Here is a 55,902-nt window from a genome sequence, read left to right as displayed (position 1 = left end):
GGATATGAGGATATTGTCAACGCATGTAGTCACGCTTGGAATAGCTTTAGAAAAGACACAAAACGTGTCATCAAAATGTGTTCAAGGAAGTGGGCAGTGGTGGGCAATCTTTAATGCGGATTGGTATTACTCCATTTATTGTTCTTAGCGTCCGAGTTTCCTACTTTTCTCGCTCGTATAAAAAACCGCCTTATTTATGCTCAATATTCAAGCATAGATAAGACGGTTTTCGTATGCGTCGTTATTACTTATTATGATACTTTATTGCTGTATCCATAAATAAGAATGTTGATGTTCGGGCTTACTCAACCGTCACCGATTTAGCTAAGTTACGCGGTTGATCAACATCCGTACCTTTGATAATCGCCACATAGTATGAAAGTAGCTGTAACGGTAATGTATAAACAATCGGCGCTATAATGTCATCACAGTGTGGTACGTTGATAACTGTCATTGTTTCATCGCTTTCAAACTTAGCATTATTATCTGCGAATACATACATTAAGCCGCCACGCGCACGTACCTCTTCTACGTTCGATTTTAACTTTTCAATTAAATCATTTTGCGGTGCAACTACGATAACTGGCATTTCCGCATCAATTAGCGCTAACGGACCATGTTTAAGTTCACCGGCAGCGTACGCTTCTGCATGAATATAAGAAATCTCTTTAAGCTTCAATGCACCTTCCATCGCGATAGGGTATTGATCACCGCGACCAAGAAATAAGGCATGATGCTTATCAGCAAAGTCTTCTGCTAAGTCTTCGATTGAATCAGCCAGTGCCAACACTTCATCAAGCTTGTTTGGTAATGTCATCAACGATGTAGCAATCGCTTGTTGCGTCGTTTCGTCCATACCGTGATGTTGACCAATGGCTAGTGTCATCATCAATAAGCCCACTAGCTGTGTCGTAAACGCTTTTGTTGAAGCAACACCGATCTCTGCGCCCGCTTTAGTCATAAAGGCTAAGTCTGATTCACGTACTAACGACGAACCCGGTACGTTACATATTGTCATGCTTGCACGGTAGCCTAGCTCTTTCGCTAATCGCAATGCCGCAAGCGTATCAGCTGTTTCACCTGATTGTGAAATAGTAACCAATAGCGCATTGTTAGGTACGTGAGAGCGACGATATCTGAACTCACTCGCAATTTCTACATTGCACGACACGCCAGCCATGCTCTCCAACCAATAGCGTGCCACCATACCTGAATGATAGCTGGTACCGCACGCGATGATTTGTACGTGCTCGATGTCTCTAAAAATCGCATCAGCACCTTCACCAAAAGCATTGATATCGAGCTTATTGCCAATTAAACGACCTTCTAGTGTGTTACGAATTGCCGTTGGCTGCTCATAAGTTTCTTTGAGCATGTAATGACGATACTCGCCTTTGTCGCCAGCTTCCTGACTAACTTCGTGCTCTTTGACTTCACGTTCTACTGCCTTGCCATCTTTGTCAAATATATTCACTTCGTGGCGTGTAATTTCTGCTACATCGCCTTCTTCCAAGAAAGCGAATTTACGCGTTACAGGAAGTAGCGCTAGCATGTCAGACGCTAAAAAGTTCTCACCTAATCCGTAACCTATAACTAGCGGCGAACCAGAGCGAGCTACAACCACGCGCTCTTTGTCTTGGCTATCCATGAACACTGTGCCGTAAGCTCCTTCGAGCTGTTTAACTGTTTTTTGTACCGCAGCGAGCAAGGAGTCTGCACTTTTCAGTTCATGATGAACAAGATGAGCAATAACTTCAGTATCTGTTTCCGAAACAAATTGGTAGCCGGCTTGGGTTAGCATCTCACGCAGTTCTTGATGGTTTTCAATAATACCATTGTGTACCACGGCAATATTGTCACCTGATACATGAGGGTGAGCATTGATCTCGCTTGGTACGCCATGCGTCGCCCAACGCGTATGCGCGATACCTGTACCACCGAGTAGTGGCGTTGTAGCCAATGCATCAGCAAGTTCTTGTACCTTGCCTAAACGACGTGCGCGATGAAGCTGCTTATCGTTATCAATAATGGCGACACCTGCCGAGTCATAACCGCGATACTCTAGCCGCTTTAGTCCTTCTACTAAAATATCTGCTACGTCACGTTGTGCAACAGCACCTACGATTCCACACATAAATGAATCCTTATACTCTTTATTTGGCACATACCAGATTTATGCCTTGCTCTAATAATTGTTCTTTCACGTCTGATGCGATGTCATCATCTGTGATGAGGGTGTGTATTTTTTCCCAACCTAACTCAAGATTCGGAATTTTTCGATTAATTTTCTCAGACTCAACCATAACAATGACTTCTCTTGCCACGTCAGCCATTACTTGGCTAAGTCCTAGTAGTTCGTTGAATGTTGTGGTACCACGGCTAATATCAATGCCATCAGCACCGATAAATAACTGATCAAAATCGTAAGACCTTAATACGCTTTCTGCTACCTTGCCTTGAAATGATTCTGAATGTGGATCCCAGGTGCCACCAGTCATTAACAAAGTGGGTTCGTTTTCTAACGCCTGCAATTGACTCGCAATAATCAGCGAGTTAGTCATAACAACTAAGCCATTCTTATGGCTTAGTTCATTCACTAAGGCTGATGTTGTGCTACCGCTATCGATAATGATGCGATTATGTTCACGAATTAAGCTTGCGGCTTTTTTAGCAATCCTGATCTTTCGTTTCGAAACTTTTTCATTTCTTGGTTCAATTAATTCGCTAGGTAAGGGGACAGCACCACCATAACGGCGAAGTAATAAGCCACTATTTTCAAGGGCTGCTAAATCTTTTCGAATGGTGACTTCTGAAGTGTCAAACTTTCGGGCTAGCTGGTCAACACTCACTTCACCCATTTGATTGAGTTCAGTGATAATGATGTGTCTACGTTGTTGGGTATTGCGTTTGCTCATAAGTTTCGTTTTGGCCAGCTAAGTTTCGATTTAAAACTTAGCTATTTAACCAAAACGTCAACTAAAACACAATCAAAAATTGCAGAATAATCGATGAGTAACACTAGCGCAGATTGGCTATTAAACGATTACCGCTAGCAGCCTGTTAATGCTGCTAGCTAAGCGGTAGAAAGAAAAGATTACTTTTTCTTTTCAGGACGCTGCCAACCTTGAATATTACGTTGCTTGCCGCGAGCGATGGTTAACTCACCTTTTTCAACATCTTTAGTCACTACAGAGCCAGCGCCTACGGTTGCTTTTTCACCGACAAATACCGGCGCAACAAGTGAACTGTTCGAGCCAATGAATGCGTTGTCATCGATCATAGTTTGTGACTTGTTTACCCCGTCATAGTTACAAGTAATAGTACCCGCGCCGATATTCACGTTTTTCCCAACCGTAGTATCACCTAAATACGTCAAATGACCAGCTTTACTGCCTTCACCTAACGTAGATTTTTTCATTTCGACGAAGTTGCCAATTTGAGAGTGATTATTCATCGTAGTGTCAGGACGAACACGGGCAAAAGGACCAACCGAGCAAAAGTCACCGATCACAGCACCTTCGATGATAGAATTTGGTTTAACCTCAGTAAATTCACCTATTGTGCAGTCTTTCAATATTGAGTTAGCGCCAATTTTTACACCATTAGCCAACACGACTTCCCCTTCGAACACACAGTTAACATCGATTTTAACTTCCTGTCCGATCAATAATTTACCACGAATGTCGATGCGGCTAGGATCACGTAAGCTAGCTCCAGCTAACATGAGGTTTTCAGCTTCTCTTAATTGAAAAGCACGTTCTAACGCAGCTAATTGTACGCGGTTATTGGCCCCCTCAACTTCGATTTCAGTTTCAGGATGCGCCGTAGCAATGGTTTTTCCCTCGCTATGCGCCATCGCAATGATATCCGTCAGATAATATTCGCCTTGTGCGTTATCATTTGAAAGGTTGCTTAACCAACGCTTTAAATCACCACCATTGGCATACAATATGCCAGTATTCGCTTCGTTAATGAGCAACTGTTCTGGCGTGGCATCTTTTTGTTCAATGATACCAACAACGTTACCATTATCACGAATAATGCGCCCATAACCAGTAGGGTTTGCTAAATATACGGTTAATAATGCCATACCATCTTCTGGCTTTGCAGAAACTAACCGATCCAATGTTTCTACCTTTGTTAGTGGTACGTCACCATATAACACAAGCACATTTTCATTGTCTTTGATAAAAGGTGATGCCATATCGACGGCATGACCAGTACCTAATTGCTCTTTCTGCTCAACAAAAGTTAAATCATCTCCAGTCACATTCGCCTTAAGTACATCTCCTCCAAAACCATAAACTACGTAAATATTTTCAGCATTTAGACAACGTGCGGCTTCAATTACATGACTTACCATAGGCTTGTCAGCAATAGGATGCAGTACTTTAGGAAGTGAGGATTTCATGCGAGTACCTTTACCCGCGGCTAAAATGACAACTGATAGAGACATAGATAATCCATTCGTATTATTGTTAAGGATAATTATTCGCCATTGTAACGCTGAACGCATCGAATTGGCTAGTGTAAGTACATTACGAAAAGAATATGTTGAAATTATGAATTTAACGAAGTGCCAAAAAACAAAAAAGCGACCATCAGGTCGCTTTTTTAATCACTAAAACTTAGTGTGCTAATGCAATATTATACTTTCTTCTTCGCCGCTTGAATAACACGTAATTGTGCTACTGCGCGAGCTAATTCAGAAGCAACTTCAGCGTAATCTACATCGTCACTTTGCGCATTCATATGCTCTTCTGCGCGTTGTTTCGCTTCTAGTGCAGCTTGTTCATCTAGATCGTCAACACGGGCAGCAACGTCAGCCAATACTGTTACGTTGTTAGGCTGAACTTCTAACATGCCACCTGATAAGTAGATGATTTCTTCTTCACCACCGTACTTAACAATACGAGCCATACCAGGTTTTAGTGAGGTCAGTAAAGGCGCGTGGCCTGGCATAATACCAAGCTCACCTTCACTACCTGTGATCTGTAATGATTCGATACGGCCAGAAAATAAGCTTTCCTCCGCACTAACTACATTAAGATTAACAGTTGTTAAAGACATATTGACCTCCTAAATAAGGTGACCATTAAACAGGTCACCCGCTTTCATTACATGCTTTTCGCTTTTTCAGCTGCTTCTTCGATAGAACCAACCATGTAGAAAGCTTGCTCTGGTAAATGATCGTACTCACCAGCAAGAATTGCTTTAAAGCCACTAATAGTGTCTTTAAGTGGTACGTACTTACCTGGAGAACCAGTAAATACTTCAGCAACGAAGAACGGCTGAGATAAGAAACGCGTGATCTTACGAGCACGGTCAACTGTTTGCTTATCTTCTTCAGACAATTCATCCATACCTAAGATAGCGATGATGTCTTTAAGTTCTTTATAACGTTGAAGCGTAGACTGAACACCACGTGCAACGTCATAGTGCTCTGCACCAACCACTAATGGGTCAAGCTGACGAGAAGTTGAATCTAGTGGATCGATAGCAGGGTAGATACCTTGTGCAGCGATGTCACGAGAAAGTACAACTGTCGCGTCTAAGTGAGCAAATGTTGTCGCTGGGCTCGGGTCAGTCAAGTCATCCGCAGGTACGTATACCGCTTGGATTGAAGTGATTGAACCAGTCTTAGTTGAAGTAATACGCTCTTGAAGTACACCCATTTCTTCAGCTAGTGTCGGTTGGTAACCTACTGCTGATGGCATACGACCAAGTAGTGCTGATACCTCAGTACCTGCAAGTGTATAACGATAGATGTTATCAACGAAGAAAAGAACGTCACGACCTTCGTCACGGAACTTTTCAGCCATTGTCAAACCAGTCATCGCAACACGTAAACGGTTACCCGGTGGCTCGTTCATCTGACCGTAAACAAGCGCTACTTTATCAAGTACGTTTGAATCGTTCATTTCGTGGTAGAAATCGTTACCTTCACGAGTACGCTCACCAACACCTGCGAATACAGAGTAACCACTGTGCTCGATAGCGATGTTACGGATAAGCTCCATCATGTTAACGGTTTTACCAACACCAGCACCACCGAATAGACCAACTTTACCACCCTTAGCGAATGGACAAACCAAGTCGATTACTTTGATACCAGTTTCTAATAATTCGTTTGAAGCTGCTTGCTCTTCATAAGAAGGCGCTTCACGGTGAATTGACCACTTTTCTTCCTCGCCGATTGGGCCAGCTTCGTCAATGGGTTCACCTAAAACGTTCATGATTCGACCCAAAGTAGCAGTACCTACTGGTACTTGGATGTTATCACCTGTATTTACTACATTCAGACCACGACGCAAACCGTCAGATGAACCCATAGCGATAGTACGAACTACACCACCACCAAGCTGCTGTTGTACTTCTAGTACAAGGCCGCTTAGGTCACCTTCGGTTACATTTAATGCGTCATATACCTGAGGTACAGCATCTTGTGGGAATTCTACATCCACAACTGCGCCAATGATTTGGACGACTTTACCTGCACTCATGTTTATTCCTCTTAAAGTTTAAACTTTGCCTACACCGCTGCCGCACCAGCAACAATTTCACTCAACTCTTGAGTAATGCTTGCTTGACGCGCTTTGTTGTATACTAATTGTAAGCTGTCGATTAGGTCGCCCGCGTTATCTGTAGCGGCTTTCATTGCAACCATACGAGCAGCTTGCTCACATGCGAGGTTTTCAACCACGCCTTGGTATACCTGAGATTCTGTATAACGAACCAATAGCTGATCTAACAACGATTGTGCATCTGGCTCGTATAAGTAATCCCAACGATGTTGAATTGCGTCATCATCTGACTTAGGCAAAGGTAAAAGTTGATCGATTGTCGGCTGCTGCGTCATAGTATTTACAAACTTGTTGTAAACGACGTACAGCTTGTCTATTTCACCACTGTCATAGGCATTCAGCATAACCTTAACACTACCGATAAGGTCAGTTACTGAAGGGCTATCACCCAAACCTGATACTTGTGCAGTTACTTTAGCGCCCATGTTGTTAAAGAATGCTGTTGCTTTAGAACCAACAACAGCAAATTCAACTTCAACGCCTTCATTCTGATGCTTAGCCGCATCAGCAAGAACTTGCTTAAATAAGTTAATATTTAAGCCACCACACAGACCACGGTCTGTTGAGACGACAATATAGCCTACACGCTTAACCTCGCGCTCATCCAAATAAGGATGGCGATATTCAAGGTTACCTAGCGCGATGTGACCGATCACATTTCGCATATTTTCAGCGTATGGACGAGAGGCAGCCATAGCATCTTGCGCTTTACGCATTTTACTGGCTGCAACCATTTCCATCGCGCTGGTGATTTTCTGTGTATTTTGTACACTTCCAATCTTCGATTTTATCTCTTTAGCGCCGGACATGACTATTCTCTCCGAAAAGGTTAACTAATTACCAAGTTTGCGTAGCTTTGAAAGACTCAATTGCTTTCGCTAAACCTGATTCGATATCTTTATCGTAGTTACCGCTTTCGTTGATAGTAGCCATCAATTCAGCGTGCTCATTGTTTACATAGCTATGTAACGCTGCTTCGAAGTCAACAATTTTGTTGATTTCGATGTCAGTTAAATAACCTTTTTCAGCTGCGAACAACGATACCGCTGTTTCAGCAATAGACAATGGGCTGTATTGTTTTTGCTTCATCAATTCAGTAACACGTTGACCATGCTCAAGCTGTGCACGTGTTGCTTCATCTAAGTCAGATGCGAATTGAGCGAAAGCCGCTAGCTCGGCATATTGTGCCAATGCTAAACGAATACCACCACCAAGCTTCTTGATGATCTTAGTTTGAGCTGCACCACCAACACGAGATACCGAGATACCTGCGTTAACCGCTGGACGGATACCTGAGTTAAATAAGTTTGACTCAAGGAAGATCTGACCATCAGTAATTGAAATTACGTTGGTAGGTACGAATGCAGAAACGTCACCCGCTTGTGTTTCAATGATAGGTAGAGCAGTTAAAGAACCTGTTTTGCCTTTAACTTCACCGTTAGTGAAACGTTCAACATACTCTTCGCTTACACGAGCAGCACGCTCTAGTAAACGTGAATGCAAGTAGAAAACGTCACCTGGGTATGCTTCACGTCCTGGTGGACGACGTAATAGCAATGAAATTTGACGGTAAGCAACAGCTTGCTTAGACAAATCATCATATACGATTAGTGCATCTTCACCGCGATCACGGAAGTATTCACCCATAGTACAACCAGAGTAAGCAGATAAGTATTGAAGAGCAGCAGCTTCAGAAGCAGATGCAACAACAACAATTGTGTTAGAAAGAGCGCCGTGCTCTTCTAAGCTACGTACTAGGTTAGCAACAGTTGATGCTTTTTGACCGATAGCTACGTATACACACTTAATGCCTGTGTTTTTCTGGTTGATAATTGCATCTAGTGCAATTGCAGATTTACCGATTTGACGGTCACCGATGATAAGTTCACGTTGACCACGACCGATTGGAATCATAGAGTCAATTGACTTGATACCAGTTTGTACTGGCTGGTCAACTGATTTACGGTCGATTACACCTGGTGCTACCACTTCTACTGGAGCAAAACCGTCATTTTCAATCGGGCCTTTACCATCAATAGGCTCACCTAGTGTATTTACAACACGACCTAAAAGGCCACGTCCTACTGGTACTTCCAAAATACGGCCAGTACCTTTAACTTTTACGCCTTCAGCTAGGTCCGCATATGGACCCATAACTACCGCACCTACCGAATCACGGTCAAGGTTTAACGCGATTGCGTAACGGTTACCAGGAAGTTCAATCATCTCGCCTTGCATTACGTCTGCAAGACCGTGGATGCGAATAATACCATCAGTTACTGATACGATAGTACCTTCGTTACGAGCTTCGCTGACAACGTCGAACTGTTCAATTCGTTTTTTGATCAGTTCGGCGATTTCAGTGGAATTCAGTTGCATGCTCTGTTCCCCAATTAAGATTGTAGTGCGGATGCTAAACGATTCAATTTACCACGAACTGAACCATCAATTACTGTATCGCCTGATTTGATTACAAGGCCTGACACAACATTTTCATCTACATTACAATTGAGCTTTACTTTACGAGCCAGACGCTTTTCAAGCGCGGCGCTTAATGTATTTACTTGATCTGCTGTTAATTCAACAGCAGAGGTTACATCCACAGTAGCTTCTTTTTCATATTCAGCTTTTAATTCACTAAATTGTTCAGCCACTTGTGGTAGCACCAATAAGCGATCGTTTTCTGCCATCACCTTTACAAGGTTCTGAGCATTACCATCTAATTGCTCATCACAAACTTTTAAGAACAAGTCTTGTGCTTGCTCTACCGATGCACCGCCTGAAAGGTAGCCCATCATAGTTTCGTTTTGTGCAACTTCTGCAGCAAAAACCAGCATAGTTAACCAGTTCTCTACAGAATTTGTTTCGACGGCATAATCGAACGCTGCTTTAGCGTAGGGACGAGCGACGGTTGTCAATTCAGACATAGCTCTATTCCCCTCTTAAAGTTCAGCTACAAGTTTATCTAAGATGTCGCTATGAGCAGCGGCATCAATTGAACGCTCGAGAATTTTCTCAGCACCAGTTACAGCAAGAACAGCTACTTGTTTGCGTAGTTCTTCTTTTGCACGGTTACGTTCAGTCTCTATTTCGGCATGACCAGCAGAGATGATTTTCTCTTTCTCCGCTTGTGCTTTATCCGCAGCTTCTTCAATCATTTGAGCTTCACGCTTCTTAGCTGCTTCGATAATTTCTGCAGCCTGCGCTTTAGCTTCTTTCAATTGTGCTGTTGCTTTTTCTTGAGCAAGCTCAAGATCTTTAGCAGCACGATCTGAAGCGGCTAAGCCGTCAGCAATGGTCTTCTGGCGAGTTTCGATAGCACCGATAATTGGTGGCCATACGAACTTCATACAGAAAACTACGAATACGACAAATGCGATCATTTCAGTTATAAAAGTGAAATTTACGTCCATTTGTGTACCTCCTATTAATTAAACGGTTAAAAAAGACTTTTCAGTTAATTAGCCAATTTTAACGAATAGGATATATAGACCCATTGCAACACCGATGATTGCGATCGCATCGATTAGACCAGCAACGATGAACATTTTTACTTGTAACTGTGGTGCTAGTTCTGGCTGACGAGCAGCAGATTCTAAGAACTTACCACCTAATAAACCGAAACCAATCGCTGTACCAAGTGCACCTAAGCCGATTAGTAACGCAGCAGCTACATATAGTAAACCTAAGTTTTCCATTTTTATCTCCGATATTTAAAAGTAAAATTAAAAATTAAAAATTAAATTTTTTGTTGGGGCATCCTGCCCACAGTCTCTTGGCTAGAAATAAAGCCATCTCCATTTAATCACCAAGAGACTAGTGATCTTCGTGCGCTAAGCTCAAGTAAACTATCGTTAGCGTCATAAAAATAAATGCTTGCAATGGGATAACTAGTAAGTGGAATGCTGCCCACATAAAGTGCGGCCCGAATATCTGCCAAACACCCATAGTTGCAATAAGAATAAATATTAATTCACCCGCATATAAGTTACCGAATAGACGAAGTGCTAATGATAACGGACGTGCTAGAAGCGTAACAATTTCAAGCACAAAGTTAAGCGGATAAAGAGTCCAGTGACCAAAAGGTTGCGTGCTAAGCTCTTTAATAAAGCCGCCAATACCTTTAACTTTCACTGAGTAATAAAGAATCAACCAGAAAACACCAAGTGCTAGTGCTAATGTCATATTGATATCTGTTGTTGGAACAGACTTAATGTAATCAATACCCACTAAGCCAGCAACGGTAGGAATTAAATCAACTGGTACCCAGTCCATAGCATTCATCAACAACACCCAAACAAAGATGGTCAATGAAAGCGGAGCTATTACGGGGTTTTTTCCGTGAAATGTACTTTTTACGCTGTCTTCTACGAATTCAACGATCATTTCTACCGCACACTGAAGTTTGCCCGGAACACCGGTATCAGCCTTCTTCGCAACGGAACGGAAGATAAGTAAGAAAACCAAACCTAAGAATACAGACCACCCTAATGTATCAACGTGTAATGTCCAGAAGCCAGCGTCAGCACAACTTTTGTTGAATGCAACGCTACCGTCTACCATACACATTTTAGCATTAGTCAAATGGTGTCCAATATACTCTTGGCTGGTAATTTCAGCACCTGAAGCCATATTTTAGTCCTAATGATTAAAGTTAAAATTTTTAAAAAATATTGGTGTCAGTAGTGGAACTACCACTACTAAACTTAAAGCGCCAAAAAAAGGTAACGGAACAATCACTAAAAATTTCAAGGCTAGTGCAACGAAAAACGCCGTTAATCCTAATTTTAATTTCACGCCACTATAGAAAGACTCTACAACTTTCCTGGACGCTTGTGCTCCCGCATATTTGAACGCTTTATATGCAAAAACACAGTTAGGTATAGTTGCTGCTAATCCACCCCAAAAAGCAGACATTCCAGCTTGGTAACCTAACGTAAAATAAGTAATAAAAGTACAAGCTAATACGATAAAAACCATCAATATGATTTGTAAAAATGCTAGTTTTCGACCAGTTTTCGCTAAATTGTTTCTTTTCACACTTAAATCTACTAACTAAACCACGAAAACCTTCGTAAAATTTGTACATTTTTAAAGCATAAATTGGAACTTTAAAAATCCGACGCAAGTATACTGAATTACGCCATTATTGCAACAAAAGAGGGCATATGATGCCCTCTAAATGTGCGATTATTTTATTAAAACGATGATATTTGAAAAAATGATGACAACGGCGGCTAAAAAGAACCAAATCGTCCGATTATTCCGTCTAATTCTTCTAGATTAGTATAAGAAATGACGAGTTTACCTTTGCCTTTCTTGTTGTGATCAATTGAAACTTGAGACCCTAGCTTTTCGCTAAGGCTTAATTCTAGTGCTTTGGTATCTGGATCTTTCTCTTTAACTTGTTTTGGTTTTTCAGGTGACTGTAGCTTCTTAATTAGCGCTTCGGTTTCACGAACGGTGAGTTCTTTTGCAACAACAGTTCGCGCTGTATTGGTTTGCAGGTCATTCTCAAGCGCGAGTAAAGCACGCGCATGGCCCATTTCTAGGTCACCGTGTTCTAGTAACGTTTTAACTTCATCGTTCAAGTTATTCAAACGTAACAAATTTGTTACAGTCGTACGCGACTTTCCTACCGCATCGGCCACTTCTTGATGCGTAAGTTCGAATTCTGTCAGTAAGCGCTCTAGTGCTATGGCTTCTTCCATTGCATTTAAATCTTCACGCTGAATATTTTCAATAAGCGCCATCGCCACTGCGGCTTCGTCAGGCACTTCTTTGACTAAACAAGGAATAATATCAATATTCGCTAGCTGCGCAGCGCGCCAACGGCGTTCACCAGCAATGATTTCATAGTGATCTTGGGAAATTGTTCTCACCACAATTGGTTGAATTATGCCTTGCGCTCGAATTGAATTAGCAAGCTCTTCCAAGGCGTCAGCTGACATATCTTTTCTCGGCTGATACTTGCCTGGCTGTAATTGCTCAATCGGTAGCTGCTTTAATTCATTGTCAATTGAAACTTCAACGACTCGTTCGCTTGAATCTACTTCGGATTCCTGCGATTTACGTGGGGAATTAGTTAAAAGTGCGTCTAAGCCGCGACCCAGACCTCTACGTTTAGAAGGGCTCATATTTATCCTTGCAACGACGGGGTTGCACCCGACTTGTGTTGTAACTCTTGTTCAGTGCGACGAAGTACTTCCCCAGCAAGTGCAAGGTAAGCCTTAGCGCCTGTCGATGACTTATCGTAATACATTGCTGGAGCTCCAAAACTGGGGGCTTCAGCTAATCTAACGTTTCTAGGAATAACGGTCCGATACACTTTATCACCGAAATGGCGCTTAAGTTGTTCTGAAACATCGTTCGCTAATCTATTACGAGGATCATACATAGTACGGAGTATACCTTCAATATGAAGACTTCCGTTTACTACAGCCGTTAGTTGAGAAATGGTGTCCATTAAGGCTGTTAATCCCTCCAACGCATAATACTCACATTGCATTGGTACCAAGACAGAATCTGCGGCCGTCATAGCATTGACTGTTAGCATGTTAAGCGATGGTGGACAATCAATAATGATAAAATCATAAGAAGACTTAACTGGCGCTAGTGCATTTTTTAAGCGTTGCTCACGAGCAAAAAATTCCATCAACTTGATTTCTGCGGCGGTAACGTCAGTATTGGCAGCGATAAGATCATACACACCGGATGTGTTCTTACAAACCACTTCATCGAAAGGTTTTTCGTCAACTAATAATTCATAACACGTGGCTGCGACTTCATATTTGTCGATACCACTCCCCATGGTTGCATTACCTTGAGGGTCAAGATCGATCAATAAGACTTTTCGCTTGGTAGCAGCTAGTGAGGCAGCCAAGTTGACTGCAGTGGTAGTTTTGCCAACACCACCTTTTTGGTTCGCAACCGCGATGATTTTTCCCACAAAAACCTCTGTCGTCGTATTATTCTTGTTAGACTTTTTTCAATTCAACTAAGTGACGTTCACCAACTAGAGATGGTACATGCACTTCGTGACTTGTAACTAATTCTATACCATCTGGCAACTGCTGTAATTCACTTTCCGGATATTGTCCTTTTAGTGCATAGAATCTGCCTGTTTGTGGCGCGATTAAATGATGACACCAAGAAACCATATCATCAAGTGATGCAAATGCACGACTTAATACTCCATCAAAAGGTTGCTCGGGCTGAAATTCTTCCACACGAGAGAGCATAGGTGTGACATTTGTAAGTTTTAATTGAAATACTACTTGGCGTAAAAACGTAATACGCTTGCCAAGACTATCCAATAATACAAAATTTCGTTCAGGATACAATATGGCTAATGGGATACCTGGTAATCCAGGTCCAGTACCAACGTCAATAAACGAATGACCACTTAGAAATTTACCAACCGATAAACTATCTAAAATATGCTTAACCAGCATTTCCATCGGATCTCTTACCGAGGTTAGGTTATAAGCTTTATTCCATTTGTTGAGTAATTCAACATAGGTTGTGAGTTGTGTTTTTTGAGCATCTGTTAGCACGATATCTGTCTGTGTTAAAAGATGCTCTAGCTCAATGGCTAAGGACATGATGTTGTTCTCTACAGCTATGCAGTTTTGCGTAGTAAACCATGTTTTTTCAAATACACAAGCAATAATGATATTGCAGCAGGTGTTATGCCTGAAATTCTTGACGCTTTTCCTATCGTTTCAGGCTTTGCTTCTGTTAATTTTGCGACCACTTCATTCGATAACCCAGAAATTTGGCTGTAATCGAAGTCGGCTGGAATTAATGTATCTTCATGACGCTTTTTCTTTGCTATATCATCAAGTTGACGATCAATATAACCTGCATACTTGATTTGAATTTCAACTTGCTCAGCTGCTTGCATATCATTCAAATTAGAACCTAAACCTTTGATAGCCACCAGGTCTTTGTAATTAACTTCAGGACGGCGCACTAGATCTTCTAAACTGTTTTCACGACTGATTGGCGTTTTAAGCAATTGATTGACTTGTTCAACTTCTGGGTGATCTTTATGGATCCAAGTTGTTTTCAAGCGTTGTTTCTCTTGCGTTATGTTGTCCATTTTCTCGTTGAAACGACGCCAACGCTTCTCATCAACTAAACCAAGTTTATGACCTAGTTCTGTTAAACGGATATCAGCGTTATCTTCACGCAATAACAAACGATACTCAGCACGAGATGTGAACATGCGATAAGGTTCTTTTGTTCCTAAAGTTGCAAGATCATCGATTAATACGCCCATGTATGCCTGATCACGACCAAGGATCAATTCATCTTTTCCTTGCACACGAGCAGCAGCGTTCGCAGCAGCAATTAGTCCTTGTGCACCAGCTTCTTCATAACCCGTTGTACCATTGATTTGACCAGCAAAGTAAAGATTGTTAATAAACTTGCTTTCTAGCGTCTGCTTAAGATCGCGGGGATCAAAGAAATCATATTCAATAGCATAACCAGGGCGAGTAATATGCGCGTTTTCGAACCCTTTAATTGAACGTACTAAATCCATTTGGACATCAAAAGGTAGGCTGGTCGAGATACCATTAGGGTAGATTTCATGTGTCGTTAAACCTTCAGGTTCAACAAAAATTTGATGTGTTTCTTTGTCAGCAAATCGCGTAATTTTATCTTCAATCGATGGACAATAACGCGGACCTACACCTTCAATCACGCCAGTGTACATAGGCGAACGATCTAGCCCGTTGCGAATAATATCATGCGTTTTACTGTTAGTATGAGTGATATAACAAGAGATCTGCTGAGGATGATCGTTTTCAGATCCCATGAATGAAAATACAGGTCGAGGTGTATCACCTGGTTGTTCTTCCATTACTGAAAAATCAAGGGTTCTAGCGTCTAATCGAGGTGGTGTTCCAGTTTTTAAGCGATCCATTCTAAATGGGAGATCACGTAACCTAGCGGCTAAGTTAACACTGGCAGGATCACCAGCACGACCACCTTGATAGTTGTTTAAGCCAATATGAATCTGTCCCGCAAGGAAGGTTCCTACCGTTAAAACAACTGCTTGCCCTTTGAATTTAAGACCCATCTGGGTAGAAACACCAACCACACGATCATTTTCCAGAATTAGATCATCGCACGGTTGTTGAAAGATCGTTAAATTCGGTTGGTTTTCCAGAGCAGAACGTACGAAAGCCTTGTATAACGCGCGATCTGCTTGAGCTCTTGTAGCCCTTACTGCAGGTCCTTTGCTGGCATTCAACGTGCGAAATTGGATTGCTGCGTGATCAGTTGCCGTAGCCATGATCCCACCTAAAGCATCAATTTCTTTAACTAAATGTCCTTTACCAATACCGCCAATTGCAGGATTACAAGACATTTGTCCTAAAGTATCAATGTTATGAGTCAATAATAATGTTTTGCAACCCATACGTGCAGAGGCTAATGCTGCTTCTGTACCGGCATGACCACCGCCTACGACGATCACTTCAAATGACTCTTGATACCACATGGAATAACGACCTATCTAAATTAAAGATTCTTAAAAAAGGGCACGTATTTTACCTTTTTTTTGACTTGAATGGAAAGATCAATTTGACGAAAAGATCTCAAGAGGATCATTAATAAATAATATAGATCTATTTAAAGATCTTATTATTATTTCTTATTAGATCCGCTCGATCTTGTGTATAACTCTGTTTAGCCTTTATATATCATAGCTTTTCGATTGATCCTTTCCTGTGATCAAACTTTGATCTACTGTGATATATCCTTTGATCAAAACGCTGTTTTATCCACAATCAAAATTAGCTTAGATCTTATTTACGGAATAATAATAGTTAATCCACTAACTTATACCGACTTTATGCACAGAGGGTGAAAAAAATAGTTTGTTTTGTGGATAAACTATTAACTCTTTGGGTGTAATTGATCTTTCTTGGACAGGATCCACTCTTGTGCAACAGCTTCTGGATCTATATCTTGTTGCATATCGATTGTGAATAAGGGAGAGATTTCAGTGCAACCCTTTGAAATTAATGTGTTTCTAATGTTCTTTGCTGCAAGGCAGAACGTATCATAGTTACTATCACCTGTGCCGATCACAAAGAAGTTAAGTGGGGATAGATCACGATCATCTTTTTCTAAGGCGATCAAAAAAGGCTGAATATTGTCAGGGTAATCGCCTGCACCATGTGTTGATGTACAGATGAGCCATATTTGATCTTTTAATGGAATTTCATTAAACGTTGGCGTTAAATGAGTCGTTACTTGATGGCCAAGTTCAGTTAAGGTTTCTTCACATGCTTCTGCAACATATTCTGTGCCGCCTAACATGCTGCCAACAATGATTTGGATATTAGCCATTTGCTTATTTACCTATACAGAAAGATGAAAAAATTTGTCCAAGAAGATCGTCATTGGTAAATTCACCAGTGATCGTATTTAATGCTTCCTGACAAAGCCTCAGTTCTTCAGCAAGTATTTCACCGGCCACGTATGCCTCTAATTGTTCTAAGCCTATTAGTAAGTGATTGTGAGCGGTTTCGAGTGCGCTTAAATGCCTTCTACGGGCCATGAAACTGCCTTCACTGGCTCCTTGGTATCCCATGATGGTTTTTAAATGATCTTTGAGTAGATCAACACCTTCATTGTTTCTCGCTGACAAAGCGACAGTGGTTAATTCATTATCAACTGTTATACCAATCGGGATACCACTGAGATCTGCTTTGTTTTGGATTAAAGTCAGGCCTATATTGTCGGGAAGCTTTGCCATAAAGTCGGGCATTAATGTATTAATATTAACGTTCAGATCTTTTTCTGTATCTATCATTAGTAATACACGATCGGCTTTTGCTATTTCTTGCCACGCGCGTTCAATACCTATTTGCTCGACTTTATCGGCACTTTCTCTGATCCCTGCGGTATCAATAATATGTAACGGCATACCATCAAGGTGAATTTGTTCTGATAATACATCGCGCGTGGTGCCTTCAATATCTGTTACTATTGCAGTTTCTTTGCCGCTAAGCGCATTAAGTAAGCTTGATTTACCCGCATTAGGCTTGCCGGCAATAACTACACGCATGCCTTCACGCATTAAGCTGCCTTGTTGAGCTTGGGCGCGTACACTCGCTATCGCATCTATAAGCGCTTTAAGGTCGGTAACCACTTTTTCATCGGCAAGAAAATCGATTTCTTCTTCAGGGAAGTCAATCGCAGCTTCAACATACATTCGTAAATGAATGGTATCGTCGACAAGTTGATGGACAAGTTTAGAAAAATCGCCTTGTAACGAATGTAGTGCGCATCTTGCAGCCTGCTCGGAGCTTGAGTTAATAAGATCAGCTATCGCTTCGGCTTGGGTTAAATCGAGCTTATCATTTAAGAAGGCTTGTTCACTAAATTCACCGGGATTGGCCATTCGAATACCGTCGAGAGCAATAATCTCTTTTAGCAACATATCGAGAATAACAGGTCCACCATGTCCTTGTAATTCAAGTACATCTTCACCAGTAAATGAGTTTGGGCCTTTAAAATAAAGTGCAATGCCTTGATCGATGGCTTGACCTTGCGCATCCTTAAAAGGCAAGTATTCTGCTTTTCTTAATTCCGGAACTTTACCTAATACCGCTTCGGCGACTTCTGCGACCTTTGGTCCAGAAACTCTGATGATCCCTACACCGCCACGACCGGGTGGGGTTGCTTGTGCCGCGATAGTTTCTTTAGTGGCTATTACTGTAGTGCTGTTGGGCATGGACTATCCATTTTATTTGTTAATAACGCAATGGCGATATTATAAACGGATAGGTTTTGGGATGGTATGAAAAAGGCCAGTTTTAAACTGGCCTTTTGGTTTTTGTATTGCTTATTTAGCTTTTTGTTTTTCTAAATTACTGAAAATTATCTTCATCTGAATGATTGAAATCACGTTACTGATGAACCAGTAAAGTACGAGACCCGCAGGGAACCAGAAAAAGAAGATAGTAAACATAACTGGCATGTACTGCATTATCTTCTGCTGCATTGGATCTTGAATCGTCATTGGCTGCATTTTTTGCATTACGAACATACTAACACCCATCAAAATAGGTAAGATGTAGTATGGATCTTTTGATGATAAATCTTGTAGCCAAAGGCCAAATGACGCATGGCGTAATTCAACACTCTCTAGGAATACCCAATATAATGCTAAGAAAATAGGCATTTGAATCAGTAATGGTAAACAACCGCCAGCAGGATTAACTTTTTCCTTGCGGTATAACTCCATCATGCCTTGTGACATCTTTTGACGATCATCACCGTAACGTTCTTTTAATGCGGTAAGCTTAGGTTGTAACTCACGCATTTTGGCCATAGAGGTATATTGCGCCTTAGTTAACGGGTACATTACGCCTTTCACGATAATAGTAATAATGATAATCGCTAAGCCCCAGTTCACTACAAGTGCTTGAATTTGCAATAACAGCCAATGTAGTGGGGCGCTGATCATAAACAAAAATCCAAAATCAACGGTCAAATCTAAACCATCTGCAATTTCAGCAAGAGAATCTTGAATTTTCGGACCAACATAAAATTGTGCTGATGTTGTACCTTGCGAATTGGCGTCGATAGTTAATGTGGGTGCTTTAAAACCAATAACTGCGTCTTGGCTACCTGTAAAGCTGGTATAAAGGTTGTTTACGTCACTTGCATTAGGGATCCAAGCTGATACAAAGTAATGTTGTAGCATAGCAACCCAACCACCTTGTGTGGTTTTATTCAGGTTTGCGTCAGCAATATCTTCAAAATCGTATTTTTCATAGCGCTCTTCTGTTGTTGAATAAGCTGCACCACGATATGTTGGGATCAAAGCACTTGATTTATCGACTAATGAAGATTGTTTTAGTTGTGCGTATAGTTGAACGCTAATTGGCTCAGCGCTGTTGTTGTTAATGATGTAGTCGACATCTACCTTGTACGATGAACGATAGAAAGTGAATCGCTTAGTAAATTCTAATGAATTATCTGTAGTATAGGCTAAATCAACAACAACTTTATCTGCGTCTTCTAGTGCATAATTAGCACGGGTGGCCTGGTAGTTAGGACGCCCCTTAACAAGGCGATCTATACCATTAGCGCCAGTTAAACCACTTTGTGCGATATACTTAAATTGTCCGTTTTGCATGATAGTGAACGGAATGCCACTGCCTTGTTGTGTTTCGTAATCAAGTAGCGTTACTTCAACGATATCACCACCGCGTGTATTAAGTTTAACGTCTAATACATCAGTTTTTACATTAACTATTCTAGCTGAAGCAGTCGTTGCGGCCGTAGGAACTTTAGCTGTGGTTTGGCTAGGAGCGGGCACAAAGTCGTCACCAGAAGCGCTCGGTACTGAGTCATTGCTCGAGGTGTTTTGTTGAGTTACTTGTGGCGCAGGAGCGTGATCAATTTGCCATTGCTGGTATAACAAAAAAGTTACAACCATAAGCGCAATAAACAGAATACTACGTTGCGATTCCATAAAGTCTATTTCTCTTTTTTTAGTGGTGGCACGGGATCTTCACCTCCCGAATTAAGTGGGTGGCATTTTAGTATACGTTTGCTCGCTAACCAACCACCTTTTACAATTCCAAAGCGATTAATTGCTTCAATTGCGTAATTTGAGCAGGTTGGTGTGAATCGGCAATTGTTCCCAAGCAGAGGACTAATAAAGCATTGGTAACCTTTTATAGGTGAAATTGCTATTATGCGAAGCGTTTGATTATTTTTTGCCATATTTTATCAATCTGTAGGCAAATGTCTTGATTTTCAAGTTGGTCAATACCTGATTTTACCATTACGACCATATCGATATCTGGTAACTGGTGTTGATTAAGTCGAAATCGTTCTCTGACTAAACGTTTTATGCGATTACGTTGTACAGCAAGCTTGACGCGTTTTTTAGCGATTGCCAAACCTAATCGATTATTTTGGTTAGTATTGGGAGTTACTAAAATAGTGAAGTGTTTAGAACCAAAACGGACAGGTTTATTGAAAACGTTTTGGAATTGACTGGGAGTCAGTATACGTGACTCCCTAGTAAATTTGTTTGTAACCATTAAGGCTACCTTCTCTTAACTAAGTAGAATATAGTTGAGAGATTAAGCGCTAAGTCTTGCACGACCTTTAGCACGACGACGTGCGATTACTGCACGACCGTTTTTAGTTGCCATACGTGCACGGAATCCGTGGTTACGTTTACGCTTTAATACACTAGGTTGAAATGTTCTTTTCATTACGCTTATCCGTCGGTTGTTGTTGCCCTGGCAAACCGCCGTTTTTGAGCACACAAGGTCTAAAAATGAGGGCGAATTTTATATGGAGTTAAAGCCAATGTCAACGCCTAAAATTACATCAATTATAGAGGGATCGCGCAAGGATCCTTCTATTGATCGTAATAATGATCTTTGAATATCCACAGTTTGATAACATCTGAGACCATTTGCAGTTAAATATAGCAAGCTTTGTGCTAATGTTTTATATCGTTTTTTGAGTGATATAGTCTTTTAGAAACTTCTAATTATAAGTAAACAGACCTTATTTTTACTGGTCTTGGCGAATTATCTGCTAAAAAATGATGAATAATGAAAAGTCAATATTGAAGTTGTGGATAACTACGTAGATAATAGGGCGCAGTTTATAAGAATAAATAGAACGAGCGTCCTTCACTTCTCAACGTATCTGACCTCGTTTTCGTATTTAGGAGCGCTTGGTTGGATCACGCACTTTGGCAGAAATGCCTGTCAGTTCTACAAGAAGAGTTACCGGCACAACAATTTAGCATGTGGATACGTCCACTACAGTGTGTCGTTGACGATAACATCATGACACTGTACGCCCCCAATCGTTTTGTATTGGATTGGGTACGAGACAAATACGTTAGCCGCATTAACGAATTAGTATCAATGGATGAAAGTGGTAACCCGCCGCTTTTACGTTTTGATGTCGGGAGTATTCCAAATACGCCTTCTATCGCGAGTACTGTAACAAGTATGCCAACAGCCTCAACGATTACCAAAACGTCGGGTTCTTCTGAAGTTGAAGCTAATTTACCTAAGACAACTAACGTAAGAGTAAAGTACACGTTTGATAATTTTGTTGAAGGTAAATCAAATCAACTAGCACGAGCGGCAGCTTCACAAGTAGCTGACAACCCAGGTAGTGCCTATAACCCTTTATTCATATACGGTGGTACAGGTTTAGGTAAAACTCACTTATTGCACGCGGTTGGTAACGGTATTTTGCTTAATAAGCCTGATGCCAAAATAGCTTATATGCATTCGGAGCGCTTTGTACAAGATATGGTAAGAGCGTTGCAAAACAACGCGATTGAAAAGTTTAAGCAATATTACCGCTCTGTTGATGCATTGCTGATAGATGATATTCAGTTTTTCGCCAACAAAGAACGTACACAAGAAGAGTTCTTCCATACCTTTAATGCGTTATTAGAAGGCAACCAACAAATAATCCTTACCAGTGATCGTTATCCAAAAGAGATAGACGGTGTTGAAGATCGTTTAAAATCTCGTTTTGGCTGGGGATTGACCATCGCTATTGAGCCGCCAGAATTAGAAACACGTGTCGCAATATTAAAAACTAAAGCACAAGAAAGCCAAATTAACCTCGCCGATGAAGTTGCGTTCTTCATTGCTAAACGTTTACGTTCAAATGTGAGAGAGCTAGAAGGTGCATTGAATCGTGTTATTGCTAATGCTAACTTTACGGGCCGAGCAATAACAATCGATTTTGTTAAAGAAGCGTTGCGTGATTTGCTCGCGTTACAAGATAAACTCGTGACTATTGATAATATTCAACGTACTGTAGCTGAATATTATAAGATTAAAGTCGCTGACTTATTGTCGAAAAGACGTAATCGCTCCGTTGCTCGTCCTAGACAAATAGCAATGGCGTTATCTAAAGAATTAACTAATCATAGTTTACCTGAAATAGGTGATGCTTTTGGTGGTCGTGATCATACAACGGTTCTGCATGCTTGTCGTAAAGTGAAAGATTTGCGTGAAGAATCACACGATATAAAAGAAGATTATTCAAATTTAACTAGAACGCTTTCTTCCTAATACAATGGATATAACAATAAATAGGGTATCAGATGAAGTTTTCATTAAATAGAGAATTACTATTAAAGCCGTTGCTTTTAGTGTCTGGCGCAGTTGAACGTAAGAGTACATTACCTATTTTGGGTAATATTTTGCTCGATGTAAATGAGCAGTCACTTACTTTAACCGCAACGGATTTAGAGCTCGAAATGGTTGCCTACGCTCAAGTAGAGAATGAAGGCGTTAGTGGTAAATTAACTATTCCTGCTCGTAAGCTACTCGATATATGTAAGAGCTTGCCTGAGAATGCCATGATCACATTCGAGGCTTCAGATAACACTGTCATCGTTCGTTCTGGTAGAAGTCGTTATTCATTGTCAACGTTACCCGCTACAGATTTCCCAAATATTGAAGAATGGAAAGGTGATGTAGAATTCAAACTTAATAAATCTGATTTCCTACGATTAATAGAAAGTACGCATTTTTCTATGGCAAATCAAGATGTTAGGTACTATTTGAACGGTATGTCTATTGAAACAGAAGGGCATGAAATTCGTTCTGTTGCCACCGATGGACATCGCTTGGCAATTTGTAAGATTTCAAATGAAGCTTTGCAATTACCTAATCGTCAGGTCATTGTGCCGAGAAAGGGCATCTTGGAAATTATTCGTTTGTTAGATCCTGTCGAAGAAGAAGTACACATTTATTTAGGGTCAAATCATATTCGTATTATTGACGAAGAGTTTTCATTTACCAGTAAGTTGGTCGATGGCCGTTTCCCAGACTATCGTCGAGTGCTACCGCGTAATGGTGATAAGTTTTTACACACGAATAAAGAAGAATTGCGTACGGTCTTATCCCGAGCTTCAATCTTATCGAATGAAAAGTTCAAAGGCGTCAGGTTAAATTTCGCTGAAACAGAATTAAAGATTACGGCGAATAACCCTGAACAAGAACAAGCTGAAGAAGTGTTAGAAATAAACTTTCCTTATGAAAGTGTTGAGATCGGTTTTAACGTGAACTATGTGCTAGACGTATTAAATGCTATCAAAGAATCTGACGTTAAGTTTACCTTAGCCGATGCCAATAGTAGTGTCATGATAGAAGGTGAAGAGTCTGGCGAAGCTTTATACGTTGTTATGCCTATGCGACTGTAATGAGTATTGCCGAACTTTCATTTCATCAGTTTCGAAATTTACAATCGGATACGATTAAATTTCACCAAGCGTTAAATTTTGTTACTGGATTAAATGGAAGCGGTAAGAGTAGCTTGTTGGAGTCGATGTTTTTCATCGGTCATGGCAAGTCATTCAGAACAAGTTCTCCAGAGCGTGTAATACAAAAAGATTGCGAAAGTTTTGTGGTAAGTGTTCTAACGTTTGAACAAGTTAGGCTTGGTGTAAAAAAGTCTATAGCGGCTCAGCATTCGCAGTTGAAGATTAATGGTCAGAAGTGTCAACGTATGTCTGACTTTGCGCAACATTTAGCGCTTCAGATTATTACGCCAGAAAGTTTTCGTTTATTTTCTGGTGGCGCAAAAGAAAGGAGACGTTTTGTCGATTTAGGAGTGTTTCACGTGAAACATTCGTTTTCACAGACATGGCGTCAATTTTCAAAAGTTTTGAAGCAACGTAATGCTTGCTTGAAAATGAGGGCTGGAAGTAATCAGCTGCACCAGTGGGACGTTCAATTTGTTGAGTTGTCTACGGAGCTAGATCGATTAAGAGAAGACTATATTGCTAAGCTCACTGAGCAACTAGAAAAATGGACCGCGCTTTTATTACCTGAAAAATCTTTGGAATTGGCTGTTAGTTACCAAAGAGGTTGGTCTAGTAAAAAAGCGCTGACAGAGGTTTTGGAGGAGAATCAATTCCGTGAATTTGAGAAAGGATTTTCATTGTACGGAGCACACAAATTTGATATTCGTTTCAAGTTAAACGGATTAGATGTTGAGTCTGCATTGTCACGAGGTCAACAAAAGTTGTTTTTACTGGCTTTAACTTTTTCGCAAACAGCATTAATAGAACAAGTTAAACGAGTAAAGCCAATTTTACTTATAGATGACATTGGCGCAGAACTAGATGACAAATCTAGAGCTGCATTTACAAGTGCTATCAAAGAATTAGATTGTCAGATTATCATTACTGCAATCGAAAAAACGGCGTTACAACCGATTATTCCAGATAACGATAATTACAAAATGTTCCACGTGGAACATGGAAAAATTACAGAAGTGAACTTATAGGCTAAATGCTATGACAGTTGAAAATGAATATGACTCATCCAGTATCAAAGTTCTAAAAGGACTTGATGCGGTACGAAAAAGACCTGGTATGTACATCGGTGATACAGATGATGGTACCGGTTTGCACCATATGGTTTTTGAGGTACTCGATAACTCCATTGACGAAGCCTTAGCAGGCCACTGTAGCGATATTGTCGTTACCATTCACTTAGATGGTTCTGTCTCTGTTAAAGATGACGGGCGTGGTATTCCTACCGAAATTCACCCTGAAGAGGGAGTTTCTGCTGCTGAAGTTATTATGACAGTACTCCATGCTGGTGGTAAATTTGGTGGCGAAGATTCTGGCTACAAAGTCTCTGGTGGTTTACACGGCGTAGGTATTTCAGTAGTAAATGCGCTGAGTGACAAACTTCAGTTAACTATTCGTCGTGCTGGAAAACTCCACGAACAATTTTATCATTTAGGTGTACCGGAAGCTCCTCTAGCAGTAATAGGTGATAGTGATCATAACGGTACTGAAGTACGCTTCTGGCCAAGTCCTGAAATATTCTCTGATGTCGAATTCCACTACGACATCCTCGTAAAGCGTATTCGTGAATTATCATTCTTGAACTCCGGTGTCTCTATTCGTCTTATAGATGAAAGAGAAGAAGGTAGAGACGAGCACTTCTTCTATGAAGGTGGTATTCAAGCATTCGTTAATTATCTAAATACCAACAAGACACCAGTTAACGAAGAAGTTTTCTATTTCGATCTTGAAAGAGAAGATGGCATTGTTGTTGAAGTTGCGATGCAGTGGAACGACGGTTTCCAAGAAAATATTTATTGCTTCACAAATAACATCCCACAACGTGATGGTGGTACTCACTTGAGTGGCTTCCGAACAGCGTTAACGCGTACGTTAAATTCTTATATGGTTAAAGAAGGGTTAAACAAGAAAGCTAAAGGCGGTGGCGAAACAAGTGCCTCAGGAGACGATGCTCGTGAAGGATTAACTGCCGTTATTTCAGTTAAAGTACCTGATCCTAAATTCTCATCTCAAACAAAAGACAAGTTGGTTTCTTCGGAAGTTAAAACTGCTGTAGAACAAGCGATGGGTGAGAAGTTAAGTGATTACTTACTTGAACACCCTTCAACGGCTAAGACCATTATCATGAAGATATTGGATGCTGCAAGAGCACGTGAAGCTGCACGTAAAGCGCGTGAAATGACTCGTCGTAAAGGCGCGTTAGACATCGCTGGCTTACCGGGCAAGCTTGCCGACTGTCAGGAAAAAGACCCTGCATTATCTGAACTATACATAGTGGAGGGTGATTCTGCGGGTGGCTCAGCTAAACAAGGTCGTAATCGTAAGAATCAAGCAATCCTGCCATTGAAAGGTAAAATTCTAAACGTTGAAAAAGCACGTTTTGATAAAATGATTTCTTCTCAAGAAGTAGGAACCCTTATCACCGCCTTAGGTTGTGGTATTGGTAGAGATGAATATGATCCTGAAAAACTTCGCTATCATAGCATCATTATCATGACCGATGCTGACGTCGATGGTTCTCACATTCGTACACTACTTTTGACATTCTTCTATCGTCAAATGCCTGAGATCATGGAACGTGGATACGTATATATTGCACAACCACCGTTATATAAAGTTAAAAAGGGTAAACAAGAACGCTACATTAAGGATGACGAAGCCTTAACGGAATACTTAACAACACTTGCACTTGAAAACGCTGAAATTCATGTAAATGAATCAGCTCCAGCTATTTCTGGTGTTGCACTAGAGCAGTTAGTTAATCAATATCGTTCTACTATGAATACCATTCAACGTGTAACACGCATCATTCCTGCAGACATTTTAGAGAAAATGGTATACGGGAAAGTGATCACTAAAGATGAATTCAAAGATAAAGCGAAGGTAGATGCTTGGTGTGCAGACATTTTAGAGCAACTACAAAACCAAGATGGCAACGGCTCTATTTATTCAGCTGAAGTGAATGAAGATAAAGAACGTCATAACTTCTATGTGACCTTTAACGTTCGTCAACACGGCATTGATAAACAATACGTTTGTGGCTACGATTTCATTAACTCAAAAGAGTTTGAGCGTATCATGGCATTGAACGAAGCGATTAACGGCCTAATGGAAGAAGGGGCTTATGTTAAGCGTGGTGAGAAAACGAAAGCCATTACTTCTTTTGAACAGGCGTTAAATTGGTTAATGGCTGAATCAAAACGAGGTCAATACATACAACGCTATAAGGGTCTAGGAGAGATGAACCCTGACCAACTTTGGGAAACTACCATGGATCCTGAAACCCGTCGTATGCTACAGGTGACGATTGAAGACGCTATTGCTGCAGATCAGTTGTTTAATACCTTAATGGGTGACCATGTTGAACCAAGACGTAACTTTATTGAAACCAACGCATTAAAAGTTGCTAACCTAGACGTGTAGTTCATCCAGTTCACGTCGTAATATTTATTAGAAAGCCGCTCCTAGAGCGGCTTTTTTATTGCTTTAATTTTAGTTAGTTCCTTTGTTGTCTAACTCATTGTTTTAATTGTAATTGTTGTAGTGTTGGGGAGCCGCGCAAAGAGGTCGCTGAATAAAGTGTATTAATGGAGTATGTAGTGTTTACTTTTTGTACTTTTAATACTAGTTTAGATATCGAAAAGGAATCTTAACCACCAAGGAAGTGTCCATAAGAATATTTCACACCTGTGTCTTAATGTAGACATCTAAGCCTCATCTACTTACTACTGCTAGGTGAAAATCTCTTAGTATCGTTACAACTAAGAGAATTGATGAAGCGATTTTTCTTCATCGCATGCCAATGTAAATTTAATGTGCTAATGCACAGATTCACACAATTACTAATTAGGAAGATAAGTATGAAAAAAATTATTTCGTTGTCAGATGCAGTCCCTTCAGAAATCGCACTCTTGAAAGCCATAAATTTGGAGCCTGAGTATCTAGATAAATCAGTTTCAGAATTGCTTGCTATCGTTGACAAGCATTTTGATGTGCACAAGGACAATGTGATAAATAGGGTGCTTGATAAACTAGGCGTCACAGAAGAGGACTTAGCCGATGCTAAAGCATTTTGGTCGTCCTTACATGAGCCGATCTCTGCATATCAAGATAAGACATGGGACATCGATTGGAACACTGCCAAAACTATTGGTGCAGACGATTTGATTAGCTTTAATGTTACAGCGACAGCCGCGACTAGTTTATTTGTTGATAACGCGACAGAGGCGCTAGAGAAACATCATATTTCAATCGACGCGTCAGATATTATTGTCAATCATGAAGTGAAATTAGGCGGAGGTGCTGGTGCCTCTGGCACAACTAATTTTGGTTTTGTAAATGTTAGCGCAGGAGGACAATATTCAGGTGAAATCCAAGTCGATGCTTTTTCTCAGTATCCACAGAACGAAAAGGTTTTAGATGTTTTTGCTGACTACTTCTTTGCTCCGGTAAAGATTTGGGATGTGCAAGATATCGAAGAAAAACTTCAGTCGGGTGACGCAGCCAGCGTTAAAGGCTTGCGTAAACTTACTATTGAAACAGAGGGGACTTTTCAATTAAACGGAGGCCTAAAACTAGGTAAAGCGTGGGCATTAACAGGTGAAGGCAATAATAAAGATTTAAGCGCTGACATTAGTGCTAATCTTGGCATAAGCAAAGCATATCAACACACAGGTAAAGTTTACCTTAGCTTTGAGAAGGTACAATCACAACAAACCGGCCAGCCCGTTATATGTGCAACTGTTGAACTGGGTAAATCAACATTAGATAAAAGTGCAGTTAACTTAGACATTGATGCCGAAATAAAAGGCTTGGATAAAGTGGCTGAGCGCTATGTAAATCAATTATTCAATGAGAGCGATGAATTAGTTGAATTTATGCAAGAATGGAGTAAACCTGCCAGTAAAATCATCGGGACAGGTACTTCTCGATTGAGTGATGACAAATGGTATACACCACTTGCAAAACTAGTATTGGGCACCGAATCTGTTGACGCGGTAACTAAGGAGCTCATAGATGACGAGCTAACAGAAATTTTAGACAAACATGCGTTATCAACTAACATTAATTCTGAAAAGCTTGCGCGCAGTACGGTAGAAAAGCTATTGGATGTTTTCTCGATTGATAGTGATTCAAGTTTAGCGGTCAAAGCAAGAACCGCGTTGACTGAGCGAATCAATGATTGGAAAGCCGAACTCGACACCAAAATCAGAGACAAGCTTGACGGACTTTCTATTGATGCAAGGAGCAATCTCTTAAAGCCATTAGCATTATTAGGCGAAAACGTTACCGATTTAGCAAATCAAGCCGATGATAAAGTATATCAAGCCGTTAAAAATGGGATTGACCAGTATCAGGCGTTCAAAGAAAAGTTGACCAAAGAACTTACGCTATCAGCTAATATTAAGTTAGGACTGGGCGTCGAGGTATCTAAATCTCGACAAACAAGTGAAGCACAGAAGATTACTATTGAGTTTAATCATTCAGATAATCCAACAGTTAGAACTTTATTTAAAAAGCTTGTGATTGGCGACACACGTAATGCGGCTAAGCTTGCTCATACTTTGGCGAAACAGAATTTAATCCATGTAACTAATGACCTCGCAGCATTCGGACAAAAACATAATTCACAGATTTCATTCTCACTTGATTTAGCAGGTATCAATTTAAGCGCTGTTAAGAATGTTAATTCTGAGCTCAACATCAAAGTTACGAATACCGGCGACGTCTATATTGAAAGTGAGGTAAGTGCTGTTCACGTGGTGAAAAGTTTTAATGAATCACGAAAAGCTTCCGTCCAGCTTTGTTATGGATTAGCCCAACAAGCACTTTACAAAGATGAAGTTGGTAGCTTACGGGTTAGTTATATAAATTCCGACAAGAAAGCTTTTAGACAAAGTGAAATGACAGATATGCTCAATAGCCTAAAGCTATCGGATAATCCATATTTTCGTGAACAGGGCATTACCGTTCCAAATCTGATCAATTCAAGTGACATTCAATCGCACATAGCTTGGTACAATCAAGAAATTTCAGATACACGTGTAACATCGAGTAGTTTTGAAATTACTGTGCCAACAGACAAAGAACTCTATGATACTTTACTCACAGTTAATGAAGACTATGCATACCGGGTAACTGCCCAATTCTGGTTCGGCTTAATGGTAAGAAGAAATGATAAAGAAACTGTTAACGTTATTATGGAAGCTTATGCAGACCAAGTGGATGTACAACCGTATCTAGCCGATGTATTGCGGGCGATGGATGGTAATCATCAACTTGATTCGAGCAGAATAAGAAGTGTCGCAGAAAAGCATAGAAGGCTGGGTAGAAGTATACAAAGCTTGATAAACGGTAGATGGGATAAGTACTTTGGCATGATAGAGAACGCACATCTAGCCGCCGATAGCATGCGAAGTATTATTAATGCGATACACCAAATCGATCAGGTCATTGATGACGTTGAAAATATGTCAGGTGATGCCAAATCAAAAGCTGAGCAACTGTCACAGCAATTAGCGCCAATTAATAAAGCCATTGAACAGAATCTTACCCGTTGGATTAAAGTACAAGGAACGTTAAAAGGCATCTTTACCCAAGACGTGAATAAAAATTTACTTTGTTTTTACCTCATTCTTGCCAAACTAACAGGGAAGCATGAAGGGTTTGTTCGTTCGCTGATCGCGGTTTCTGGCAAGCAAGATTTGAGAAAAATTCGCGTAGTGGTGTAACTATTTTAGTTAGTAACATAAATGGCATGACAAAAGCTTATGTACGCGGTAATCGTACATAAGCTTTCCTTTCGTCTATCTTCTTGGTTTAGTATTGTTCATTAGATTTGAAATGCCCTTAAAACACGCCAGCAGTGACATTAGCGCGTTTGGATAGGGAACCCACGCCAAAGCCATAATACAAGCAATGAATTTAGAAAAATTGTTACTTTGGCTATCAGAATAACTCGTTATTACACTTTCTTTCTTACTGATTGGTCAATTTATGATTCAGCCCTAGTCGAATAAAGACTCTACAGGTATACTAACGGCAATAATTGATAATCTAACCCTAAAATATACGACATTCATGAGTACGTTTAACATAAATACATTCCAAGGCCTGATCTTACAACTTCAAGATTATTGGTCTAGACAAGGTTGTGTCATTGTACAACCGCTTGATCTCGAAGTTGGCGCAGGTACCTTTCATCCCATGACATTTCTACGCTCTATTGGTCCTGAACCAATAAGTAGTGCCTATGTGCAACCATGTCGTAGACCGACAGATGGTCGTTACGGTGAAAATCCCAATCGCTTACAACACTATTATCAATTTCAAGTTATGTTAAAGCCGTCTCCTGACAATATTCAGGAGCTGTACTTAAACTCGTTGAAAGAGTTAGGTATTGATCCATTAGTTCATGACATTCGCTTTGTCGAAGACAACTGGGAATCGCCTACGTTAGGTGCATGGGGTCTAGGTTGGGAAGTTTGGTTAAACGGTATGGAAATTACCCAGTTTACCTATTTCCAACAAGTAGGTGGTTTAGAATGTAGTCCAGTAACGGGTGAAATCACATATGGTTTGGAACGCCTTGCGATGTATATTCAAAACGTCGACAGCATATATGACCTAGTTTGGACAGATGGCCCTATGGGTAAAGTGCTGTATGGTGACGTTTTCCACCAAAATGAAGTTGAGCAATCTGCCTACAACTTTGAGCATGCAGATGTAGACGCGTTGTTCAAACAATTCGACCAGTGTGAAAAAGACAGTGAAAAGCTGATTGAAGCAGGGCTTGCATTACCGGCGTATGAACAAGTAATGAAAGCATCTCATGCATTTAACTTATTGGATGCTCGCCATGCGATATCGGTTACTGAGCGCCAACGTTATATTTTACGAGTAAGAGCGTTATCTAAAGCTTGTGCAGAAGCATATTATGCAAAACGTGAAGAATTAGGCTTCCCTTTGTGTCAAAACAACACGGCGGGAGAAAAGTAGTATGTTAAAAGAAACTTTACTTATTGAATTAGGAACGGAAGAGTTACCACCAAAGTCGTTAAAAACATTAGCGGTTACTTTTTACGAACAAATTAAATTACAGCTTGAAAATGCTGAGCTAGCATTTGACAGTATTGAATGGTTTGCAACGCCGCGCAGATTAGCCGTTGTGGTTAAATCGTTAGACGAAAAGCAAGCAGACAAAGAAATTGAAAAGCGTGGACCTGCTGTAAATGTAGCGTTCGACGAAGAGGGGAATGCCAGCAAAGCTGCTTTAGGTTGGGCACGTTCTAACGGTATTGAAATAGAACAAGCTGAGCGCCTAAAAACAGACAAAGGCGAATGGCTTTTACATCGTGCTGTTCAACAAGGCAAAGCGATTGAGGCATTAGTGCCTGATATGGTTAATCAAGCAATTGCCAAATTACCTATTCCAAAGCCAATGCGTTGGGGAAGTTCTCGGACGCAATTTATTCGCCCAGTTCACACGTTAACGTTGATGTATGGCGAAAAAATCATTATTGGTGAAGCACTCGGTATTTCCTCAAATAACGTGGTTCAAGGTCATCGATTCCATAGCCATGGCTTAATTACACTTAAGCACGCCGATCATTATCAAGATGCGTTACGTGAAGCCAAAGTAATGGTTAATTATCAAGAACGTAAAGACGTAATCCTTGCGCAAACGAATAATTTGGCAACAGCGCTTGATGCTGAGGCGCTAATCGACGATGAGTTGTTGGATGAAGTGACGGCACTAGTAGAGTGGCCTGTCGCTTTAGTTGGTAGTTTCGACGAAGAATTTTTAGAAGTACCAGCAGAACCGTTGATTTATTCGATGAAAGATCATCAAAAATACTTCCCTGTGAAGTCGAACAATGGACAATTACTGAATAAATTTATCTTTATTAGCAATATAGAAAGTAAAGATCCTGAAAAAGTAATTTTTGGTAATGAAAAAGTAATTCGTCCACGTTTAGCCGATGCCGAATTTTTCTTTAAAACAGACAAGAAAATCTCTTTGGAGTCTCGTTTAACAAGCTTGGCAAACGTATTGTTCCAAAAACAGCTTGGTACACTTAAAGAAAAGTCAGAGCGTATTGCAACATTGAGTGAATTCATCGCTAAACAAATTGGCGAAGATGCAAGTACAGCGTATCGTGCTGGCCTATTAAGTAAAACAGACTTAATGACAGACATGGTACTTGAATTCCCGCAAGTGCAAGGGACAATGGGTAAATACTACGCCATACATGATGGTGAAGTAGAAGCCGTTGCACAGGCATTGGAAGATCAATACCGTCCACGTTTTGCGGGTGATAGTCTGCCGTTAGCAAATATTGGCTGTGCGGTCGCGATAGCTGACAAAATAGATACATTGGTTGGTATATTTGGTATTAATCAGGCGCCTAAAGGGGATAAAGACCCATTTGCATTGCGTCGAGCGGCAATTGGCTTGCTTCGTATTGTTATTGAAAAGTCACTCGCACTAGATTTGGCAACCTTAGTTGATCAAAGCATTGCTTCATACCAAGACAAGTTGTCAAATGACGACGTAAAGGCGCAAGTGCTTGAGTTTGTTTCTGGTCGATATCGTGCATTTTATCAGGAACAAGGCATTGACGTTGATGTGATTCAAGCGGTATTAGCAAGTCCGTCAACAGCACCTCTTGATTTTGATCAGCGAATTAAAGCGGTAGCACACTTTAAGTCGTTAGAAGCGTCAGCAACATTGGCTGCGGCTAACAAACGTGTTGGTAATATTCTTGCTAAGTTTAATGGTGAATTATTACCTGAGTTCAATGCTTCAATTGCTACTGAGAGCCAAGAACAGGCGCTAAATCAGCACTTTAATCAAGTGAGTGCCACGATTGCTCCTGCTATTGCTTCGCGTGACTATCAGACGGTATTAACAGAACTCGCGACATTGAAAAGTGTAATTGATGAATTTTTTGATAACGTTATGGTTATGGCAGATGATGAAGCGGTGAAGGTTAATCGTTTGACTTTGCTCAGCAACATACGTAGTGCCTTCTTAAATGTAGCGGATATTTCGTTGTTACAAGGTTAATATTGTAAGGAATGCGCGTAAGAATACGTGCTAGATTGCTACAAAAAACCAGCGGATAATACCGCTGGTTTTTTTATGGAGGATTTTTTTAGACATTTTGTCCCTAGCACCTAATACCAATAGAGGTTGTTAAGCGCCTTTGCAGATCAAATAGCGATAGGGTTTTGTCGCAATTTCTTTAAGTAACAATTCGTGCTCCATAAACTGGCAAAAACTCGGCACGTCGCGCGTCGTCGAGTGGTCATCAGCCGTAACCAATAAGGTTTCTCCAGCATTCATACTACGGATTTTCTTTCTGATCATCATTACTGGCTCAGGACAGCGTAAACCTATGGTGTCGAGTTGATGATTTGAATTATCAAAAGAGTGGCTCATATCTCTTACTTTAAAACACTAAAACGTGTGAATTTTATCGCTTCCTTGGTCAGAGATAAAGTTGTTGATCGGTATTTATGGGTACTCTCGCACAAACCCGCGTAGTTTATATTGTTGTAACAATGATGAGTTCTCTTTCACAGCTGTTTGCTTGCTCGGAAAGCATTGGCTGACAACACGAATGTTATCGTTATCTTGCAGCAACGATACATTCACTGACGATTGTGAAATACGTTCACGTAATGTCATCGCATTTTCCCCTGATGCAAAGACTCCCCATTGAATTAACCAGCAGGTTTCGGGTTCAGCAGCTGACATACTTGCTACTGGTGTTGACTTCACAAGATTGGGGGAGGCTTTTACTTCAACACTTGGCGATGCGGCTATTTGATTATCGACGCTTAACTGCTTCGATTGTTCACTTTGCCCGATAGGGCGTCTATTAGATAGCGTGCCAAAATTATACTGAATACCCAGTTGCAGTGATTGGTAATTGCCTAGGCCATCGGAACTAAAATGAAGAAGTTGGTTAACTGATAGTGACCAGCGCGGTGACAACGGATAGGAGGCACCAAAACTAATATACGGGGAGACTTGTGATTCTTTAATGAGTACCGCATTGCTCGATTGCGTAACAAAGTCGACACCACCACCTATAGTTAACTGCCAGCCCGATTGTTGATGCAAAAATTCAGCGCCAACAAGCCAGTGTTGATAATCAACCCAGTTTGTTTGTCGATCTTGTTCAACTTCTACCCGATCAGCGTAAAAGTAATGACTCTTAATAGCTAAAACGTCATTTAATTGATAACGATAACCTAAACCCGGTTGTTGTCCCGAAGCCTGTTTACTATGGATGCCCGTAGATACTTCGATAGATTGTTGGCTCCAACCGAATGAACTAAAGAGCATTAAAGTGGCGCAAGTGTGCCGTGAAATAGTAGTCAGCTTCATCGTACGTGCTATTTGAATTTCTAGTATTAGCCCAACCATATTATGGACTTCACCAAATTAAAACCTTTTTTATCAGAGAAATAGATCAAACACGCTATTATTTGGTTTCGCGCAATATAAAAACAACAATTTCCCAATAAGTTGCTTATGGATTTATATTGGAGGAGCATCTAACTTTCTAGCTAAATTTTTATACTGGGCAATAGCTATTGTGGATAAAGACAACCTGTCATTAGTTTTTAGAGTTTTCGTTTTCATTATTTGCTTTAGTGTTGTAATTGGCTTGGGTAGTCTCTTATTTAGCTACTTAGATAATATTATTCCTCAAGCCTATTCTTCTTTTGGGGCTGTTTTGGTGGGCCTATTAGTCGGAGTGAGTATCGGCGAGCTAATTCGAAAGCTCAAACTCAAAAAGTAGGAAGCAAAATGTTGCTAAAATGAAATCATAAAATCAACGATTGTGATGCCTTATTGACCTTGTAACTAAATTAAAACCTTTTTCTGCTTGCTTTGCATGGGTAGGGTGAATAATCTAAAGCAACAATTTATTAATATGGCAATCTTATGCGACGTTACCGCTTTAAGGCGCTGCTATTTACTTGTGTTTCTTTTGTTATCCCTTTAGCGCCTGCAGCAGAAAAAATCTCTTTAAGAGATCAGTTCATTCAAGCGGAAAAGCTTGTGTGGAAGTCAAAATCATCCGAATTTAAACAGGCATATCAAGCGCTTGATGGCTATGCACTTCAGCCTTATATTGAGCAAAAAAGACTGCTGAATAACATTAGATTTTCTTCTGCTGAGGATATTCGTGCATTCTTGAGCGCCCACGAAGGCACACCGTTAGATTCACCCGTGAGGCTACGTTGGTTAAGGTATCTAGCCAAGCGGAAAAAGGCGACGCTTTTTACTGAGTTTTATCGGCCTACATCTGATGACGCGCTAACGTGTCATTACTATCGATATAAACTCGAGCAGGGCGCAGATCCAAAAGATATCTTGCCACAAGTTACTCGGTTATGGTTAGTGGGTAAATCTCAACCAAAGGTGTGTGACTCTCTGTTTGAACAATGGCAAAAGGCTGGATTTCGTACCCCTGAAATTGTTTGGCGTCGACTCGAGAAGGCTGCTGACGGCGGTAAACATACATTAATTCCATACCTAACTACTTTGTTACCAAAAGAAGAGCAGTATTTAGGTCGGTTATGGCATAAGGTGAGGAAAGATCCTGCGTACATAGCCAAGATGAAGCGGTTTCCGAATAAAAACGCGAAGGAGCTTCAAATTTTCACTTACGGTATTAAACGATTTGTCTGGCGAGACCCTGATCGCGCGCTCTATGTTTTTAGATTAGGTAAAAAACATTTTGCTTTTGACAACGATGTTGAGCAAGAGATTGCCGCCCGTTTTGCCTTGGCACTGGCAAGTAAAAATCATCCCAAGGCGACTGAATGGCTAGCTAATGTTGAACAACAACGTTTATCTGACTTAGTTGTACAATGGCGTATCGCTGATTTGCTGCGCAGCCAAGATTGGCCGTTCATCAAAAGTGAACTGAATAAGTTGCCCGATCACCACAAAGAAAAGCATCAATGGCGTTATTGGTACGCGCGTAGCTTAATTGAAACAGATGAAGCGTTTGAAGGACGTCGTGTTATGGCTGAGTTAGCCAAAAATCGACACTATTATGGCTTCTTAGCGGCGAGTCAGTTAAATCAGCCCATTAGTTTACAGAATAAGCCTTTAATGGTTTTAGACAACGAGCGGCAGCTAGTTTCCAATTCCACTACAGGTCAACGAGCTTTTGAGTTGTTTGCGTTGGACAGACTTCATCATGCCAGACAAGAATGGAACTACTGGATGACAACATTGACCGTTCGAGAGCGCTTAGTGGCAGCAAAGCTGGCTAATGAACAAGGGTGGTATGATCGCGCGATCTTTGGTCTATCTCAGGTGGGCTATTTGGATGATGTCGACTTACGCTTTCCTCTCGCTTACCAAGATGAAATTACTAAGCATGCCAAGAAATATGAGATTAATCCGGCATGGGCGTTTGCTATTTCACGTCGAGAAAGCTCATTTATGGCGGATGCACACTCGTCGGCTGGCGCAAAAGGCCTGATGCAAATAATGCCTGGTACTGCAAAAACGCTAACAAACAGGCGTATTACCAATAAATATTTGACCAATGAAACGAACAATATCAACCTTGGCACTAAGTATCTGAGCAAACTATGGCAGCGACATGATGGCAACATGATCTTGGCTACCGCTGCCTACAATGCAGGGCCACATCGCGTAAAACAATGGCTAAAGTCACTTAATAAGGATGAAGGTATGCCTGCTGATATATGGATAGAAACGATTCCATTTAAGGAAACCCGAGATTACGTTAAGAGTGTAATGGCTTATCAACAGATATATCTTTATAAGGTTGGACAAGAAGCGAGCTTATTTGATGAGCTAATTTCACTTGATATATCTAGTTTGTAATCACTGACGTACAGTGAGCGAAAGCTCACTTAAGTCAATGATGTGGTATCTAAAATGCCTTATGATAAACTAACTAGAATATTACCAATTTGGTATTAAGGCTGTTGAGCGATATTACCGCGCAGACACATCCAAAAACAAAGCTACAAACGTGTATATCTGCCGTAATCTAATTTATATGCAGCTTGGCAGATCAACAGGCCTTTAATTTTACTAATATCGAGAAGAGCGAGCATGACCAAACTATCGACACTTTATCCTGCCCACATAGCAGAGTTACAAACTCGTGCTAGAAATGCGCTGCACCGTGAGAACTTAGAAGGCATAGTGATCCATTCAGGCCAAGAGTTAAAAGTGTTTTTGGATGATACGAGTTATCCATTCAAGGTGAACCCTCATTTCAAACATTGGTTGCCGTTAGTCGATGTACCAAATTCTTGGTTAATTATCACGGCAAATGCTAAACCAACGCTAATTTATTACCAACCAGTTGATTTTTGGCATAAAGTCGTTCAATTGGAAGAAGGCTATTGGAATGAATTCTTCGATATTAAGTTGCTCTCAAAGGCGGCCGAAGTCGATAAAATATTACCTTACGACAAAGCGAATTATGCCTACATTGGTGAACATCTTGAAGTAGCTAAGGCGTTAGGCTTTGAACAGCTTAATCCAGAGCCACTGCTTAACTACTTACACTTTCATAGAGCCTATAAAACAGCCTACGAGCAAGAATGTATGCGTTTATCCAACGCGCGTGCAGTTAAAGGCCATAAAGCAGCCAAAGCAGCATTCTTAGCGGGTGAAACTGAGTATAATATTCAACAGGCTTATTTAACGGCCACTGAACATGTTGAAAGCGAAACACCTTATGGCAATATTGTTGCTTTGAATGAAAACGCGGCTATTTTGCACTACACTGCGCTTGAACGAAATGCGCCACAAGCTCACCGTTCTTTTTTGATCGATGCGGGAGCAAACTTTCATGGCTACGCCTCTGACATCACGAGAACCTATGCGTTCAAACGAGATAAGTTTGCAGAATTAATACAACGCATGGACACATTAATGCTCAAAGCCGTTGATGGTTTAAAGCCAGGAAAGAGCTATGTGGATTTACACATAGCGACGTTTGCTGATATTGCCAATGTCTTGAAAGAGTTTGATTTTATTAACGTAACACCAGATGTGGCAATAGAAGCTGGTATCGTTGGGGCATTTTTCCCGCATGGTCTTGGTCATCACTTAGGGTTGCAAACGCATGATGTTGGTGGATTCATGGCTGACGAACGTGGCACACATATTAACACACCCAAAGAGCATCCTTTCCTAAGAACATCACGTGTTGTTGAAACCAATCAAGTATTTACTATTGAGCCAGGGCTTTATTTTATCGACTCATTGTTGGCGGATATCAAGGGTTCCAAAAACAACCATATGATCAATTGGCAAAATGTCGATGAAATGCGTCCATTTGGTGGAATTCGAATTGAAGATAATATTATCGTTCACCAATCTCACAATGAAAATATGACTCGTGATCAGTTGTTGGATTAGCCATAGGTGAAACAGCAATACCTTGTTGCCGATACAACGGTAGTTGATGAAACGATCGTTAATAAGAGTCGATTCATTTGTTATCTCGCACCGTGTCAATCTAATCAAGCCGCCAAGGCGCACCTCGATGACGTGCGCCAGTTACATCCGAATGCTAGCCATCATTGTTATGCCTTCATTAGCTCCTTTCCCGACGATAGCCAAAGTTATGGATTTTCCGATGATGGCGAACCAACTGGTACTGCTGGACGACCCATGCTTGCGGTATTACAGGGGAGCGGTGTAGGTGAGATAAGTGCAATTGTTGTCAGATATTTTGGCGGTACCAAATTGGGGACCGGTGGCTTGCAACGTGCTTATGGTGGTAGCGTAAGAGAAGCACTAACTAAAATGAAGACGCGTATTAAAGTGCCTATGGCGAATCGCAAGGTTTTATGCCAGTATGCGCAAGTAAACGATATTTTAAGACTTGTTGAACAATTTGAAGGTAAAGTGCTTTCACAAGACTTTCAAACTGACGTGGAACTATGTATTGCTATACCAGTAGCTGAAGTAGGCATCTTTGCTGACGCTCTTAAAACTTTGTCAGCTGGACAACTTGCGTTAAAAGAAATCAATTAATAATAAAAGTAGACAACGTGCAATTTAATAACATCATACGAATATTAGGGTTATTGGTTACATTACTAAGTGTCACCATGCTACCGCCTGCGTTTGTTTCGCTGGTATATCGTGATGGTGGCGGTGTTTCCTTTTTATTATCTTTTGTCTTGTGTTTATTCGCAGGCATGGTCGCTTGGTATCCGAATCGCAACGAAAAACAGGAACTGCGTGCGCGCGAAGGGTTTCTTATCGTGGTACTGTTTTGGACTGTTTTGGCAAGTTTCTCCGCAATTCCTTTACTGCTTTTAGAAAACCCCGCATTAAGTGTAACTGACGCTTTTTTTGAGTCTTTTTCTGGGCTCACAACAACGGGCGCGACCATATTGACCAAAATTGATGGTCTACCTCACGCCGTACTATGGTATCGCCAACAGTTACAGTGGTTAGGTGGTATGGGAATCATCGTTTTGGCAGTAGCTGTGTTACCTATGTTAGGGATTGGTGGCATGCAGCTGTATCGGGCGGAAACGCCGGGCCCTGTTAAAGACTCGAAGATGACCCCTCGGATTGCCGATACCGCTAAACACCTGTGGTATATCTATTTAGCGCTAACGGTTGCGTGTTCTTTAAGTTATTGGGCGGCAGGAATGTCGTTATTTGACGCTGTTTGCCACGCATTCTCAACTATTGCCATTGGTGGGTTTTCTACACACGACGCTAGCATTGGGGCATTTAACAGCCCACTTATTAATTTTATTTGTGTCTTCTTCTTATTGGTCGCTGGCGTCAACTTTGCGCTTCATTTTGCAGTAGTCCATAGTCGCTCACTTCGTGCTTATTTCTTTGATCCCGAATTCAAGGTGTTCATTGGTATTCAGTTCGCGTTAACGCTTGTTTGTTTTGTGGTTTTGCTAATTCATGGTACTTACCAGAATGGCTTTGAAGCATTTGATCAAGCATTGTTTCAGTCTGTTTCTATCAGTACAACGGCAGGCTTTGCGACCACGTCTTTTGCTGATTGGCCAACATTACTGCCGTTATTGTTAATTTTTTCAAGTTTCATTGGTGGCTGTGCTGGGAGCACTGGTGGTGGTATGAAAGTTATTCGTGTCTTACTGCTTTATTTGCAAGGCATTCGAGAGCTCAATAAGTTGGTGCATCCAAAGGCTATTTTTACTATTAAGCTTGGGAAAAAAGCACTACCTAATCGTGTCGTTGAAGCTATTTGGGGGTTTTTCTCGGCGTATGCCGCTGTCTTTGTTTTGTGTATGTTGCTACTGTTATCGGCTGGCGTAGACAATATTACGGCATTTACCGCTGTCGCTGCATGTTTGAATAATCTGGGTCCAGGGTTAGGAGAGGTCGCTGCAAACTTTTCCAGTTTGGGAGATTTCAGCAAATGGGTCTTAGTTGTGGCTATGTTATTTGGGCGGCTTGAGATATTCACTTTGCTGGTATTATTTACGCCAGCATTCTGGCGCTCATAATAGCCATACAGCTAACTTACACGCCAGAAATAAACTACAGATACGATTAGTAAAACTGCAGTGGATCGACATAAAACAGCTTTTCAACGTCTGATATGTATTTCTTGTTTACTAAGAAAAGAATGACGTGGTCTTCTGCTTCAATGACCGTATCTGAGTGAGCAATAACTACTTCTTCGTTACGGACAATGGCGCCGATGGTTGTGCCCGGCGGTAGCTTAATTTCAGTGATAGCTCTACCCACGACTTTCGATGACTGTTTGGTTCCTTTAGCAACTATTTCAATGGCTTCAGCAGCACCACCACGTAAGCTATAAACATTATCAATGCTACCACGCCTTACATGGGTCAAGAGTGCTGAAATTGTCGCGTGTTGCGGTGAAACGGCGATATCGATATTGCTGCCATGAACCAAGTCGATATAAGCACTGCGTTGGATTAATACCATCGCTTTACGTACACCTAGTCGTTTAGCCAATAGTGATGACATGATATTGGCTTCATCATCATTAGTTACAGCAATGAACACGTCAAATTGGTCAATGTGTTCTTCTGTAAGCAACTCTTGATCAGATGAGTCACCGACAAATACTAATGTGTCGTTTAATTCTGAGGCCAAATACGCAGCGCGTTTGGGAGAATGTTCGACCAATTTAACCTGATGGTTTTTCTCCAGTAATTTGGCGAGTCCAGCACCAATGTTACCACCTCCCGCAATCATGATGCGTTTGTAGGCTGGCTCCAATTTTTGTAATTCGTTCATAACCGCACGGATATGAATCGTTGCCGCAATGAAAAATACTTCGTCATCAGCTTCAATGACCGTTGTGCCCAGTGGACGGATAGGTTTGCCGTTGCGATAGATAGCAGCAACTCGGGTATCCACATTGGGAATATGCTCTCTTAATGTCGACAAAGCATGTCCCACTAACAAGCCACCATAGTACGCCTTAACCGCAACAAGACTTACTTTACCGCCAGCAAACTCTAACACTTGTAGAGCGCCCGGATAATCAATCAAACGGGCTATGTCACGGGTAACTAGCTGCTCAGGTGCAATTACATGATCAACGGGAATATTCTTGTTTTGGAATAATTCTTGTTGATATTTCAATATTTTAGCGGAGCGAATTCGCGCTATTTTGGTCGCGGTATTGAAGAGCGAATAGCAAATCTGACAAGCGATCATGTTGGTTGAATCATCACTGGTCACTGCAATCACCATTTCGGCATCTTCAGCGCCAGCTTGTTTTAGCACGTCGGGATGTGAACCGTGGCCAACAACTACTTGCAAGTCCATTTTGTCCTGCAGTTCTCTCAAAGTTTCGCTGTTGGTGTCTATCAAGGTGATTTCGTTATTTTCACCGACTAGGTTTTCAGCAAGTGTACCACCCACTTGACCAGCGCCAATTATGACTATTTTCATCGCTCTGTTTTAGTTTTTCTTTGTGAGTTTTGCATAATAAAAACCATCCATAGAATGGTCGCCCGGTAATATCTGCCAACCAATATCCTCGCTTTTATCGGTAATTGCAACATGAACGGCATCTGGCTCGTCATCCAAGAAGGCCTTGATTTGCTGGTGATTTTCTTCAGGTAAGATGCTGCAAGTTGCATAGACCAGAGTACCTCCGGGCTTTAATAGCTGCCAAATCGCACGTAGAATTTTTGCTTGTAGTAGGGTTAACTCGTTAATATCACTCGCTTTTCGTAGCCATTTGATGTCCGGGTGACGTCGAATAACACCTGTGCCGGAGCAGGGCGCATCGAGTAAAATTCTGTCAAACTGCTCACCGTCCCACCATGATTGTGGGTTGGCTGCGTCTGCAGCAATTACTTTCGCATTTAACCCTAGACGGGTAAGGTTTTCTTGAACGCGTGTTAGCCTTTCCGGCTCTACGTCGATAGCTGTCATTGAAGCCAACTGAGGCTGGCTTTCCATGATGTGACAGGTTTTCCCGCCGGGGGCTGCACAACAATCTAATACGTTGTCGCTAGCTTGTGTATCCAGTAATTTTGCGGCTTGTTGCGCTGCACCGTCTTGAATTGATACCCAGCCTTGTTCAAATTGGGGTAATAAACTGACATCGATAGGGTGTGTCAACTTTATTGCCTGGCTGCTGGGGTCTACATAGTCGAAGTCGATCTCAGCTTGTTCTAACAGTTTAATATAGTCGTTTACTGCAAGTTTTTGCTGATTTACTCGCAGCCACATAGGCGGCTTCTCTTGGTTTTTCTCCAATATAGACGACCATTGCTGAGGATATCCTGCTTGTACTTTCTTGATGAACCAACTTGGGTGATTATACTGGACGGCATCAGAAATTGTTTGATCTTCATTAGCTTCTGTATTTTGATGACTGCGTTGGTAATTTCGCAGGATGCCGTTAACCATGCCTTTGAGGTGAGGGCTTTTTAGTGCAACTACACCGTTGACTGTTTCACTTAGTGCCGCGTGATCAGGAATACGAGTATATTTGAGTTGGTAAACACCCACTAACATCAGGAAGTGCACAACACGTTGTTTTCCTTTGAGTGGCTTTTTCACTAAAGGTCGAATGCTGTGTTCTAATTCAGGCAAAAATCGCAATACGCCATAACAGAGTTCTTGCAATAATCCTTTGTCTTTGCCTTCTGCCCGAGATTGCGCTTGTGGAAGTTCGTCAGAAAGGCTGCGGCCATTATCTACTACTTGAAAAACACATTTTGCTGCTAATGCGCGAATGTTCTTAGCCATACTAACTGGTGAAACCTTTAATTGATTGGCCTACGGTGAACCATTGCGCTCGGGCATTTAAAATATCCTGTGCAGGCAATGCTTTCTTACCGGGTAGTTGTAACGACTGTAAACGCAAAGCCTGTTCACCAGTCGCGACAGTAATACCACTCTTATTGGCTTCGATTATCGTCCCCGGTGCTACATCACTATTTTGCTCGACAACTTGAGTTTGCCAAATGCGAATTCGGTGTGTTTGTGCTTTTTCATCGGTAAATGAAAACTGCGCAACTGGCCATGGAATGTAAGCTCGTACTTTTTGGTCTAACAGTTTCGCAGGCATTGACCAATCAAGCTCTGCTTCTGCTTTGTCCAGCTTAGCGGCATAAGTCGCGAGCGCGTTGTCTTGAGGCGTACGTATGTAGTCACCCGCAGACATTTGCGCTAAGGTTTCTAATAACGCCTTGGGACCTAATTCTGCTAATTTCTCATAGATACTGGCACTTGTATCGTTGGTTTGGATAGGGCAGGAGGCTTTTAAGATCATGTCACCGGTATCGAGGCCTTTGTCCATTTGCATAATGGTTACGCCGGTTTCCTGGTCACCGCGCTCTACAGCTCGTTGAATTGGAGCTGCGCCACGCCATTCAGGTAATAACGAACCATGCACATTGATACAACCCAATCTAGGTGCTTGTAAGATAGCTTCGGGCAGTAGTAAACCATAGGCCACCACTACCATCACATCGGCGCCTAAGTCAGCTAGTTGATTCTGATCAGCCTCATCTTTGAAGTTGATTGGCTGATACACAGGAATGCCGTGTTCAAGCGCCAGAGATTTAGTGGCACAAGGGGTTAGTTTTTTCCCTCGTCCAGCAGGTTTATCTGGTGGGCAGTAGGTGGCAATCACTTGATGTTCTGATTGAATAAGTGCCAACAAGTGTTGAGCAGCAAAATCTGGGGTGCCAGCAAAAATTATTTTTAACGGTTTAGACATGAATGTTTCTTATTACAGCCAGTAAATTAAGCGCGAGCTTGTTCTAAGCGCGCTTCTTTTTCTAATTTTGTTTGAATGCGTTTGCGTTTTAATGGTGATAAATAATCGACAAACAATACGCCATTAAGGTGGTCGAGTTCATGTTGGATGCAAATACCAAGGAGTTCATCACCTTCTATCTCATAAAATTCGCCATGTTCATTTTGCGCACGAACTTTCACGTTAACAGCGCGGTCAACTTTCGCATAACAGCCCGGCACTGATAAACACCCTTCTTCGTTAATAACGGTTTGTGGGCTTTTTTCGATAATTTCAGGGTTAATTAAAACGTAAGATTGCTCTTTGTTTTCTGAAACATCGATAACCACAATGCGCTTATGAATGTTGACTTGTGTGGCAGCTAAGCCGACACCGTTTTCTGCGTACATCGTGTCGAACATGTCGCTAACGATTTTTCGAATGTCATCATTCACTTCGTCAACGGGTTGTGCTTTGGTTCTCAGTCGTTCATCTGGAAATCGTAATACAGGTAATATAGCCATAATTTTTCTAAAAGAATTCGCGAAATTTCGCATACAGTGTTATGTTTCAATTTTAGCCATTAAATAAAATTAATCATAGTGGTTTAAGTCAAATGGGTTAAGAATAGGCTGGTGAGTATGCTAAAAATCATAAATTTATCGCTGATTTTCTTATTATTGCCGTTTATTTCAGCGGCGGAGAAAATTACATTAGCGCCTGATGCACCTTCATCTTATGTTGTTAAGAAAGGAGATACCCTTTGGGATATCTCGGCGGTGTTTTTAAAGCAGCCATGGTTATGGCCAAAAATCTGGCGGTTAAATCCTGACATAGAAAATCCTCATTTGATCTATCCAGGAGATGAATTGCGGCTAGTTTATGATGAAACTGGCCAACCAATGTTGGTAAAAGGCAAGCCAACATTAAAATGGTCACCTAAAGTTCGTACTCAACGAAAAGAATTGACACCCATTGAAACCATTTCACTTGAGACAATTGCGCCATATCTCAAATACGATACCGTCTTATCGCCAGAAGAAGTCAATGAGTTGCCTTATATTCTTGGCAATGATGAAGGGTATAAGTCTGGCATGGATCACTTTAAGTTATATGTACATGGTGATTTAAAGGTTGGTCAATCATATGCGTTCTATGAAAAGGCTGACGCAATACTAGATCCAGAAACTCAGGAAGTCATTGGCTATTATGCCAACATGGTTGGTACTGGCAAAGCAATTAGAACAGGCAATATCGCAGAAAAAGTGCCCGCGACTGTAGTGAGCCAAAGTGCAATGAGAGAAATTCGCTCTGGTAATGTTGTCAAAGAAGTGAATGAGAGTCAGTTGTTACCCGCATTTTTTACTATGCAGCCAGCAACTGAAACCATCGTAGGTGAAATCATCAAAGCGGCCTCTGATGCACGTGAGTTTGGCAAATTAGAAGTGGTATTGATAAACCGTGGTAGTGAAGATGGTGTGATGCAAGGTGATATTTTATCGGTTGAACGTGAAAGCCCAGGTGTCGTAGAAACTAATGATGGGCCAGTTTACACTGCAGATGCATCTAGATGGAATCGCATGGCAACTGAGTCTAATTCTGACTATCAAATGCCGAGTGAAGCATTAGGAAAAATGATGGTTTTCCAGGTGTACAACAAAATGAGTAAAGCGTTGATATTGCATTCAGAAAAACCATTGCGCCTAGAGGATATTGTAAAATCACCTAAATAACATGGAGGTTACTTAGTGCCAAAAGGAACTGGCAACAACATTCAAAACGAAGATTCAGACATCAAATATTGGTTAGCGCTAAAATTTCTTCCACGCCTCTCGGTACGGAAGAAGCTAGCGCTGGTTGACTCGTTTGGATTACGTCAACTATTTCAAGCGCCGCCAGCACAACAAGACTGTACTCTGTCGCAAGCACAGCATAATTACTTATTATCACCTGATTGGAACAGAGTTGAAGCTGTACTTGCTCAGACTAGGGCATGTGGGGGCATCGTCATTGGCTATTCGTGTAACCATTACCCCCAGCTGCTGAGAGAGATCTTCGATCCGCCACTAGTATTGTTTGCTAAAGGGCGGCTTGAGCTTCTTAATCAACCTCAACTGGCAGTGATCGGCAGTCGAAATGTTAGCTATTATGGCAAGGACACGGCCTATCGTTTTGCCAAAAAATTAGCTTGTGCATCTTTGGTAATAACCAGTGGCCTAGCAATAGGCGTTGATGCAAGCGCTCACCAAGGTGCATTGGATGAAACCGGTGCAACGATTGCGGTTATTGCAACGGGAATTGATGTCGTCTATCCAACTAGGCATAAACCATTGGTGGCAAAGATTCTGGAGAAAGGTGGATTGATCGTGAGTGAGTTCGTGCCACGAACGCCAGCAAGAGCAGGGCATTTTCCTAAACGAAATCGACTCATAAGTGGTATGTCACAAGGCGTACTCGTTGTTGAAGCAGCGATGAAAAGTGGCTCATTGATTACGGCCAAATGCGCCTTAGAGCACAACCGAGATGTGTACGCAGTGCCAGGTGTCATTCAAAATCCGAATGCACAAGGCTGTCATTGGTTAATTAAACAAGGCGCTAAACTTGTAGACGATCCTGCCGATATTGAAGAAGAGTTAGCAATAAATACATTTGATGGTCTACACTTAAATAAAGATCAACAAAAACAAGAGGATCACAAAAAAAGCAATAATAAAGGGTTGTGCAATGATCCATTGTTAGCTAGTGTGGGTTATGAAATCACTCCCGTAGACAAAGTGGTTTCTCGGAGCAAACTACCCATAGATGTAGTGTTAACCCGATTAACGATGCTTGAGCTCAGAGGTCTGGTATCTGCGGTGCCAGGTGGCTACCTTAAATTGAATAGGGGCTAGTTATGTTTGATATCTTGATGTACCTTTTTGAAAACTATATTCACAGTGAAGCTGAAGTTATGGTTGACCATGATATTCTAACTGATGAATTAACTCGCGCCGGATTTCACCAAGACGAAATATACAAAGCGCTGTCTTGGTTGGAAAAATTAGCGGCATTACAAGACACAGACGCGTACCCATACCTAACACGAGTGGGAAATAGCTCATTCCGTATTTACACTCAAGACGAAATGCAGTTAATGGATATAGAGTGTCGTGGATTCTTGATGTTTTTAGAACATGTGAATGTGTTGGACTTTACCACACGGGAACTGGTGATTGACCGAGTGATGGAGCTGGACACTAAAACGTTTACCATTGAAGACCTTAAATGGGTGGTGCTTATGGTGTTATTCAATGTACCAGGGAAAGAAAACGCCTATTCACAAATGGAAGACTTAATATTTGATGAACAAGAAGGTCCACTTCATTAATCAATTCAGTCCATACTAGTAAAGAGCAGGCTTTATACCTGCTCTTTTTGATCGACACGCTATAGTGTCCGTAGAAAAAATTAGCCTATTGTTGACCAGACGACTTGTGGCATAATACCCATCATTATCACTTGGTAAATTATATTATGTCTAAGTCGGACGATTCCTTGTTTAGTCGCCACGAGCATGCGCTGGAAAAAGCCTATGAGCTTTGCCCAGAATGTGGTGGTGAATTACATATTAAAAACGGTAAATCAGGTGCATTTCTTGGCTGTTCGTCCTACCCAAATTGTCAATATACTCGCCCCGTTGTAGAGCATGAGAAAGTAGAAGACCGTATTTTAACCGGAAGTGAATGTCCTCAATGCGGCAGTGAACTGGCGGTAAAACAGGGGCGATATGGTATGTTCATTGGGTGCAGCAATTTTCCTGATTGCCATTATATTGAACATGAGCAGAATGCGCAGGCGGCCACAGTAGCTTGTCCAAGTTGTAGCAAAGGTAGCTTACAGAGTAAAACGAGTCGTTATGGCAAGACTTTTTATAGCTGTGATCGTTACCCTAAGTGCAAATACATTGTCAATCATGAACCAGTGGCAGGGGAATGTGAAAAGTGCCACTATCCGTTGTTAGTTAAACGGAATATGGCGGCTGGCGAGAAACTACAATGTGCTCAAAAGAAATGCGGACATTTTCAATCGTAAAGGGCACCTCATGGTGCCCTTTATCGTTGTCGAATAGATTAACCGTTAATTCTTGTTTATATACGCTTTAATATCAGCAAAGGTTGTATTGTCTGGTAGTGCTTTTGCCACTAATGTTAATGAATGCTGCAACTGCTCTGATGTAGCTGCCGATACATTGATGTGACCCATCTTTCTGCCAGCTCGCTTTGCTTTGCCGTACCAATGAATGGCAACGCCAGGAATCGCTAACAAAGAATTAGGTAACGTGTCTTCGCCCAATATATTGATCATCGCGGTAGGGCGCACTAATGCAGTACTGCCTATGGGTAGCCCGCAAACAGTGCGTACATGGTTTTCAAACTGACACGTATCCGCACCTTGTTGCGTCCAGTGACCAGAATTGTGTACGCGAGGCGCAATTTCGTTAACCAGCAATTGTTCACCAACCTGAAAGAACTCAATTGCTAATACGCCAACATAATCTAATTGGCTAGCTACGCGATCAAATATATCTGAGGCTTGTGCTTGCAATGCGTCTTCGTTTACTAATGCAGTAGAAACACTCAATACACCATTGGTATGGTGGTTTTCAGCAAGTGGGTAAACTTTGGTGTTACCCAATTTATCGCGAACACCAACCAACGAAACCTCGCGGTCAAATGGCACCATTTGCTCTGCAATGATACCTTGTTTTTTCTGAGGATCGGCAGCAGAGAGAAATGAACTAATGTCTCGCCATGTATCATCAGCGTCTGCTTGAGACTTTAAACGCCATTGACCTTTACCATCGTAACCTTCAAGTGCACTCTTGAAAATCAGCGGTAAGGATAGAGTATCAAGCGCATCTCGATAATCTTGCTCTGATGCTATGATGGCGTGCTTAGCATTTGCTGCGCCAGAGGCTTCAAGCTGTTGCTTTTCTATTCGGCGATCGCCACCAGTCTTAATTGCCTGACTTGACGGGTATAACTTTCCTGATTGCTCGCATATGGCAAGTACATCATGACTAATATGTTCAAATTCGGCCGTTATAGCATCTGCGAACGCTATGCCGTCAGCTAACGCGCCAAATGTTACCGTTGGTCGCAATGGGTCGACCACTTGGTTAGAGCCGACATCATATGCGCGAATTTCGATATTCAGTGGCTTAGCAGCAAGTGCCATCATACGTGCTAATTGTCCAGCACCAAGGACTAGTAGATTCATTTGTATAACCTATGCTTCAGGGTTTGGGTTACTGAGAATCGATTCCGTTTGATTAGTTCTAAAATCTTCGATGGCCTTTTGAACATCAGCGTCATATGTGCCAATGATTTGAGCAGCGAGTAATCCTGCGTTTGCAGCACCGGCAGTGCCAATTGCTAGGGTGCCTACTGCGATACCTTTAGGCATTTGAACGATAGACAGCAAAGAGTCTTGTCCACTTAATGCTTTACTTTGAACGGGAACTCCTAGAACAGGTAGGCTAGTATAAGCGGCAGTCATTCCTGGTAAATGGGCAGCACCACCAGCGCCCGCAATGATCACTTTGATGCCACGCTCTTTCGCACTTTCGGCGTATTCAGCAAGCAGATGTGGTGTACGATGCGCAGAAACAACTTTTGTTTCATATGGAACATTTAAAAGTTTCAACATATCTGCTGCATGTTGCATAGTTGGCCAATCAGATTTTGACCCCATGATAATACCCACTGTCATGATATAACGCCTTTTACCAAATAAATTAAAAAACGCTCCTAATTTTGGAGCATAGAATTAATCGCTTATTATAACTGCCTTTACATCATTTCGGAATGCGGTGAAGTAAAATCTGTCGTCTTATTGTGCAGAAATCGGCTGTTTTATCGTGCTATAAGTGAAAGGATGTACAGAAATAAGTGAAAGCGCGTATAATCGCGGCAGTTATTTATAAAGGTGAAAACGTGATGCAGACTGCAGTAGACGTATTCCACGGCGGTGGAGTAATTGCTTATCCGACAGAAGCTGTTTTTGGTTTAGGTTGTGATCCTGATAATGAAGAGGCGGTACAAAAATTACTAGCCCTAAAGCAAAGACCTGCTGAAAAAGGGTTGATTTTGCTAGCGGCTAATTATTCTCAGTTGCTGCCTTACATAGACGACAATCAGATCCCACAAGATAAACGATTTGCCGTATTGTCACGTTGGCCCGATGGCATAACGCAAGTGATGCCAAAAAATCGTCATATTTCTCCTTTATTATCGGGACAGTTTGACACGATAGCAGTTCGGGTAACTAGCCAGCCAGACGTTGTCGCTTTGTGCAACGCAGTGAATAAACCCATTGTTTCAACGAGTGCAAACTTAACGGGGAAGGAGCCTGCGCGAACTTGGCAAGATCTAGATCCGGCTTTAACTGCGCAAATTGACTTTGTAGTAAAGGGAGAAACACTCGGTTTTAAACAGCCATCCACTATCATCGACGCGCTAACAGGAGAAACATTTCGCTCATGAGCCATGAAAAAATTGATCAAGTTATAGAGTTTCTAAAGTCACTACAAAACGATATTTGTGATGCGTTAGAGCAAGAAGATGGCAAAGGAAAATTTGTTGAAGATAGTTGGCAACGTGCTGAAGGCGGCGGTGGGCTTACTCGCGTATTGACTGATGGCGCCGTTATAGAGCAAGGAGGCGTTAATTTTTCATTGGTTTCTGGCGACAAACTACCACCATCTGCTACAGCACATCGACCAGAGTTAGCGGGTCGTACATGGAAGGCATGTGGCGTTTCTTTAGTTATACACCCACACAACCCGTTTATTCCGACCTCTCATGCAAATGTTCGCTTTTTTATTGCGGAAAAGCCGGGTGAGGAGCCTGTATGGTGGTTTGGTGGGGGCTTTGACTTAACGCCATTCTATCCAAACGACGATGATATTAAGCATTGGCACCAAACAGCGCACGATTTATGTAGGCCGTTTGGTGATGATGTTTATGCTAAGCATAAGAAGTGGTGTGATGAATACTTTTATTTGAAGCATCGTCAGGAAACACGCGGAGTAGGTGGCTTGTTTTTTGATGACTTAAATCAGTGGGACTTTGATACCTGTTTTGACTATATAAAGGCGGTTGGTCGAGGGTACATAGATGCCTATTTGCCCATTATTCAGGCGAGAAAAACCAACCAGTACAATGAAAAACATCGTCAGTTTCAACTCTATCGCCGAGGGCGCTATGTCGAATTCAATTTAGTGTTCGACCGTGGCACATTGTTTGGATTGCAGTCTGGCGGTCGCACCGAATCTATTTTAATGTCCATGCCACCGCTGGCGCGTTGGGAGTATAATTACCAACCTAAAGAAAATAGTGAAGAAGCTAAACTCAATGCGTACCTGACACCAAGAGATTGGCTCTCTAGCTAAGGTGCATAAAGGCAAGTTATGACGAAAAAAAATGTACATGGTCACATTGCTCGGTTAGGTCCAGCAGCTAAACATAGTTGGCTTGGCCTAAAGGCAGCATACCGTTACGAAATAGCATTTCGACAAGAAGTATTTCTCTTTATATTGCTAACCCCTGTTGCTGCTTTGATAGCTAATGGTTTTGTGGAATTTGTTCTGCTGATTTCGGCAATTGTTGGCATTATGATCGCTGAACTGCTTAATTCTGCGGTTGAAGCGGTTGTTGATCGTGTCGGTACTGAACATCATGAGCTAAGCGGCAGAGCGAAAGACTTAGGATCTGCTGCTGTATTTGTGGCTATTTGCTATTTCCTATTGGTGTGGGCGTACAAATTGTACACAATGATTTAAACATCGAAGCCTATTGTTTTATTTTTTATTACTGATGACTGCTTTATTGCCCTAGGTCAAGAAAGTCCTGTTTTTGAAGGCTTAGAATGCGAGCAATTTCACATTGTTCATAATTTAAGGGAAAGCCCTCATGAAAAAAACACTACTGTCTTTGGCTGTCTTAACTTCAATTTCTGTTTCATCTCATGCTGTTGATTACCAAGCTGGGGATATCGTAGTACGTGGTGGAGCCACACTTGTTAATCCTGACAGCAACAGAGCCAATGTAGCTTTGAATGGCGATGACTCTGTAGGTTTACAAGTATCAGTAGATGACAACACACAACTAGGTTTAAATGGTCTTTACTTTTTCGACCGAAATTGGGCGGTAGAGCTTCTTGCTGCCACGCCTTTTACACACGATATTACCGTACATGATAAAAATGCCGCATTAGGCGTTGATGGCGCAAAACTTGCCGAAGTAACGCATTTACCACCAACGGTAAGCGCAATCTATTATTTTGATAGCAATAGTAATTTAAAACCATACATCGGGGCAGGTATTAACTATACTGTGTTTTTTGAAGAAGAATTTGATGCCGCTCCTAAGAGCTTAGGTTTCAATGAATTGTCACTAGACAGCTCTTTTGGGTTAGCGTTACAAGTAGGTGCAGATTATTACCTCGACAACAATTGGCACGTTAATGCTTCGGTTAGATATATTGATATTGATACTGAGGCTACATTTAAGGTAGGTAATTTAGTAAACGGTAGTGCCGATGTTTCAATCGACCCAATGGTTTATTCACTCATGATTGGTTATAAGTTTTAGCAAAACCATATAATCACTTGTACAAAAAGCAGCAAAACCCTTGCTGCTTTTTTTGTTAAAGTAACTTAAGATGCGTTCAAGCATTTTATCTATTTGAATTCTTTCTAATGAAGCTTTGTGTCTTTGGTAATCCTATTCAACAATCGCGTTCTCCTGATATCCACCATCATTTTGCGCAGCTTTGCGGCTTAAATGTTTCGTACGAAAAGTGTCTTGCTCCATTAGATGCATTTGAGTCAACAGTTCGGCAATTTATCGCGTCGGGCGGGAAGGGGGGCAATGTTACTGTGCCATTCAAAGAAGAAGCATTGGCATTATGCTCTCATCTTAGCGATCGCGCACGAGCGGCGGGTGCAGTGAATACTCTCAGCTTTATTAATGGTGAAATTCATGGTGACAACACCGATGGCATTGGTTTGGTTAGTGATTTACTAGGTAAAGGTGTAAAACTCGAAAATTCACGTATTCTGCTGATTGGAGCAGGCGGTGCAGCGAGAGGCGTCGTCTTGCCTATACTTGCGCAGCAGCCTGAAAGTATTACGATTATTAATCGAACCGTTGCCAAAGCACAAGGACTAGTGGCGCAATTCAATGATACTCGTTTGGTTGCTGATGGCTTAGATATTTCTGAAACGCAGCCATTTGATATAGTGATTAATGCTACTTCAGCAAGCCTAACTGACACTGCTGTTGAACTACCTGAAGGTATAATTGCCAACCACACGATATGTTATGACATGGTTTATGGTTCTGACAAAACGGCATTTATGCAATACTGTGAACAAAAAGGGGCTTGTCAAACTTTCGATGGTTTGGGTATGTTAGTAGGGCAAGCAGCAGAAAGCTTTAATATTTGGACGGGCTGTATGCCAGATGTACAGGCTACACTCATTTGTGTTAGAAACATGTTGGCGAAATAATCATGAATCAATCCATTCTTTTTAATGATGACCTCGCATACGACAACAACCAAAAGCTATGGCGATTTTCCGGGTTAGTATCTGGGCAAAATATCACTATTGAAATAATAAGCAATATCTTGCCAGCTAATATTTCGACGAGTGATAAGTTTGATTGGGAATTAGCGATAGAAGATTGGTTGACAGAACAAGAAGAAGTGCCGTCAACCATTCGATTAACCCTCTGATGACAATTCTGCTAGGTAATCGTCTTTTAGTTCGACATAGTTTACTGCCGATTGCTTAAGAAAACTAATTTCTTCATCTCTAAGGGGTCTGGCTTCTTTCATAGGGTTTCCTACATATAAGTAACCAGAGCGTAATGTTTTGTTTGGTGGTACAAGAGTGCCTGCGCCAATGAATACATCATCTTCTACAACTGCACCATCCATAATGATTGCCCCCATACCTACCAGAATACGATTGCCGAGCGTGCAGCCGTGCAACATACAATGATGACCAATGGTTACATCATCGCCTATCGTAAGAGGAAATCCCTCAGGGTTATTCTTTGATCTACGTGTGACATGTAAAATTGTACCGTCTTGAACATTGGTTCGTTGGCCAATGGTGATTTTGTTTACATCCCCTCTCGCTGCGCAAAGCGGCCAGATACTAGTATCGTCACCAATTGTTATGTCACCCACCAGAACCGAAGTGACATCTATATAGGTACGTAGGCCAATAACTGGCGAGCTACCTTGAAAGCTTCTAATATTTAAATGTGTCATTTCTATTTACTAAGTATTATTAAGTAACTTGATTATACGTGAAATAAACGTATTGAGAATTCATGTAAAATAACGAATGATAAAGTGATGTTTTCATTAGCTTAAAGCAAAATAGTAAATTGAACGCAAAAAACACTACTTTTGTACTATAAAACGCCTGTTTTTACTGGTTTGCATAAAAATGAAGCAAACAAGTAAAAAGTTTAAAATAAGTGTTGACGCCTGCGTAAAAATCTCTAAAATGCGCTTCATCTTCTCGGGGACAACCCAAGAGGCGGTTTTGAAAAGTTAGTTAACGCTACGGCCAAGATTAACAAGCCAACCACTTAAAAATTTAATTTAAAATTTTTTAAGAAAAAAGGTTGACATCAAAACTGAG

General features: G+C 41.3%; 52 protein-coding genes. 21 read left to right on the top strand and 31 right to left on the bottom strand.

Translation table 11 applies throughout. The annotated features are described in order from the left end of the window. Positions 1-301: 301 nt before the first annotated feature. The 22 genes from glmS to rpmH form a co-directional block, all read right to left on the bottom strand. The gene (gene glmS / locus ACSLUK_RS17925) at positions 302-2,134 is read right to left on the bottom strand and encodes a glutamine--fructose-6-phosphate transaminase (isomerizing) (protein ID WP_448550168.1); all 1,833 of its coding nucleotides are present in this window, start codon (positions 2,132-2,134) and stop codon (positions 302-304) included. 19 nt (positions 2,135-2,153) lie between these two features. Then, positions 2,154-2,915: a DeoR/GlpR family DNA-binding transcription regulator gene (locus ACSLUK_RS17920; RefSeq protein ID WP_448550167.1), complete on the bottom strand. Its 762-nt coding sequence runs from the start codon at positions 2,913-2,915 to the stop codon at positions 2,154-2,156. Positions 2,916-3,094: 179 nt separating this feature from the next. Further along, complete coding sequence (gene glmU, locus ACSLUK_RS17915; protein WP_448550166.1) at positions 3,095-4,456, bottom strand: bifunctional UDP-N-acetylglucosamine diphosphorylase/glucosamine-1-phosphate N-acetyltransferase GlmU; 1,362 nt, start codon at positions 4,454-4,456, stop codon at positions 3,095-3,097. A gap of 191 nt (positions 4,457-4,647) precedes the next feature. Then, positions 4,648-5,070 carry a F0F1 ATP synthase subunit epsilon gene (locus ACSLUK_RS17910; RefSeq protein WP_448550165.1) on the bottom strand — a complete coding sequence of 141 codons (423 nt, stop codon included), beginning with the start codon at positions 5,068-5,070 and terminating at the stop codon, positions 4,648-4,650. 47 nt (positions 5,071-5,117) lie between these two features. Continuing rightward, positions 5,118-6,503: a F0F1 ATP synthase subunit beta gene (atpD, locus tag ACSLUK_RS17905; RefSeq protein WP_448550164.1), complete on the bottom strand. Its 1,386-nt coding sequence runs from the start codon at positions 6,501-6,503 to the stop codon at positions 5,118-5,120. 29 nt (positions 6,504-6,532) lie between these two features. Further along, complete coding sequence (atpG, locus tag ACSLUK_RS17900) at positions 6,533-7,393, bottom strand: F0F1 ATP synthase subunit gamma (protein ID WP_448550163.1); 861 nt, start codon at positions 7,391-7,393, stop codon at positions 6,533-6,535. Positions 7,394-7,421: 28 nt separating this feature from the next. Beyond that, positions 7,422-8,963, bottom strand: a complete 1,542-nt coding sequence (atpA, locus tag ACSLUK_RS17895; protein ID WP_448550162.1) for a F0F1 ATP synthase subunit alpha — start codon at positions 8,961-8,963, stop codon at positions 7,422-7,424. 14 nt (positions 8,964-8,977) lie between these two features. After that, positions 8,978-9,511, bottom strand: a complete 534-nt coding sequence (gene atpH / locus ACSLUK_RS17890; RefSeq protein ID WP_448550161.1) for a F0F1 ATP synthase subunit delta — start codon at positions 9,509-9,511, stop codon at positions 8,978-8,980. Positions 9,512-9,526: 15 nt separating this feature from the next. Beyond that, positions 9,527-9,997, bottom strand: coding sequence for a F0F1 ATP synthase subunit B (atpF, locus tag ACSLUK_RS17885; RefSeq protein ID WP_448550160.1), 471 nt, complete (start codon positions 9,995-9,997; stop codon positions 9,527-9,529). A gap of 48 nt (positions 9,998-10,045) precedes the next feature. Continuing rightward, a complete protein-coding gene (atpE, locus tag ACSLUK_RS17880; protein ID WP_074496250.1) occupies positions 10,046-10,282 on the bottom strand; it encodes a F0F1 ATP synthase subunit C in 237 nt (78 codons plus the stop codon). 118 nt (positions 10,283-10,400) lie between these two features. Then, positions 10,401-11,216 carry a F0F1 ATP synthase subunit A gene (gene atpB, locus ACSLUK_RS17875; protein ID WP_448550159.1) on the bottom strand — a complete coding sequence of 272 codons (816 nt, stop codon included), beginning with the start codon at positions 11,214-11,216 and terminating at the stop codon, positions 10,401-10,403. 9 nt (positions 11,217-11,225) lie between these two features. Next, positions 11,226-11,624, bottom strand: coding sequence for an ATP synthase subunit I (locus ACSLUK_RS17870; RefSeq protein ID WP_448550158.1), 399 nt, complete (start codon positions 11,622-11,624; stop codon positions 11,226-11,228). A 197-nt stretch (positions 11,625-11,821) separates the two neighbouring features. After that, positions 11,822-12,721 (bottom strand): ParB/RepB/Spo0J family partition protein, encoded by a 900-nt coding sequence (locus tag ACSLUK_RS17865; RefSeq protein WP_448550157.1) that lies wholly within the window; start codon positions 12,719-12,721, stop codon positions 11,822-11,824. Between the two features lie 2 nt (positions 12,722-12,723). Beyond that, the gene (locus tag ACSLUK_RS17860) at positions 12,724-13,533 is read right to left on the bottom strand and encodes a ParA family protein (RefSeq protein ID WP_448550156.1); all 810 of its coding nucleotides are present in this window, start codon (positions 13,531-13,533) and stop codon (positions 12,724-12,726) included. A 28-nt stretch (positions 13,534-13,561) separates the two neighbouring features. Continuing rightward, positions 13,562-14,188 carry a 16S rRNA (guanine(527)-N(7))-methyltransferase RsmG gene (gene rsmG / locus ACSLUK_RS17855; RefSeq protein WP_448550155.1) on the bottom strand — a complete coding sequence of 209 codons (627 nt, stop codon included), beginning with the start codon at positions 14,186-14,188 and terminating at the stop codon, positions 13,562-13,564. Between the two features lie 17 nt (positions 14,189-14,205). Beyond that, positions 14,206-16,095: a tRNA uridine-5-carboxymethylaminomethyl(34) synthesis enzyme MnmG gene (gene mnmG, locus ACSLUK_RS17850; protein WP_448550154.1), complete on the bottom strand. Its 1,890-nt coding sequence runs from the start codon at positions 16,093-16,095 to the stop codon at positions 14,206-14,208. A 398-nt stretch (positions 16,096-16,493) separates the two neighbouring features. Further along, positions 16,494-16,949 (bottom strand): FMN-binding protein MioC, encoded by a 456-nt coding sequence (mioC, locus tag ACSLUK_RS17845; protein ID WP_448550153.1) that lies wholly within the window; start codon positions 16,947-16,949, stop codon positions 16,494-16,496. A gap of 4 nt (positions 16,950-16,953) precedes the next feature. Further along, complete coding sequence (mnmE, locus tag ACSLUK_RS17840; RefSeq protein ID WP_448550152.1) at positions 16,954-18,339, bottom strand: tRNA uridine-5-carboxymethylaminomethyl(34) synthesis GTPase MnmE; 1,386 nt, start codon at positions 18,337-18,339, stop codon at positions 16,954-16,956. A gap of 111 nt (positions 18,340-18,450) precedes the next feature. Further along, a complete protein-coding gene (gene yidC, locus ACSLUK_RS17835) occupies positions 18,451-20,088 on the bottom strand; it encodes a membrane protein insertase YidC (RefSeq protein ID WP_448550151.1) in 1,638 nt (545 codons plus the stop codon). A gap of 5 nt (positions 20,089-20,093) precedes the next feature. Then, positions 20,094-20,342, bottom strand: coding sequence for a membrane protein insertion efficiency factor YidD (gene yidD / locus ACSLUK_RS17830; RefSeq protein WP_448550150.1), 249 nt, complete (start codon positions 20,340-20,342; stop codon positions 20,094-20,096). Next, positions 20,312-20,665: a ribonuclease P protein component gene (rnpA, locus tag ACSLUK_RS17825; RefSeq protein WP_448550149.1), complete on the bottom strand. Its 354-nt coding sequence runs from the start codon at positions 20,663-20,665 to the stop codon at positions 20,312-20,314. Before rnpA ends, yidD begins: the two co-directional genes overlap by 31 nt. A 42-nt stretch (positions 20,666-20,707) precedes the next feature. Next, positions 20,708-20,842: a 50S ribosomal protein L34 gene (rpmH, locus tag ACSLUK_RS17820; protein WP_011045771.1), complete on the bottom strand. Its 135-nt coding sequence runs from the start codon at positions 20,840-20,842 to the stop codon at positions 20,708-20,710. A gap of 477 nt (positions 20,843-21,319) precedes the next feature. Here rpmH and dnaA point away from each other — a divergent pair, with 477 nt between their 5' ends. The 7 genes from dnaA (at position 21,320) to glyS (ending at position 34,006) form a co-directional block, all read left to right on the top strand. Then, the gene (gene dnaA / locus ACSLUK_RS17815) at positions 21,320-22,684 is read left to right on the top strand and encodes a chromosomal replication initiator protein DnaA (RefSeq protein WP_448550148.1); all 1,365 of its coding nucleotides are present in this window, start codon (positions 21,320-21,322) and stop codon (positions 22,682-22,684) included. Positions 22,685-22,716: 32 nt separating this feature from the next. Further along, on the top strand, positions 22,717-23,820 hold the full coding sequence (gene dnaN, locus ACSLUK_RS17810) for a DNA polymerase III subunit beta (protein ID WP_448550147.1): 1,104 nt from the start codon (positions 22,717-22,719) through the stop codon (positions 23,818-23,820). After that, on the top strand, positions 23,820-24,908 hold the full coding sequence (recF, locus tag ACSLUK_RS17805; RefSeq protein WP_448550146.1) for a DNA replication/repair protein RecF: 1,089 nt from the start codon (positions 23,820-23,822) through the stop codon (positions 24,906-24,908). Before dnaN ends, recF begins: the two co-directional genes overlap by 1 nt. A gap of 10 nt (positions 24,909-24,918) precedes the next feature. Then, entirely contained in the window at positions 24,919-27,360 is a 2,442-nt protein-coding gene (gyrB, locus tag ACSLUK_RS17800; protein WP_448550145.1) for a DNA topoisomerase (ATP-hydrolyzing) subunit B, read from the top strand. Positions 27,361-27,797: 437 nt separating this feature from the next. Beyond that, entirely contained in the window at positions 27,798-30,668 is a 2,871-nt protein-coding gene (locus tag ACSLUK_RS17795; RefSeq protein WP_448550144.1) for a hypothetical protein, read from the top strand. A 349-nt stretch (positions 30,669-31,017) separates the two neighbouring features. Next, complete coding sequence (gene glyQ, locus ACSLUK_RS17790) at positions 31,018-31,935, top strand: glycine--tRNA ligase subunit alpha (protein ID WP_448550143.1); 918 nt, start codon at positions 31,018-31,020, stop codon at positions 31,933-31,935. Between the two features lies 1 nt (position 31,936). Beyond that, positions 31,937-34,006: a glycine--tRNA ligase subunit beta gene (glyS, locus tag ACSLUK_RS17785; protein ID WP_448550142.1), complete on the top strand. Its 2,070-nt coding sequence runs from the start codon at positions 31,937-31,939 to the stop codon at positions 34,004-34,006. Positions 34,007-34,135: 129 nt separating this feature from the next. Here the strand turns inward: glyS and tusA are convergent, their stop codons facing one another. Next, complete coding sequence (tusA, locus tag ACSLUK_RS17780) at positions 34,136-34,381, bottom strand: sulfurtransferase TusA (protein WP_448550141.1); 246 nt, start codon at positions 34,379-34,381, stop codon at positions 34,136-34,138. Positions 34,382-34,456: 75 nt separating this feature from the next. Then, the gene (locus ACSLUK_RS17775; protein ID WP_448550140.1) at positions 34,457-35,335 is read right to left on the bottom strand and encodes an SPOR domain-containing protein; all 879 of its coding nucleotides are present in this window, start codon (positions 35,333-35,335) and stop codon (positions 34,457-34,459) included. Between the two features lie 564 nt (positions 35,336-35,899). Here ACSLUK_RS17775 and ACSLUK_RS17770 point away from each other — a divergent pair. The 4 genes from ACSLUK_RS17770 (at position 35,900) to ACSLUK_RS17755 (ending at position 41,469) form a co-directional block, all read left to right on the top strand. Further along, the gene (locus tag ACSLUK_RS17770) at positions 35,900-37,825 is read left to right on the top strand and encodes a transglycosylase SLT domain-containing protein (RefSeq protein WP_448550139.1); all 1,926 of its coding nucleotides are present in this window, start codon (positions 35,900-35,902) and stop codon (positions 37,823-37,825) included. Positions 37,826-38,059: 234 nt separating this feature from the next. Continuing rightward, positions 38,060-39,379, top strand: coding sequence for a Xaa-Pro dipeptidase (gene pepQ / locus ACSLUK_RS17765; protein WP_448550138.1), 1,320 nt, complete (start codon positions 38,060-38,062; stop codon positions 39,377-39,379). Between the two features lie 6 nt (positions 39,380-39,385). Beyond that, positions 39,386-40,000 carry a YigZ family protein gene (locus tag ACSLUK_RS17760; protein WP_448550137.1) on the top strand — a complete coding sequence of 205 codons (615 nt, stop codon included), beginning with the start codon at positions 39,386-39,388 and terminating at the stop codon, positions 39,998-40,000. 17 nt (positions 40,001-40,017) lie between these two features. Next, positions 40,018-41,469, top strand: coding sequence for a TrkH family potassium uptake protein (locus ACSLUK_RS17755; RefSeq protein ID WP_448550136.1), 1,452 nt, complete (start codon positions 40,018-40,020; stop codon positions 41,467-41,469). Positions 41,470-41,515: 46 nt separating this feature from the next. On the opposite strand, the gene trkA is transcribed toward ACSLUK_RS17755, so the two are convergent. From trkA to def, 4 genes are read right to left on the bottom strand one after another with little or no spacing between them, the layout of a single operon-like run. Then, the gene (trkA, locus tag ACSLUK_RS17750) at positions 41,516-42,895 is read right to left on the bottom strand and encodes a Trk system potassium transporter TrkA (protein WP_448550135.1); all 1,380 of its coding nucleotides are present in this window, start codon (positions 42,893-42,895) and stop codon (positions 41,516-41,518) included. A 9-nt stretch (positions 42,896-42,904) separates the two neighbouring features. Continuing rightward, positions 42,905-44,206, bottom strand: coding sequence for a 16S rRNA (cytosine(967)-C(5))-methyltransferase RsmB (rsmB, locus tag ACSLUK_RS17745; RefSeq protein ID WP_448550134.1), 1,302 nt, complete (start codon positions 44,204-44,206; stop codon positions 42,905-42,907). 1 nt (position 44,207) lies between these two features. Then, positions 44,208-45,182: a methionyl-tRNA formyltransferase gene (fmt, locus tag ACSLUK_RS17740; RefSeq protein WP_448550133.1), complete on the bottom strand. Its 975-nt coding sequence runs from the start codon at positions 45,180-45,182 to the stop codon at positions 44,208-44,210. Positions 45,183-45,208: 26 nt separating this feature from the next. Further along, positions 45,209-45,724: a peptide deformylase gene (def, locus tag ACSLUK_RS17735; protein ID WP_448550132.1), complete on the bottom strand. Its 516-nt coding sequence runs from the start codon at positions 45,722-45,724 to the stop codon at positions 45,209-45,211. Positions 45,725-45,841: 117 nt separating this feature from the next. Here def and ACSLUK_RS17730 point away from each other — a divergent pair, with 117 nt between their 5' ends. The 4 genes from ACSLUK_RS17730 (at position 45,842) to ACSLUK_RS17715 (ending at position 49,271) form a co-directional block, all read left to right on the top strand. Further along, on the top strand, positions 45,842-46,933 hold the full coding sequence (locus tag ACSLUK_RS17730) for a LysM peptidoglycan-binding domain-containing protein (protein ID WP_448550131.1): 1,092 nt from the start codon (positions 45,842-45,844) through the stop codon (positions 46,931-46,933). A 15-nt stretch (positions 46,934-46,948) separates the two neighbouring features. Continuing rightward, the gene (gene dprA / locus ACSLUK_RS17725) at positions 46,949-48,091 is read left to right on the top strand and encodes a DNA-processing protein DprA (protein ID WP_448550130.1); all 1,143 of its coding nucleotides are present in this window, start codon (positions 46,949-46,951) and stop codon (positions 48,089-48,091) included. A 2-nt stretch (positions 48,092-48,093) separates the two neighbouring features. After that, positions 48,094-48,567: a DUF494 family protein gene (locus ACSLUK_RS17720; RefSeq protein WP_448550129.1), complete on the top strand. Its 474-nt coding sequence runs from the start codon at positions 48,094-48,096 to the stop codon at positions 48,565-48,567. Between the two features lie 146 nt (positions 48,568-48,713). Continuing rightward, a complete protein-coding gene (locus ACSLUK_RS17715) occupies positions 48,714-49,271 on the top strand; it encodes a DNA topoisomerase family protein (protein ID WP_448550128.1) in 558 nt (185 codons plus the stop codon). 45 nt (positions 49,272-49,316) lie between these two features. On the opposite strand, the gene ACSLUK_RS17710 is transcribed toward ACSLUK_RS17715, so the two are convergent. Then, on the bottom strand, positions 49,317-50,459 hold the full coding sequence (locus ACSLUK_RS17710) for a 5-(carboxyamino)imidazole ribonucleotide synthase (protein WP_448550127.1): 1,143 nt from the start codon (positions 50,457-50,459) through the stop codon (positions 49,317-49,319). Positions 50,460-50,468: 9 nt separating this feature from the next. Then, a complete protein-coding gene (purE, locus tag ACSLUK_RS17705) occupies positions 50,469-50,951 on the bottom strand; it encodes a 5-(carboxyamino)imidazole ribonucleotide mutase (RefSeq protein ID WP_448550126.1) in 483 nt (160 codons plus the stop codon). Between the two features lie 227 nt (positions 50,952-51,178). Between purE and tsaC the strand changes: the two genes are divergently transcribed. The 6 genes from tsaC to ACSLUK_RS17675 all read left to right on the top strand — a co-directional run bounded on the left by tsaC (position 51,179) and on the right by ACSLUK_RS17675 (position 54,980). Then, positions 51,179-51,724: an L-threonylcarbamoyladenylate synthase type 1 TsaC gene (gene tsaC / locus ACSLUK_RS17700; RefSeq protein ID WP_448550125.1), complete on the top strand. Its 546-nt coding sequence runs from the start codon at positions 51,179-51,181 to the stop codon at positions 51,722-51,724. Then, complete coding sequence (hemF, locus tag ACSLUK_RS17695) at positions 51,721-52,632, top strand: oxygen-dependent coproporphyrinogen oxidase (RefSeq protein WP_448550124.1); 912 nt, start codon at positions 51,721-51,723, stop codon at positions 52,630-52,632. Before tsaC ends, hemF begins: the two co-directional genes overlap by 4 nt. Before the next feature lie 18 nt (positions 52,633-52,650). Continuing rightward, positions 52,651-53,022 (top strand): diacylglycerol kinase, encoded by a 372-nt coding sequence (locus ACSLUK_RS17690; protein ID WP_448550123.1) that lies wholly within the window; start codon positions 52,651-52,653, stop codon positions 53,020-53,022. A 130-nt stretch (positions 53,023-53,152) separates the two neighbouring features. After that, a complete protein-coding gene (locus ACSLUK_RS17685; protein ID WP_448550122.1) occupies positions 53,153-53,833 on the top strand; it encodes an OmpW/AlkL family protein in 681 nt (226 codons plus the stop codon). 107 nt (positions 53,834-53,940) lie between these two features. Further along, positions 53,941-54,753, top strand: coding sequence for a shikimate dehydrogenase (aroE, locus tag ACSLUK_RS17680; RefSeq protein WP_448550121.1), 813 nt, complete (start codon positions 53,941-53,943; stop codon positions 54,751-54,753). A gap of 2 nt (positions 54,754-54,755) precedes the next feature. Beyond that, positions 54,756-54,980, top strand: a complete 225-nt coding sequence (locus tag ACSLUK_RS17675; RefSeq protein WP_448550120.1) for a hypothetical protein — start codon at positions 54,756-54,758, stop codon at positions 54,978-54,980. Here the strand turns inward: ACSLUK_RS17675 and ACSLUK_RS17670 are convergent. Further along, complete coding sequence (locus tag ACSLUK_RS17670; protein ID WP_448550119.1) at positions 54,969-55,523, bottom strand: gamma carbonic anhydrase family protein; 555 nt, start codon at positions 55,521-55,523, stop codon at positions 54,969-54,971. The two genes, ACSLUK_RS17675 and ACSLUK_RS17670, sit on opposite strands and share 12 nt — an antisense overlap. Positions 55,524-55,902: the final 379 nt, after the last annotated feature.

Source organism: Thalassotalea fusca, assembly GCF_053485835.1.
This window is presented reverse-complemented; position numbering and strand designations above follow the sequence as displayed.

Coding starts and splice junctions, on each gene's coding strand:
- glmS (WP_448550168.1), bottom strand. CDS start 2,134: ATGTGTGGAATCGTAGGTGCTGTTGCACAACGTGACGTAGCAGATATT.
- ACSLUK_RS17920 (WP_448550167.1), bottom strand. CDS start 2,915: ATGAGCAAACGCAATACCCAACAACGTAGACACATCATTATCACTGAA.
- glmU (WP_448550166.1), bottom strand. CDS start 4,456: ATGTCTCTATCAGTTGTCATTTTAGCCGCGGGTAAAGGTACTCGCATG.
- ACSLUK_RS17910 (WP_448550165.1), bottom strand. CDS start 5,070: ATGTCTTTAACAACTGTTAATCTTAATGTAGTTAGTGCGGAGGAAAGC.
- atpD (WP_448550164.1), bottom strand. CDS start 6,503: ATGAGTGCAGGTAAAGTCGTCCAAATCATTGGCGCAGTTGTGGATGTA.
- atpG (WP_448550163.1), bottom strand. CDS start 7,393: ATGTCCGGCGCTAAAGAGATAAAATCGAAGATTGGAAGTGTACAAAAT.
- atpA (WP_448550162.1), bottom strand. CDS start 8,963: ATGCAACTGAATTCCACTGAAATCGCCGAACTGATCAAAAAACGAATT.
- atpH (WP_448550161.1), bottom strand. CDS start 9,511: ATGTCTGAATTGACAACCGTCGCTCGTCCCTACGCTAAAGCAGCGTTC.
- atpF (WP_448550160.1), bottom strand. CDS start 9,997: ATGGACGTAAATTTCACTTTTATAACTGAAATGATCGCATTTGTCGTA.
- atpE (WP_074496250.1), bottom strand. CDS start 10,282: ATGGAAAACTTAGGTTTACTATATGTAGCTGCTGCGTTACTAATCGGC.
- atpB (WP_448550159.1), bottom strand. CDS start 11,216: ATGGCTTCAGGTGCTGAAATTACCAGCCAAGAGTATATTGGACACCAT.
- ACSLUK_RS17865 (WP_448550157.1), bottom strand. CDS start 12,721: ATGAGCCCTTCTAAACGTAGAGGTCTGGGTCGCGGCTTAGACGCACTT.
- rsmG (WP_448550155.1), bottom strand. CDS start 14,188: ATGTCCTTAGCCATTGAGCTAGAGCATCTTTTAACACAGACAGATATC.
- mnmG (WP_448550154.1), bottom strand. CDS start 16,095: ATGTGGTATCAAGAGTCATTTGAAGTGATCGTCGTAGGCGGTGGTCAT.
- mioC (WP_448550153.1), bottom strand. CDS start 16,949: ATGGCTAATATCCAAATCATTGTTGGCAGCATGTTAGGCGGCACAGAA.
- mnmE (WP_448550152.1), bottom strand. CDS start 18,339: ATGCCCAACAGCACTACAGTAATAGCCACTAAAGAAACTATCGCGGCA.
- yidC (WP_448550151.1), bottom strand. CDS start 20,088: ATGGAATCGCAACGTAGTATTCTGTTTATTGCGCTTATGGTTGTAACT.
- yidD (WP_448550150.1), bottom strand. CDS start 20,342: ATGGCAAAAAATAATCAAACGCTTCGCATAATAGCAATTTCACCTATA.
- rnpA (WP_448550149.1), bottom strand. CDS start 20,665: ATGGTTACAAACAAATTTACTAGGGAGTCACGTATACTGACTCCCAGT.
- rpmH (WP_011045771.1), bottom strand. CDS start 20,842: ATGAAAAGAACATTTCAACCTAGTGTATTAAAGCGTAAACGTAACCAC.
- dnaN (WP_448550147.1), top strand. CDS start 22,717: ATGAAGTTTTCATTAAATAGAGAATTACTATTAAAGCCGTTGCTTTTA.
- recF (WP_448550146.1), top strand. CDS start 23,820: ATGAGTATTGCCGAACTTTCATTTCATCAGTTTCGAAATTTACAATCG.
- gyrB (WP_448550145.1), top strand. CDS start 24,919: ATGACAGTTGAAAATGAATATGACTCATCCAGTATCAAAGTTCTAAAA.
- ACSLUK_RS17795 (WP_448550144.1), top strand. CDS start 27,798: ATGAAAAAAATTATTTCGTTGTCAGATGCAGTCCCTTCAGAAATCGCA.
- glyQ (WP_448550143.1), top strand. CDS start 31,018: ATGAGTACGTTTAACATAAATACATTCCAAGGCCTGATCTTACAACTT.
- glyS (WP_448550142.1), top strand. CDS start 31,937: ATGTTAAAAGAAACTTTACTTATTGAATTAGGAACGGAAGAGTTACCA.
- tusA (WP_448550141.1), bottom strand. CDS start 34,381: ATGAGCCACTCTTTTGATAATTCAAATCATCAACTCGACACCATAGGT.
- ACSLUK_RS17775 (WP_448550140.1), bottom strand. CDS start 35,335: ATGAAGCTGACTACTATTTCACGGCACACTTGCGCCACTTTAATGCTC.
- ACSLUK_RS17770 (WP_448550139.1), top strand. CDS start 35,900: ATGCGACGTTACCGCTTTAAGGCGCTGCTATTTACTTGTGTTTCTTTT.
- pepQ (WP_448550138.1), top strand. CDS start 38,060: ATGACCAAACTATCGACACTTTATCCTGCCCACATAGCAGAGTTACAA.
- trkA (WP_448550135.1), bottom strand. CDS start 42,895: ATGAAAATAGTCATAATTGGCGCTGGTCAAGTGGGTGGTACACTTGCT.
- rsmB (WP_448550134.1), bottom strand. CDS start 44,206: ATGGCTAAGAACATTCGCGCATTAGCAGCAAAATGTGTTTTTCAAGTA.
- fmt (WP_448550133.1), bottom strand. CDS start 45,182: ATGTCTAAACCGTTAAAAATAATTTTTGCTGGCACCCCAGATTTTGCT.
- def (WP_448550132.1), bottom strand. CDS start 45,724: ATGGCTATATTACCTGTATTACGATTTCCAGATGAACGACTGAGAACC.
- ACSLUK_RS17730 (WP_448550131.1), top strand. CDS start 45,842: ATGCTAAAAATCATAAATTTATCGCTGATTTTCTTATTATTGCCGTTT.
- ACSLUK_RS17720 (WP_448550129.1), top strand. CDS start 48,094: ATGTTTGATATCTTGATGTACCTTTTTGAAAACTATATTCACAGTGAA.
- ACSLUK_RS17715 (WP_448550128.1), top strand. CDS start 48,714: ATGTCTAAGTCGGACGATTCCTTGTTTAGTCGCCACGAGCATGCGCTG.
- ACSLUK_RS17710 (WP_448550127.1), bottom strand. CDS start 50,459: ATGAATCTACTAGTCCTTGGTGCTGGACAATTAGCACGTATGATGGCA.
- purE (WP_448550126.1), bottom strand. CDS start 50,951: ATGACAGTGGGTATTATCATGGGGTCAAAATCTGATTGGCCAACTATG.
- tsaC (WP_448550125.1), top strand. CDS start 51,179: ATGCAGACTGCAGTAGACGTATTCCACGGCGGTGGAGTAATTGCTTAT.
- hemF (WP_448550124.1), top strand. CDS start 51,721: ATGAGCCATGAAAAAATTGATCAAGTTATAGAGTTTCTAAAGTCACTA.
- ACSLUK_RS17690 (WP_448550123.1), top strand. CDS start 52,651: ATGACGAAAAAAAATGTACATGGTCACATTGCTCGGTTAGGTCCAGCA.
- ACSLUK_RS17685 (WP_448550122.1), top strand. CDS start 53,153: ATGAAAAAAACACTACTGTCTTTGGCTGTCTTAACTTCAATTTCTGTT.
- aroE (WP_448550121.1), top strand. CDS start 53,941: ATGAAGCTTTGTGTCTTTGGTAATCCTATTCAACAATCGCGTTCTCCT.
- ACSLUK_RS17675 (WP_448550120.1), top strand. CDS start 54,756: ATGAATCAATCCATTCTTTTTAATGATGACCTCGCATACGACAACAAC.
- ACSLUK_RS17670 (WP_448550119.1), bottom strand. CDS start 55,523: ATGACACATTTAAATATTAGAAGCTTTCAAGGTAGCTCGCCAGTTATT.